The sequence below is a fragment of the Vreelandella boliviensis LC1 genome (assembly GCF_000236035.1).
GTDB classification, from domain to species: domain Bacteria; phylum Pseudomonadota; class Gammaproteobacteria; order Pseudomonadales; family Halomonadaceae; genus Vreelandella; species Vreelandella boliviensis.
This window is the reverse complement of sequence record NZ_JH393259.1, coordinates 115090-172760: the sequence shown is the minus strand read 5'-3', so window position 1 is coordinate 172760 and position 57671 is coordinate 115090. Positions and strand designations below refer to the sequence as shown.

At 54.0% G+C, this 57671-nt stretch carries 52 protein-coding genes and 1 tRNA gene; 34 read left to right on the top strand and 19 right to left on the bottom strand.

Features of this window, described 5'->3' with window-relative positions; all coding sequences use genetic code 11:
* The first annotated feature begins 6 nt into the window (after positions 1 to 6).
* Genes coaE through KUC_RS15285 form a run of 3 tightly spaced genes read left to right on the top strand, consistent with a single transcriptional unit; the run spans position 7 to position 1804 of the window.
* Positions 7 to 609 (top strand): dephospho-CoA kinase, encoded by a 603-nt coding sequence (coaE, locus tag KUC_RS15295; RefSeq protein WP_007114129.1) that lies wholly within the window; start codon positions 7 to 9, stop codon positions 607 to 609.
* Between the two features lie 35 nt (positions 610 to 644).
* Positions 645 to 878, top strand: coding sequence for a DNA gyrase inhibitor YacG (gene yacG, locus KUC_RS15290; protein ID WP_040481209.1), 234 nt, complete (start codon positions 645 to 647; stop codon positions 876 to 878).
* Positions 879 to 916: 38 nt separating this feature from the next.
* Positions 917 to 1804, top strand: coding sequence for a hypothetical protein (locus tag KUC_RS15285; RefSeq protein WP_007114127.1), 888 nt, complete (start codon positions 917 to 919; stop codon positions 1802 to 1804).
* A gap of 28 nt (positions 1805 to 1832) precedes the next feature.
* Here KUC_RS15285 and KUC_RS15280 read toward each other — a convergent pair whose 3' ends face one another.
* On the bottom strand, positions 1833 to 2174 hold the full coding sequence (locus KUC_RS15280; RefSeq protein ID WP_040481380.1) for a hypothetical protein: 342 nt from the start codon (positions 2172 to 2174) through the stop codon (positions 1833 to 1835).
* A gap of 342 nt (positions 2175 to 2516) precedes the next feature.
* Between KUC_RS15280 and KUC_RS15275 the strand changes: the two genes are divergently transcribed.
* Complete coding sequence (locus KUC_RS15275; RefSeq protein WP_040481208.1) at positions 2517 to 3347, top strand: helix-turn-helix transcriptional regulator; 831 nt, start codon at positions 2517 to 2519, stop codon at positions 3345 to 3347.
* Between the two features lie 90 nt (positions 3348 to 3437).
* Here the strand turns inward: KUC_RS15275 and KUC_RS15270 are convergent, their stop codons facing one another.
* From KUC_RS15270 to KUC_RS15235, 8 genes are all read right to left on the bottom strand, one after another.
* Positions 3438 to 3812 carry a histone-like nucleoid-structuring protein, MvaT/MvaU family gene (locus KUC_RS15270; RefSeq protein WP_007114124.1) on the bottom strand — a complete coding sequence of 125 codons (375 nt, stop codon included), beginning with the start codon at positions 3810 to 3812 and terminating at the stop codon, positions 3438 to 3440.
* Between the two features lie 320 nt (positions 3813 to 4132).
* Entirely contained in the window at positions 4133 to 5812 is a 1680-nt protein-coding gene (gene rpsA / locus KUC_RS15265) for a 30S ribosomal protein S1 (protein WP_007114123.1), read from the bottom strand.
* Positions 5813 to 5995: 183 nt separating this feature from the next.
* Positions 5996 to 6694: a (d)CMP kinase gene (gene cmk / locus KUC_RS15260; protein ID WP_007114122.1), complete on the bottom strand. Its 699-nt coding sequence runs from the start codon at positions 6692 to 6694 to the stop codon at positions 5996 to 5998.
* On the bottom strand, positions 6687 to 8966 hold the full coding sequence (locus KUC_RS15255; RefSeq protein ID WP_040481378.1) for a bifunctional prephenate dehydrogenase/3-phosphoshikimate 1-carboxyvinyltransferase: 2280 nt from the start codon (positions 8964 to 8966) through the stop codon (positions 6687 to 6689). The genes cmk and KUC_RS15255 overlap by 8 nt, the downstream gene beginning before the upstream one ends.
* A gap of 5 nt (positions 8967 to 8971) precedes the next feature.
* Positions 8972 to 10063 (bottom strand): prephenate dehydratase, encoded by a 1092-nt coding sequence (pheA, locus tag KUC_RS15250; protein WP_007114120.1) that lies wholly within the window; start codon positions 10061 to 10063, stop codon positions 8972 to 8974.
* A gap of 5 nt (positions 10064 to 10068) precedes the next feature.
* On the bottom strand, positions 10069 to 11172 hold the full coding sequence (gene serC, locus KUC_RS15245; RefSeq protein WP_007114119.1) for a 3-phosphoserine/phosphohydroxythreonine transaminase: 1104 nt from the start codon (positions 11170 to 11172) through the stop codon (positions 10069 to 10071).
* A complete protein-coding gene (gene gyrA, locus KUC_RS15240; RefSeq protein ID WP_007114118.1) occupies positions 11156 to 13897 on the bottom strand; it encodes a DNA gyrase subunit A in 2742 nt (913 codons plus the stop codon). The genes serC and gyrA overlap by 17 nt, the downstream gene beginning before the upstream one ends.
* Positions 13898 to 14049: 152 nt before the next feature.
* Positions 14050 to 14499 carry an acyl-CoA thioesterase gene (locus tag KUC_RS15235; RefSeq protein ID WP_040481377.1) on the bottom strand — a complete coding sequence of 150 codons (450 nt, stop codon included), beginning with the start codon at positions 14497 to 14499 and terminating at the stop codon, positions 14050 to 14052.
* Positions 14500 to 14640: 141 nt separating this feature from the next.
* Between KUC_RS15235 and KUC_RS15230 the strand changes: the two genes are divergently transcribed.
* From KUC_RS15230 to KUC_RS15175, 12 genes are all read left to right on the top strand, one after another.
* A complete protein-coding gene (locus KUC_RS15230) occupies positions 14641 to 15570 on the top strand; it encodes a recombination-associated protein RdgC (protein ID WP_007114116.1) in 930 nt (309 codons plus the stop codon).
* A 93-nt stretch (positions 15571 to 15663) separates the two neighbouring features.
* A complete protein-coding gene (locus KUC_RS15225) occupies positions 15664 to 16845 on the top strand; it encodes a 1-acyl-sn-glycerol-3-phosphate acyltransferase (RefSeq protein ID WP_007114115.1) in 1182 nt (393 codons plus the stop codon).
* Between the two features lie 114 nt (positions 16846 to 16959).
* Positions 16960 to 17241 carry a hypothetical protein gene (locus KUC_RS15220; protein ID WP_007114114.1) on the top strand — a complete coding sequence of 94 codons (282 nt, stop codon included), beginning with the start codon at positions 16960 to 16962 and terminating at the stop codon, positions 17239 to 17241.
* A gap of 104 nt (positions 17242 to 17345) precedes the next feature.
* Positions 17346 to 19382 carry a methionine--tRNA ligase gene (gene metG / locus KUC_RS15215; RefSeq protein WP_007114113.1) on the top strand — a complete coding sequence of 679 codons (2037 nt, stop codon included), beginning with the start codon at positions 17346 to 17348 and terminating at the stop codon, positions 19380 to 19382.
* A gap of 175 nt (positions 19383 to 19557) precedes the next feature.
* Positions 19558 to 20139, top strand: coding sequence for an electron transport complex subunit RsxA (gene rsxA, locus KUC_RS15210; protein WP_007114112.1), 582 nt, complete (start codon positions 19558 to 19560; stop codon positions 20137 to 20139).
* Positions 20140 to 20151: 12 nt separating this feature from the next.
* Entirely contained in the window at positions 20152 to 20748 is a 597-nt protein-coding gene (rsxB, locus tag KUC_RS15205) for an electron transport complex subunit RsxB (RefSeq protein WP_007114111.1), read from the top strand.
* Positions 20748 to 22403: an electron transport complex subunit RsxC gene (rsxC, locus tag KUC_RS15200; protein WP_007114110.1), complete on the top strand. Its 1656-nt coding sequence runs from the start codon at positions 20748 to 20750 to the stop codon at positions 22401 to 22403. Before rsxB ends, rsxC begins: the two co-directional genes overlap by 1 nt.
* Positions 22400 to 23440, top strand: a complete 1041-nt coding sequence (locus tag KUC_RS15195; protein WP_007114109.1) for an RnfABCDGE type electron transport complex subunit D — start codon at positions 22400 to 22402, stop codon at positions 23438 to 23440. The genes rsxC and KUC_RS15195 overlap by 4 nt, the downstream gene beginning before the upstream one ends.
* Positions 23437 to 24096 carry an RnfABCDGE type electron transport complex subunit G gene (locus KUC_RS15190; protein ID WP_007114108.1) on the top strand — a complete coding sequence of 220 codons (660 nt, stop codon included), beginning with the start codon at positions 23437 to 23439 and terminating at the stop codon, positions 24094 to 24096. The genes KUC_RS15195 and KUC_RS15190 overlap by 4 nt, the downstream gene beginning before the upstream one ends.
* Entirely contained in the window at positions 24093 to 24794 is a 702-nt protein-coding gene (locus KUC_RS15185; protein ID WP_007114107.1) for an electron transport complex subunit E, read from the top strand. The genes KUC_RS15190 and KUC_RS15185 overlap by 4 nt, the downstream gene beginning before the upstream one ends.
* Before the next feature lie 57 nt (positions 24795 to 24851).
* Complete coding sequence (gene nth, locus KUC_RS15180; protein WP_007114106.1) at positions 24852 to 25490, top strand: endonuclease III; 639 nt, start codon at positions 24852 to 24854, stop codon at positions 25488 to 25490.
* 12 nt (positions 25491 to 25502) lie between these two features.
* Positions 25503 to 26573 carry a hypothetical protein gene (locus tag KUC_RS15175; RefSeq protein WP_007114105.1) on the top strand — a complete coding sequence of 357 codons (1071 nt, stop codon included), beginning with the start codon at positions 25503 to 25505 and terminating at the stop codon, positions 26571 to 26573.
* Here the strand turns inward: KUC_RS15175 and KUC_RS15170 are convergent.
* Positions 26565 to 27620: a tRNA-queuosine alpha-mannosyltransferase domain-containing protein gene (locus tag KUC_RS15170; protein ID WP_007114104.1), complete on the bottom strand. Its 1056-nt coding sequence runs from the start codon at positions 27618 to 27620 to the stop codon at positions 26565 to 26567. The two genes, KUC_RS15175 and KUC_RS15170, sit on opposite strands and share 9 nt — an antisense overlap.
* Before the next feature lie 208 nt (positions 27621 to 27828).
* Here KUC_RS15170 and KUC_RS15165 point away from each other — a divergent pair, with 208 nt between their 5' ends.
* The 4 genes from KUC_RS15165 to KUC_RS15150 are packed head-to-tail and all read left to right on the top strand — an operon-like array spanning position 27829 to position 33237.
* Positions 27829 to 28203 (top strand): response regulator transcription factor, encoded by a 375-nt coding sequence (locus KUC_RS15165; RefSeq protein ID WP_007114103.1) that lies wholly within the window; start codon positions 27829 to 27831, stop codon positions 28201 to 28203.
* Positions 28200 to 30260 (top strand): 3'-5' exonuclease, encoded by a 2061-nt coding sequence (locus KUC_RS15160; RefSeq protein ID WP_007114102.1) that lies wholly within the window; start codon positions 28200 to 28202, stop codon positions 30258 to 30260. The genes KUC_RS15165 and KUC_RS15160 overlap by 4 nt, the downstream gene beginning before the upstream one ends.
* Positions 30260 to 30469, top strand: coding sequence for a hypothetical protein (locus KUC_RS15155; RefSeq protein ID WP_007114101.1), 210 nt, complete (start codon positions 30260 to 30262; stop codon positions 30467 to 30469). The genes KUC_RS15160 and KUC_RS15155 overlap by 1 nt, the downstream gene beginning before the upstream one ends.
* A 2-nt stretch (positions 30470 to 30471) precedes the next feature.
* Positions 30472 to 33237 carry a sensor histidine kinase gene (locus KUC_RS15150; protein WP_007114100.1) on the top strand — a complete coding sequence of 922 codons (2766 nt, stop codon included), beginning with the start codon at positions 30472 to 30474 and terminating at the stop codon, positions 33235 to 33237.
* Here KUC_RS15150 and KUC_RS15145 read toward each other — a convergent pair.
* The 3 genes from KUC_RS15145 to KUC_RS15135 form a co-directional block, all read right to left on the bottom strand.
* Positions 33234 to 34373 (bottom strand): DUF294 nucleotidyltransferase-like domain-containing protein, encoded by a 1140-nt coding sequence (locus tag KUC_RS15145; protein ID WP_007114099.1) that lies wholly within the window; start codon positions 34371 to 34373, stop codon positions 33234 to 33236. The two genes, KUC_RS15150 and KUC_RS15145, sit on opposite strands and share 4 nt — an antisense overlap.
* A 37-nt stretch (positions 34374 to 34410) precedes the next feature.
* Complete coding sequence (locus KUC_RS15140; protein WP_007114098.1) at positions 34411 to 34749, bottom strand: HlyU family transcriptional regulator; 339 nt, start codon at positions 34747 to 34749, stop codon at positions 34411 to 34413.
* A 119-nt stretch (positions 34750 to 34868) separates the two neighbouring features.
* Positions 34869 to 36089, bottom strand: a complete 1221-nt coding sequence (locus KUC_RS15135; protein ID WP_007114097.1) for an argininosuccinate synthase — start codon at positions 36087 to 36089, stop codon at positions 34869 to 34871.
* 230 nt (positions 36090 to 36319) lie between these two features.
* Here KUC_RS15135 and rnt point away from each other — a divergent pair, with 230 nt between their 5' ends.
* Together rnt and KUC_RS15125 are read left to right on the top strand one after the other, a co-directional pair.
* Positions 36320 to 36988, top strand: a complete 669-nt coding sequence (rnt, locus tag KUC_RS15130; RefSeq protein ID WP_040481206.1) for a ribonuclease T — start codon at positions 36320 to 36322, stop codon at positions 36986 to 36988.
* A gap of 189 nt (positions 36989 to 37177) precedes the next feature.
* On the top strand, positions 37178 to 38437 hold the full coding sequence (locus KUC_RS15125) for a 6-phosphofructokinase (protein ID WP_007114095.1): 1260 nt from the start codon (positions 37178 to 37180) through the stop codon (positions 38435 to 38437).
* 184 nt (positions 38438 to 38621) lie between these two features.
* On the opposite strand, the gene KUC_RS15120 is transcribed toward KUC_RS15125, so the two are convergent.
* The gene (locus KUC_RS15120; protein WP_040481204.1) at positions 38622 to 40337 is read right to left on the bottom strand and encodes a bifunctional protein-serine/threonine kinase/phosphatase; all 1716 of its coding nucleotides are present in this window, start codon (positions 40335 to 40337) and stop codon (positions 38622 to 38624) included.
* A 271-nt stretch (positions 40338 to 40608) separates the two neighbouring features.
* Between KUC_RS15120 and ppa the strand changes: the two genes are divergently transcribed.
* The 8 genes from ppa to purH all read left to right on the top strand — a co-directional run bounded on the left by ppa (position 40609) and on the right by purH (position 49571).
* Positions 40609 to 41139 (top strand): inorganic diphosphatase, encoded by a 531-nt coding sequence (ppa, locus tag KUC_RS15115; RefSeq protein WP_007114093.1) that lies wholly within the window; start codon positions 40609 to 40611, stop codon positions 41137 to 41139.
* Positions 41140 to 41328: 189 nt separating this feature from the next.
* Complete coding sequence (dsbD, locus tag KUC_RS15110) at positions 41329 to 43188, top strand: protein-disulfide reductase DsbD (RefSeq protein ID WP_007114092.1); 1860 nt, start codon at positions 41329 to 41331, stop codon at positions 43186 to 43188.
* Between the two features lie 334 nt (positions 43189 to 43522).
* A complete protein-coding gene (gene accB / locus KUC_RS15105) occupies positions 43523 to 43990 on the top strand; it encodes an acetyl-CoA carboxylase biotin carboxyl carrier protein (RefSeq protein WP_007114091.1) in 468 nt (155 codons plus the stop codon).
* A 31-nt stretch (positions 43991 to 44021) separates the two neighbouring features.
* Positions 44022 to 45362 carry an acetyl-CoA carboxylase biotin carboxylase subunit gene (gene accC / locus KUC_RS15100; protein WP_040481202.1) on the top strand — a complete coding sequence of 447 codons (1341 nt, stop codon included), beginning with the start codon at positions 44022 to 44024 and terminating at the stop codon, positions 45360 to 45362.
* A 113-nt stretch (positions 45363 to 45475) separates the two neighbouring features.
* A complete protein-coding gene (gene prmA, locus KUC_RS15095; RefSeq protein WP_007114089.1) occupies positions 45476 to 46390 on the top strand; it encodes a 50S ribosomal protein L11 methyltransferase in 915 nt (304 codons plus the stop codon).
* A gap of 113 nt (positions 46391 to 46503) precedes the next feature.
* Positions 46504 to 47571 (top strand): tRNA dihydrouridine synthase DusB, encoded by a 1068-nt coding sequence (gene dusB, locus KUC_RS15090; protein ID WP_007114088.1) that lies wholly within the window; start codon positions 46504 to 46506, stop codon positions 47569 to 47571.
* Positions 47568 to 47906: a DNA-binding transcriptional regulator Fis gene (gene fis, locus KUC_RS15085; RefSeq protein WP_007114087.1), complete on the top strand. Its 339-nt coding sequence runs from the start codon at positions 47568 to 47570 to the stop codon at positions 47904 to 47906. Before dusB ends, fis begins: the two co-directional genes overlap by 4 nt.
* 48 nt (positions 47907 to 47954) lie before the next feature.
* The gene (gene purH / locus KUC_RS15080) at positions 47955 to 49571 is read left to right on the top strand and encodes a bifunctional phosphoribosylaminoimidazolecarboxamide formyltransferase/IMP cyclohydrolase (protein WP_176459016.1); all 1617 of its coding nucleotides are present in this window, start codon (positions 47955 to 47957) and stop codon (positions 49569 to 49571) included.
* Between the two features lie 145 nt (positions 49572 to 49716).
* Here the strand turns inward: purH and KUC_RS15075 are convergent, their stop codons facing one another.
* Together KUC_RS15075 and folE are read right to left on the bottom strand one after the other, a co-directional pair.
* Positions 49717 to 51174, bottom strand: coding sequence for an NAD-dependent succinate-semialdehyde dehydrogenase (locus tag KUC_RS15075; protein ID WP_007114085.1), 1458 nt, complete (start codon positions 51172 to 51174; stop codon positions 49717 to 49719).
* A 120-nt stretch (positions 51175 to 51294) separates the two neighbouring features.
* On the bottom strand, positions 51295 to 51846 hold the full coding sequence (gene folE / locus KUC_RS15070) for a GTP cyclohydrolase I FolE (RefSeq protein ID WP_007114084.1): 552 nt from the start codon (positions 51844 to 51846) through the stop codon (positions 51295 to 51297).
* A 352-nt stretch (positions 51847 to 52198) separates the two neighbouring features.
* Between folE and KUC_RS15065 the strand changes: the two genes are divergently transcribed.
* Entirely contained in the window at positions 52199 to 52765 is a 567-nt protein-coding gene (locus tag KUC_RS15065) for a TraB/TrbI/VirB10 family type IV secretion system protein (protein WP_007114083.1), read from the top strand.
* A 28-nt stretch (positions 52766 to 52793) separates the two neighbouring features.
* Here KUC_RS15065 and KUC_RS15060 read toward each other — a convergent pair whose 3' ends face one another.
* Positions 52794 to 53768, bottom strand: a complete 975-nt coding sequence (locus tag KUC_RS15060) for a serine/threonine protein kinase (protein ID WP_007114082.1) — start codon at positions 53766 to 53768, stop codon at positions 52794 to 52796.
* A 43-nt stretch (positions 53769 to 53811) separates the two neighbouring features.
* The gene (locus KUC_RS15055; protein WP_040481199.1) at positions 53812 to 54516 is read right to left on the bottom strand and encodes a ComFC family protein; all 705 of its coding nucleotides are present in this window, start codon (positions 54514 to 54516) and stop codon (positions 53812 to 53814) included.
* A gap of 83 nt (positions 54517 to 54599) precedes the next feature.
* On the opposite strand from KUC_RS15055, the gene KUC_RS15050 reads away from it, so the two are divergent.
* From KUC_RS15050 to KUC_RS15040, 3 genes are all read left to right on the top strand, one after another.
* A tRNA-Leu gene (locus KUC_RS15050) sits at positions 54600 to 54684 on the top strand.
* Between the two features lie 337 nt (positions 54685 to 55021).
* Positions 55022 to 55666 (top strand): hypothetical protein, encoded by a 645-nt coding sequence (locus KUC_RS15045; protein WP_007114080.1) that lies wholly within the window; start codon positions 55022 to 55024, stop codon positions 55664 to 55666.
* Positions 55667 to 55721: 55 nt separating this feature from the next.
* The gene (locus KUC_RS15040; RefSeq protein ID WP_040481197.1) at positions 55722 to 56708 is read left to right on the top strand and encodes a hypothetical protein; all 987 of its coding nucleotides are present in this window, start codon (positions 55722 to 55724) and stop codon (positions 56706 to 56708) included.
* A 103-nt stretch (positions 56709 to 56811) separates the two neighbouring features.
* On the opposite strand, the gene KUC_RS15035 is transcribed toward KUC_RS15040, so the two are convergent.
* Complete coding sequence (locus tag KUC_RS15035) at positions 56812 to 57573, bottom strand: SDR family oxidoreductase (RefSeq protein WP_007114078.1); 762 nt, start codon at positions 57571 to 57573, stop codon at positions 56812 to 56814.
* Between the last annotated feature and the right edge of the window lie 98 nt (positions 57574 to 57671).

The following is a 57671-nucleotide window of genomic DNA, read 5'->3' as shown; positions in this document are numbered from 1 at the left end:
CAGTAAATGATTATCGGATTAACCGGAGGTATTGGGTCGGGTAAATCGACCGTTGCACGTGCCTTTGAAACACTCGGCGCCGCCTGGGTCGATGCCGACGATGTTGCCAGGGAAGTTGTTTTACCGGGGGAACCTGCACTACTAGCCATTAAAAATCGCTTCGGTGATCAGGTCATGCACCAGGATGGCAAGCTTAATCGAGCCGCCTTACGCGACATTGTTTTTAAAGACCCAGAACAGCGGCAGTGGCTAGAATCTGTCACACATCCCAGAATAAGGGAGAGACTACTGCAGCATTTAGAGCGGCTCAAAGCCCAGGACGCGCCCTATGTGCTGCTGGTATCACCGTTACTGTTTGAGTCGGGGCAAAGTGCGCTAGTTAACCGCGCAGTGGTTGTCGATGTGCCCAAAGCGCTACAATTATCGAGAACCCAACAGCGTGATGGGGTGAGTGAAAGTCAGGTGCGTGCTATTCTCGCCGCCCAACTTACCCGCGAACAACGGTTAGCAAAGGCAGATGACGTGATAGATAACAGCGGTGACCACGCCAGCATGATGGTACAAGTGGCACAGCTTGATGAATGCTACCGTCAGCAGCTCAACTACTGAGATATCATGCTTGTTAACGCAATTGGAGTTTTTTTATGACTCGCCCTGCAAACGATTCCCCGCTAGAAGTTAATTGCCCGCAGTGCGCTAAGCGCGTGCCCTGGTCGCCAGAAAGCACTTATCGCCCTTTCTGTAGCAAGCGCTGCCAACTACTAGATTTAGGTGCCTGGGCCGATGAGTCGCACCGCATATCGGGCGAATCCGCAATGGATGAAGCCGATATAGAAACGCTGCTAGCGCAAGCCGACAAGGATGCGCCACTCTCCTAACAAATTGTATAACGGACTAACGAGCCCTGACACTGACTATGGCCGAGACAAACGCTAACTCATCATCGCCTTCGGCCTATCAGGTGCTGCTTCAATTAGAGCAGCAGTTTGATCATCTACTTGAAACCATTGAAGCCGCGGTCTCGCTATACGAACAGCAGTCACCAGCTACGTGGGTCTTTCATCAAACGACACCATCTAGCGATTGGTTGCGTAAAGCCCTGTTCGATATGTGGCATGAGAAAGATCAAGATGGCCGTGAAACGCGCAACTATATTGCTGTAGTAGCCGCTAATGACATACTGCTAACGGCGATAGACGCTGTTAATCACGCCAAAACCAACTTTAGCGAGTTACTGCAACATATCAAACAAGCATTTCCACAGACGCTTAGCGATGCAAAAAGCCGCTTGCCACAACGCCATCCTCACGTTGATGAAGTGTTACGACGCAATGGGCTGGCCCGCTTGCATCTTAAACAGTGCTGGCGTCAGTTACCTATCGCACAAGCGCCTGTCTCACGCGTTCGTTTTGCTTGGTACAGTAGCGGTCGCTCTATTAAACGCCTGTCAGTGCAAGAAGCTGAACATAAGCTTTTGCACCTCGACACCGATGCGCCGCATATTCGTATTCAGCTACGCAAGCTAGCCGGCATCCCAAGCAGCGAAGTGCTTGCCCAGGTACAAACTCAGGCCCCACTTATGCGGGCAAATCTATTTTTTACCGAGCCACTCGACGATGGGCATACACGACGGGCGCTGAATGCCGCCATGCCTATTTTTGTGCCTGACAATAATCAGCGACTGCCTCACATTAACCTGCCTGCGCTACAGCCCCCCACTACCCGCAAACGAGCTAGGCGACGCGACGAGAAATTAGAGCAGGATGTGTTTCTACCGAGTTTGCGTGTTTATCGCTATCGTTAGCATAAGACAGCTGCGAAGTTATGAGGCGCTAGCTGCCAGGCGCTATATCCTGATGCCATAGCCCACAGCCCAGCAGCGTATCAATCAACTCGGCTAAATCGTAATGATCCACACCATACTCGATTAACAAAGCCTCAAAGCGCTGTTTGAAAATACGCTCCTGCTCTTGCTGCTGTTCTTTCTTCTGGGTTTCGACATCATCTTTTTCCAATGTCGCAAGCGAACGTACCGGCGGACCTGTCGGTATATCGAAATCGCTATCTGGGTCATCTAATTGACGTAAAGCCTGCGCAAAGGCATCGTCTAGTTCACGAAACTTACGCAGCTTTTCACGCTCATCTACCGGCTTTTGAACCTTTTGATATTTCATCGATGTTTCATTTACACCTTGCTTGAAATGGTCGATATGACTGCCAACGTAGTTTTTTTTGGCAAAAACTGTGCACAAACGCGTAAAGATAGCGAGCAAACTTGCCTTTGCCACCCAGTTACCAGCATAAAGGCATAATCATTAAGCATATGAGGGTAACAAACACATTTATCAAATACGGCACAGTCAGCGACAACTCATTAAATCGATGCTTCGCCCTACAAGTAGGCTGAACTTATCCCCTTCAGCTAGGTTACCAACACTAACGCACTATGAGAGTGCGCTACAGGCGAGAGGCAAGATAAGCACGACCTGTACGATTCACGAATGAGAGGCCAGATAATGTTCAACGCGATAACACGAGCTGAGATCTGGCTGCAGGACACACTTGATAAGCCACTCGGCATAGAAGACCTTGCTAAACACATAGGGTATTCGTCTTCTCAAGTTCGGCGCCAATTTCGCCAAAGCTTCCATATCCCACCTAGCGCCTATCGTGAAAAGAGGCGACTAGAACGTGCAGCAGTGCTGCTAGCGCTTACTCCTCTCAATATAGCGCAAATTGCGATATGTTGTGGGTACCATAACCACTCATCTTTTTCACGGGCATTTCAACGTCGTTATCAGCTCAGTCCGCGTGATTTCCGGCAAACGCTGAGAACCGCTCTTCATCACCCAACACCCCATCGTGGTTTTAACACACGTATCGAAAAAACCAATGACCGCCAAATGATCTTGATGCGCCTCTACAAAGCTCCAGAACATATTAAGGGGCTAGGAGATGTAAGCTATCACAATATGCAGCTAGCGTGCTTACAGGCACGGCTGAGTCTATCAACGACCATCATTGCGCTCCCCGACATCCTTGCAGATAGAGTTAATGCGCTGAATAAAGCATCTCTTCTTTCTTACCGTACCGACATTGGCCTTTACCTAGCGGATACGGACAATGCACAAGACATTGCGTTGCCCGCTCTCTACCGGCGGGTCGACATTCCCACCCATTACTACGCGAGCACATGCTTTGACAATTTTGCTGATCTTTATGGCGCTTTGACGCATACCATCATGTATCTACTCGGCAGGCAGGATGCTTTCCACGTTAGCGGCCACCCTCCTCAGGTATTATGGAAAGAGAACCAATTAGAACTTCGTATCCCATTAATAGGCTAGTAGTGATGATAACGTCATTGGGGCACAGCTGAAGCAAATGACAATAAAAAACCGGCATTTCTGAATAGAAATGCCGGTTTTTTAAACAACTTAGTCTTCCATGCGCTCCAACCAAGACTCGACAGTTTCATCACCATACTGGTCTTTCCAGCTACGCAGACCTTTATGGTTGCCACCGCGAGTTTCGATTACTTCCCCTGTTTTGGGGTTTTTGTAAATCTTAAGGCGACGCTTACGGCGGGCATTGCCACTCGCCGTAGTTTTAGTACTACGCTGGTCGGTGGCAGGATCTAATAAGGCAATGACATCGACAGGACGCTTACCGAACTCAGTCATTAGCGCTTCAAGTTTGGCCTTAAATTCCAACTCGCTTTTGAGACGCTGATCGCCTTCTAAGCGCTGCAGATCTTCTTGAAGCTGTTTTAGCTGCTGTTCTTTTTGGATATATTCGTTAAGTAATGACATTGGGGTTCCTTTAATATCGTATCCAACTGAACGTGATCCAACTGGCTTAGGTGCAAATTGACAACCTTGGCACCCACTAGTTCAGAAAGGTGGCTTCAGAATGCCAGGACATTATTCCTGTAAAAAGGCTAACTGACAACAGTCTAGTTGATTTTCACTCAATTACTAATCGTTTTTTAAAACACAAGTACTGCTTAAAGTGTTCTAACCCTAATAATTCATTACGGCTCTGTGCTCAACTATTACTACCGTTCAGCCATTTAAAACAAAAGCGCCGCCCATAAGGGCGGCGCTTTTACGAACCAATAACTAATCGTTAATTAGTCTTGGCCCATCTGCTGCTTGATCAAATCACCGATGGTGGTCGGACCACCTGCTGTTTCCGGCTCTTGCTCACGTATCTTCTTCAGATTCTGACGCGTATCGTCCTGGTCTTTCGCTTTAACCGACAGATTAATCTGGCGACTCTTGCGATCAACACTAACAATACGAGCTTCTACACTGTCGCCTTCATTCAGGACATTGCGCGCGTCTTCTACGCGGTCAGCACTGATTTCAGAGGCTTTCAGCAAAGCAATAACGTCAGTTGCCAATTCAACTTGAGCTTCTTTAGCATCAACTTCAATGACGCGACCCGTTACGATGCTGCCCTTATCGTTGACTGACAGGTACTCAGCAACGGGGTCGGAATCCATCTGCTTGATACCCAGAGAGATGCGCTCACGCTCTGGATCAATAGACAGGATAACGGCTTCAGCTTCGTCGCCTTTCTTAAAGCTGCGTACGGCCTCTTCGCCAGTATCAGTCCAAGAAATATCAGACAAGTGAACCAGACCGTCAATACCACCTTCGAGGCCGATAAAGATACCAAAGTCAGTAATTGACTTGATGGTACCTGAAACACGGTCGCCCTTGTTGTAGTCAGTGTTGAAAGTTTCCCACGGATTAGCAGTACACTGCTTGATACCCAGAGAAATACGACGACGCTCTTCGTCGATATCCAACACCATGACGTCAACATCATCGCCCACTTGCACGACTTTAGACGGATGGATGTTCTTGTTAGTCCAGTCCATTTCAGAGACGTGAACCAGACCTTCAACACCCTCTTCCAGTTCGGCAAAGCAACCGTAGTCAGTCAGGTTAGTGACGACTGCGTGTACTTTCATGCCTTCCGGATAACGCTCTTTAATGTTGACCCACGGATCTTCGCCCAACTGCTTCAGACCCAGTGAAACGCGGTTACGCTCACGGTCAAACTTAAGAACCTTGACGTTGATTTCGTCGCCAACGGCAACGATTTCGGATGGATGCTTAATACGCTTCCACGCCATGTCTGTAATGTGCAGCAGGCCGTCAACACCACCCAGGTCTACGAAAGCGCCGTAGTCTGTCAGGTTCTTAACGATACCTTTAATCTGCTGACCTTCTTGCAGCGTTGCCAACAGCGCTTCACGCTCGGCACTGTTTTCTGCTTCCAGAACCGCACGACGTGATACCACAACATTGTTGCGCTTCGGATCGAGCTTGATGACTTTAAAGTCCAGCTCTTTGTTTTCCAGGTGCGCAGTGTCGCGAACAGGACGAACGTCAACCAACGAGCCCGGCAAGAAGGCACGGATAGAGTCAACTTCAACTGTGAAGCCGCCTTTAACCTTACCGTTAATAACGCCCTTAATGATTTCGTCTTTCTCGAAGGCTGCTTCCAGAATCTTCCAAGCTTCTGCACGCTTGGCTTTTTCACGGGACAGACGCGTCTCACCGAAACCATCTTCAACGGCTTCAAGTGCAACATGCACGTCGTCACCGATAGCGATGTTCAGATTGCCGTGTTCATCGCGGAATTGTGACGCAGGGATCTGACCTTCAGATTTCAGACCAGCGTTGACAGTAACCCAGTCACCGTCAATGTCGACAACCTGGGCCGCGACAATAGCGCCTGGCTCCATGTTGATGTCGTTAAGAGACTGTTCAAACAGCTCAGCAAAGCTTTCGCTCATGGTGTTCCTACGTAATTACGTTGTTGAGGCATAAATGCCTTCTCCGCACCACCAGCAAGTGCGGGCCTAATGTCACTCAGCCTTTGGGGGTGTTAACGCTGGTTAGACCTGACCGGGCTCACCGATGTGAGTATAGTGCCCTGCCACGTCGTGACACCTATCCAAAAGCGCCGCAAGGGAGAATCACACGCCGCTTACCAGCCCTCTTTGGGCGAGCAGTTCGGTCAGTCGATCAACCACTTCCGGTATGCTCAGGCGCGTGGTATCAAGCGTAATGGCATCATCTGCCGGCTTGAGAGGAGCCACACTGCGCTGCGTGTCGCGTGCATCGCGTGCCTGAATCTCCTTTAAAAGACTCGAAAGACTAGCATCCACCCCGGCTTCCTGCAACTGCAGATAGCGTCGACGGGCCCGTTCATCGGCACTGGCGGTTAAAAAAATCTTCAGCGGGGCGTCGGGAAACACCACGGTGCCCATATCACGGCCATCCGCCACCAAGCCCGGAGCCTGACAAAAATCACGCTGCCGCTGAAGCAGGGCTTGGCGCACCGCAGGCAGCGCCGCCACTTGGGAAGCTCGCTCGCCGGCCTGTTCGGTACGAATCACTTGGCCAACATCCTCACCTTCAAGCAACGTACGTGGCTGACCCTCTTCAACTGGAAACGCCACATCTAGCTGCTCTGCTAAGCGTGCCAGGCCCACCTCATCGTCAACGGCCACGTTGTGCTTAACCGCTGCTTGAGCCGTCAGCCGATAAAGCGCGCCGCTATCCAGCAGATGCCAACCGAGGCGTTCTGCCACCAAACCACTGATAGTGCCTTTACCGGCGCCGCCGGGGCCATCAATGGTGAGAACAGGAACAGCGGCAACCCGATCATTCATGCGCACCCTCCACGCTAACGCTCATGCCGATGCGCGTGGCTAATGCGACAAAATCAGGGAAAGAGGTCGCCACATTGGCGCAGTCTTCAATCTCAATTTCTGCGCTCGCACGTAGCGATGAAATCGCAAACGCCATGGCAATACGATGATCGCCCAGGCTATCGACACGCCCACCGCCGTAGCTCGCTTTTTGCGCATCGCCATTGCCAACAATATCAATGCCGTCTTCGACAACGGTGTGCTGCACACCTAATACAGCCAAGCCATCTGCCATCGCCTGGATGCGGTCAGACTCTTTAACGCGTAGCTCTTCAGCGCCTCTAAGGCGGGTCACGCCTTCAGCGTTAGCGGCGGCAATAAACAGTGCGGGGAACTCATCGATTGCTAACGGCACTTGATCTTCGGGGATATCAATTCCTTTCAGCGGCGCGTAACGAATACGAATATCGGCCACTGGTTCGCCACCCACTTCGCGCTCGTTCTCAAGCGTTAAATCCGCGCCCATTAGGGTAAGAATATTGATCACACCAATTCGCGTGGGATTAATACCCACATGCTCAAGGGTAATATCAGCTCCTGGGGTAATCGCTGCGGCGACTAAAAAGAACGTTGCAGAAGAGATGTCAGAAGGTACGTCAATCGGGCCCGCTGTTAGTTTACCGCCACCCTGTAGCCAACAGGTATCGCCATCACGAGAAACCACATAGCCAAAACCATTGAGCATGCGCTCGGTATGGTCACGGGTCGGCGCAGGTTCGCGCACCCGCGTTTCGCCCTCCGCGTACAGCCCCGCCAACAGCAGGCAGGATTTCACCTGGGCACTGGCCATAGGCATATCGTAAACAATGCCTTTAAGTTTGGCGCCACCGCTGATTTTAAGCGGCGGGCGTCCGCCCTCTGCAGTATCAATGCTGGCCCCCATTAACCGCAGCGGATCAGCCACGCGCCCCATGGGGCGCTTAGTCAGTGACTCGTCGCCGGTTAGCTCACTATCAAACGCCTGACCTGCGAGTAGGCCTGAAAAAAGCCGCATAGCGGTGCCCGAATTGCCCACATAGAGCGGACCAGCGGGCGCTTTTAAGCCATGCAAACCCACACCGTGAATAGTGACCTTACCCTGATGCGGCCCTTCAATCGCCACGCCCATTTCACGAAACGCCTGCAGGGTTGCCAGACTGTCTTCACCTTCCAGAAAGCCTTTTACTTCAGTGACGCCTTCCGCCAGCGCGCCCAGCATAATAGAGCGGTGCGACATGGATTTATCGCCAGGTACGCGCACGCGACCCTGAGCTTGGCCGCCTGGCTGCACACGGTAGGTGACCTTACCTTGTGGTTGCATATGATATTCCGCCTGATAGCTGGTTTTGTTCAATAAAGAGTCGAAATAGTGCCGGGCGTGGCTTGCCCGATCAAAGGTGGCAATCAGCGCATCGCTGTCACCGGTTTCTACCGCGTGACGCAAGCGAGAGAGCCCCGCTTCAAAATCATCCAGGGAGGCTAAAACGGCCTGCTTATTGGCAATAAAAATATCTCGCCACATCACCGGGTCGCTACCCGCAATGCGGGTGAAGTCGCGAAAGCCACCAGCGGCGTAGCGAAAGATATCCAGCCGCTCATCCTGACGCGCCAGCGTATCCACCAGTGAAAAAGCCAGCAAGTGAGGCAAATGGCTGGTGCGCGCCAGCACTTGGTCATGGCGTTCAACGTCCATTTCCAGCACCTCGGCGCCGCAAGCACTCCAAAGGCTGCGCACCCGCTGCAAAGCATCACTATCGACGTTCGGCTCAGGCGTCAAAATCACCTTGTGGTCTACATAGAGATTCGGATTCGCCGCTGCTACCCCACTTTTTTCTGAACCGGCAATGGGATGCCCCAACACCATATTAGTAGGCACTTGGCCAAATACCCGCATCGCGCAGGCACGGATAGTCGCCTTGGTACTACCCACATCGGTGATGACCACGTCAGCTGACGCCCTAGGTAGCACGTCGGCCAAGCCTGCCATAACGCTCTCCATAGCCAGCACCGGCACCGCCAGCACCACCATAGAGGCGTCATTGACTTGCTCAGCTAGATGAGTACCGCCCGAATCGATCAACCCCATCTCGATACCGCGAGCGATCTCCTGTTCATCAGGATCACAGGCAACAATCTGCCCATTGAATCCTGAAGCGCGCAGTGCAGCCGCTAGCGAACCACCAATCAATCCCAAGCCAACAATCAATAGGCGCGATTCATGACAGCCTGATGTTTTAACGCTGTCTTCGACCATTAACGTCACAGCACGCCTATGGGGTAGGAACCCAGCACACGCAGCTCAGCCGCCCGCAGCTGCACCTCTTCAAGCACTGCCGCAACGTTGGGCTCATCACGATGGCCTTTAAAATCAATAAAAAAGACGTAGTTCCACACACCAGTGCGCGAAGGACGCGTTTCAAGGCGCGTTAAATCAATTTGATGGCGATGAAACGGCTCCAGCAAGGCATGCAGCGTCCCCGGCTGGTTGCGCATGGCAACCACAATAGAGGTTTTATCCTCTCCCGCCATGGGCACATCCTGGTTGCCAATAATCAAAAACCGCGTGGAGTTATCGGGGCTGTCTTCAATTTTTTCGGCGATATGCTCAAGCCCATAAAGCTTGGCCGCCATGTCACCCGCAATCGCTGCACTATGCCACTCTGTTTTGACTAATTTGGCCGCTTCAGCATTAGAAGAAACCGGCACGCGCTCCGCATGGGGATAGTGAGCATCCAGCCATTTACGGCACTGGGCAAACGACTGCGGGTGCGAGTAGATCCGCGAGACTTTATCGCGACGCGTCGTTTCACTGACCAATAAATGGTGGTGAATACGCAGCACTACTTCACCACAAATTTTAATCGACGAATCCATAAAGGTGTCCAGGGTGTGATTGACCACCCCTTCGGTGGAGTTTTCCACCGGTACGACGCCGTAATGCACGGCGCCCGCCTCTACTTCACGAAATACCTCGTCAATAGCTGCCATAGGCAAACTCACGGCGCTTTCACCAAAGTGCTTGAGTGCCGCCTGCTGAGTAAAAGTGCCTTCTGGGCCTAAGTAGGCCACTTTAACTGGCTGCTCAAGCGCCAAACACGCCGACATGATTTCGCGAAACAGGCGCGCCATCTCTTCTGAATCGAGCGGCCCCTTATTCAACGCCATAATGCGCCGCAGCACCTGCGCCTCTCGCTCAGGGCGATAGAACACTGCATCTTTATCTTCGGCCAACTTGACGTGAGCCACCTGCTGGGCACAGCTGGCACGCTCGCTGATCAGATTCAGAATATCGCTATCGAGCTGATCGATTCGCTGGCGCAGCTCGTCCAGATTGATCGACGTGTCGGACATGGTGGTTAGCCCCTTGTTTTTTCAAAATCGACCATAAATGCAATCAATGCATCTACCGCAGACTCAGGCACCGCGTTGTACAGGCTGGCGCGCATACCGCCTACGCTGCGGTGGCCTTTTAAATTAAGCAGCCCCGCCGCATCGGCTTGTTGTAAGAACGCCTTATCCAGCGCTGCATCGGCTAATACAAACGGCACGTTCATCCGCGAACGATTGGCTTTAGCAATCGGATTGCTATAAATCTCGCTGGCATCAATCGCCGCGTAAAGTTTATCGGCTTTACGCTGATTAATAGCGTCCATCGCCGCCAATCCGCCGATATCGTCTTTTAGCCACTGAAATACCAGCCCGGCTAAATACCAAGCGTAAGTAGGGGGCGTATTTACCATCGAACCGGCTTCCGCCAGCATTTGATAATCAAACAACGAAGGAATATTGGCCTGGGCTTTGCCTAACAGGTCGTCACGAACGACCACCAGCGTTAACCCAGCGGGGCCAATATTTTTCTGCGCCCCGGCATAAATCACCCCAAACTCGCTAACATCGATGGGCCCGGAGAGGATATTCGACGACATGTCGCAGACCAGCGGTACATCAGCACCGTCGGCACGTTGGACATGGGGCGTATAGTCAAATTCCAGACCACCGATTGTCTCGTTAGAGGTGTAGTGCAAGTAGGCAGCATCAGCGCTTACCTGAAGCGCATCACGCGCGGGCACCGCTGTATGGCCGTTGGGCTCACTGCTGGCAGCCACATGGCAATCAAAGCCAAGGTGCCTGGCCTCAGTCAGCGCTTTCTTGCCCCAGATGCCAGTCTGAATAAAGTTGCCGCTACCACCCTGCCCCAACAGGTTCATCGGCAACATGGCAAACTGCATGCTGGCACCGCCCTGCAAAAACAGCACTTTATAATTGTCTGGCACGCCTAGAAGCTGACGAAAATCAGCTTCAGTACGCTCTGCAATGGCGATAAATTCATCGCTACGGTGGCTCATTTCCATTACAGAGAGGCCGCGCCCCTGGTAGTCCAGTAGCTCTTCCCGGGCGCGTTCCAGTACGGTTACTGGCAGGGCCGCTGGCCCTGCGCAGAAATTATAGTGACGTGTCATCAGTCCCCGCTTCCTGTGCGTCATCGGATGATTCATTCGCCTGCGCGTCTTCAAGGCTGCTTTCTTCAGAGCCAGCTCCTTCCAGACCGCTTAGCTCGTCGCTCTCTTCCGGCTCATCAACGCGCACCGTCTTGACCAGCTTCTCTTCTTTGCCCAAACGAATCAGCATCACACCTTGGGTATTACGCGAGGTGGTAGATACTTCTTCCACACGGGTACGAACTAGCGTGCCGCGGTCGGTGATCAGCATCATTTCATCGCTGTCATAGACCTGCATCGCCGCCACTAGCGAACCGTTACGCTCGCTAGTTTGCATGGCGATAACACCTTGGCCACCACGACCACGCAGCGGGAACTCTTCCAGACGCGTGCGCTTGCCATAACCATTCTCACTGGCAGTCATAATGTAGATCTGACCATCAGCCGTTTCGGCTACGGCACTTTCTTGGTTGGAATCCTGCGTTTCACTTTCGGCATCCGCTTCGGCGTCGATCTGCTGACTCTTGGGAATAATCAGACTGATCACTTCCGCATCGCCTGCCAGACGCATACCACGCACGCCGCGGGCAGTTCGACCCATGGCGCGGGCATTGCCCTCTTCAAAGCGAATGGCCTTGCCATTAGACGACAGGAGCATGGCATGATCATTACCGGTGGTAATGGCAGCGCCCACTAAGCGGTCACCCTCTTCAAGATCAATCGCAATCAGACCTACGCTGCGCGGCCGCGAGAACTGCTCAAGACTCGTCCGCTTGACGGTGCCTTTGGCCGTGGCAAAGAAGATGTAATTATCGGGATTGTAGTCGCGCACCGGCAAGATGGCATTAACCGCCTCACCCTCCTCCAGCGGCAACATATTCACTAGCGGTTTACCCCGCGAGCCGCGGCTGGCATTGGGCATTTCGTAGACTTTCAGCCAGTACACTTTGCCGCGATTAGAGAACAGCAGCACGGTATCGTGAGTCGAGGCCACCAGCAGGTGTTCAATCACATCTTCATCTTTCATTGCGGTAGCAGACTTACCGCGTCCACCACGGCGCTGAGCCTGGTAGTCTGACAGCGGCTGCGTCTTGGCATAGCCTGAACGCGACACGGTCACCACCATGTCTTCTTCAGCGATCAAATCTTCAATAGAAAGATCCAGGTGGCTGGCCTGAATTTCAGTACGGCGGTCATCACCAAACTGGTCACGCACCGCGCGTAGCTCTTCGCGGATGACTTCCATCAAGCGATCGGCTGAGGCCAGAATCTCGGTCAGTTCGGCAATTTTCTCGAGAATAGACAAGTATTCATCGAGCAGCTTCTCAGTCTCAAGGCCCGTCAAACGATGCAGACGCAGCTCAAGAATCGCCTGCGCCTGGGCAGGCGAGAGGCGATAAGAGGTGGCCCCAGTGTTTAAACCAAAGCCCTCATCTAGCTCTTCGGGCTTGCACGACGTTGCCCCAGCACGCTCCAACATGGCGGTTACCTGGCCGGGCTGCCAAGTCTTGGCGAGCAGTTTCTCTCGCGCTTCTGCCGCGTTGGGTGAGGCTTTAATCAGCTCGATTACTTCGTCGATATTCGAGATAGCGACGGCCAAACCTTCCAACAAATGGCCACGCTCACGGGCTTTTTTCAGCTCATACAACGTACGCCGGGTAACCACTTCGCGCCGGTGGCGAATAAAGGCTTCCAGCATCTCTTTAAGATTGAGGGTGCGTGGCTGGCCATTTTCCAACGCCACCATGTTAATCCCGAACACGTTTTGCAGCTGCGTTTGGGCAAACAGGTTATTGACCACTACTTCGCCGGACTCGCCTCGCTTGATTTCAATCACCACGCGCAGACCATCTTTATCCGACTCATCGCGCAGTTCGGCGATGCCTTCGATCTTCTTCTCTTTCACCAGCTCGGCGATTTTCTCGATCAACCGCGCCTTATTCACCTGGTAGGGCAACTCGGTGATGATAATGTGATCGCGACCGGTTTTGTCGTGGTGCTCAATGGTGTGGCAGGCGCGCACGTAAATACGCCCACGGCCGGTGCGATAAGCCGACAAAATACCCGCACGACCATTGATAATCGCGCCAGTGGGGAAATCAGGACCGGGGATATACTCCATCAAGTCATCCACCGTCAGCGTGTAGTCGTCGATTAACGCTAAGCAGCCGTCAATCACTTCACGCATATTGTGCGGTGGAATATTGGTTGCCATACCGACCGCAATACCCGATGAGCCGTTGATCAGCAAATTGGGCGTTTTGGTAGGTAAGACAGCCGGGATACGCTCGGTACCGTCGTAGTTATCTACCCAGTCGACGGTATCTTTTTCCAGGTCGGCGAGCAGCTCATGAGCGAGGCGCGACATACGCACCTCGGTATAACGCATGGCAGCCGCGTTATCCCCATCAATAGAACCGAAGTTACCCTGGCCATCGACCAGCACATGACGCATCGAAAAGTGCTGAGCCATACGTACGATGGTGTCGTATACCGCGCTATCGCCGTGCGGATGGTATTTACCGATGACATCGCCGACGACACGCGCCGACTTCTTGTACGGTTTATTCCAGTCATTACCCAGTTCATGCATGGCAAACAGCACACGTCGGTGAACCGGTTTTAGGCCATCGCGCACATCAGGTAACGCGCGACCGATAATGACACTCATCGCATAGTCGAGATACGACTGTTTGAGCTCGTCTTCAATATTGACGGGCAAGATTTCTCTGGCGATGTCACCCATGAAAGTCAGATCCTTTGCACTGCATTGGCACTGCGAGAGTTGAAAGCGCTTGTAAACACCGCTCCAAAATTACAATAGAACGGCGCGCAAATACTCCTCCATCATACCACCGCAAAAGCAGCAAGGGCAGCCAGGGAGCTCACCAAAGCCGTTTAGGCACTAAATGCCGCCTTCGGCAAGGTTAACGTGACCAACGTCTCACGCACCTCTCCCTCGATTGCAGCGGCCTTGTTGGCGCGAATATCGAGGAGTACGAAGGTTAAATCCGCACGGGCGATGACGGTGCCATCCTTACGCGCACCGTCTTTACGAACAATACGGTGGTGGCAGACGCCACTGCGCTCACCAACGTCGATGATCCCAGTCATCACTTCTAAATCATCCCCTTGGCGGGCAGCGGCCAGATAATCAATGTTCAGATTGACAACGATGAATGCCCGCCCGGCTTGATGAAGCTCTTTGATCATCTCTGGATGTTGATCAAAGAAATCCCAGCGCCCCTCTTCCATAAATTCAAGATAGCGAGCGTTATTCACATGCCCGTAGCCATCCAGATGATAGCCTCGAACGCGCAATTGAATTCGCGACAGCGATGTACTCATATCGGCTCCTTTATAGTGATTGGCAACGACCCAATCAAACACAAGTTTGAAACACGTGCAACAGAGACGATTGGCGGCAGCCGCTGGTAGGAATGCCCCGCTTTCGCCATAATGTGCCACCTTTTGAACAGGATTGGCCCCATGTGGTTTAAGCACTTGCATTTATACCGCCTGCACGACGCACCCGAATTATCCAGCGACGAGCTCGCTAGCGCTTTACAAGAGCATGCCGCCAAACCTCTCGGCAACGCCGATGCACGCCGCCTAGGCTGGACTGCACCCGCTGGACGTTTGGGCGGAGGGCAGCTCGTTCACGAAATTCAATCTCATCGGCTGCTTTCAGCGCTGCGTCAAGAACGCCTGCTACCGGCCTCTATTGTAAAAGAAGAAGTCGATGAGCAGGTGGCAGATATTGAGGCCAGCGAAGGTCGCAAGGTGACCCGTAAAGAAAAAACCGCGTTAAAAGAGCAGGTCACTGAGAATTTATTACCTCGCGCCTTTGTTCGCAGCCAGAAAATTGATCTGTGGTGGGACACTCGCGGCCAGATGATTGGCATTAATGCGAGCTCGCGCACCCGTGCCGAAGATATTCTGGATTTGCTTCGCGAAACCCTGGGCAGCTTAAAAGTTACCCCGCTCAGTTCACAGACGCTGCCAATTCGCGCCATGACCACCTGGCTGGGTGACGCGGCCAGTCGTCCAGCCGACCTACAGCTTGGTGATCAGGTTGAACTCAAAGCCAAAGGTGATGACGGTGTGCTGCGTGCTCGCCAGGTCGATTTAGACAGCGATGAAATTCAGCAGCTGCTTGAGAGTGGCCGCCAAGCCAGTAAACTCGCCATTAGCCTGGAAGGCCGGTTAAGCTTTGTGCTACACGATGATCTGGCGTTGAAATCGTTGCGCTTTGGCGATGCCTTGATTGAAGAAGCCGATCACGCTGATGACGGTGACGATGCACTCGCTCGCCTGGAAACAGACTTTATTTTAATGGCTCAGGCGCTATCCGCCGATATTCCGCGCTTGATTGAGTGGCTCGGCGGCGAGACCCAGCGGGAACCCGCAGCGCAGTAAGGACTCTATAGACATTCAAAACAGTCACTTAAAATAGCCTTTTCGACTCGATGCTATTAATCGATACTTACTCATTATTATCCAACGGTTCGCATGACTCATCACAATAACGCTACCAACGCCTCTACCGAGACAGACCCGTGGGCCGATATCCGGCCCTTTATGGATCATGAAGTGGCCGATGTGCTTGCCAGGCTCTCAAGGGACAACGAGCTGCTGGATGCGCTGACCCGCTTTAAGCTTCCGCGCTTGGCACGCTGGGCGCCGTCTTTGGCACGCATGCTCGCAAGTCGTGCCGTGCGTCGTGAGGTCAAAGGCGTTTCATCCGTTTATGAGTTTCAAATGCGCATTGCCCATTACATGGAGCGCATGATTCGCACCACCACGGATGCGTTTGAAGTCACCGGCCTCGACAAACTCGACCCCAACGGCGCCTATCTCTTTATTGGCAATCACCGTGATATCTCACTGGATCCCGCATTCGTTAACTATGCGTTGTATCAAGCAAACCGCGACACGGTGCGTATCGCTATCGGTGACAACCTGCTCAAAAAGCCCTATGTCACCGATCTGATGCGGCTTAACAAAAGCTTCATCGTGCCGCGTAGCGCACGGGGCAAGCGGGCCATGCTGACGGCGTATCAGCAGCTGTCCGCCTATATTCGCCATAGCATTACTGAAGACCAGCACTCTATTTGGATGGCCCAACGCGAAGGCCGTGCCAAGAACGGCATCGACCATACTGAGCCCGCTATCATCAAAATGTTGACCATGGCCAGACGCACTTCTGAGCGTGACATGGTGTTTGGCGATGCGATTGCCGAATTGAAATTAGTGCCAGTATCGATTAGCTATGAATATGATCCCTGCGACGTGCAAAAGGCCCAGGAATTGCACGATATCGATACGCAAGGTAGCTACGCCAAAAGTGAGTTTGAAGATATTAGCTCTATTGTGGCGGGCATTACTGGCTCCAAAGGCCGCGTGCGGCTGCATTTTGGCACACCAGTAGGATCAGATATGGCCACGCCCGATGAAGTAGCGGCTGAGATTGACCGCCAGGTGATTGGTGGCTATCGCTTATTCCCCAGCCACTATTTGGCCTTAGAGGCGTTGGGCGAAGCACCGGAGCTGGTGGCACGCAAAGCCATCACTCGACAAGACCGCGAAAGCTTTAAGGCTCGGCTTGCCGAAGTACCTGAGCCTTTGCGCCTTTATTGGCTTGCCCAGTACGCTAACCCTGTTAAACACAAGGCCGGTCGCCTGACGCTTTAAGTTGTCATTTTAATATCAGGCAACTCATGCCCGTTGGCGGGAAAAATGCTATGGTCAACGCATTGATTGGTTTCGCTTGGCGCTGTCGTCAATCGCGATCCTAAGGAGACTCCCATGTCCGGTTCAGAAATCCAGAAAACACGTGTCATCAATGAGCTGCGTGACTTTATTCGCAAATTGCTGCAAGACCCAAAAATTCTTGAGCAATCCCTTGTGATCGCCAGGCAGCAGTTAACCGAAGGCAATAGCCCAGCGACTATGGCGCGGATTGCTAACGAAATTTCCGACACCACCAGTGTGCACATACCTGAAGACCCTGCTGAGCACTCTGAGGCTGATAAGCTCTTTTTAGAACTGCTGCGTGAAGTAGTTCAAGAAGAGCAAGCGCTTTATTAACTATTGCTAGGAAGTAACGGTATCGGCGAAGCGTTTAGCGACTTCGCCGTCTTTTTTGTTATCGCCTGATCGGCACCCTTATTCACTCGGAATTAACCTTCACCATGTCTACTACCGCCACGCGCAACATTTTGGTGACTAGCGCGCTCCCTTACGCCAACGGAGCCATTCACCTCGGTCACTTACTTGAGTATATCCAGACTGATATCTGGGTACGTTTCCAGAAAAGTCGTGGCCAACAGTGCTACTACGTGTGTGCCGATGACGCCCATGGCACCGCCATTATGCTGCGTGCGGAACAGGAAGGTATTACCTCGGAAGCGCTGATTGAACGAGTTTCCAACGATCACCAAACGGACTTTGCTCGTTTTGGTGTCGGGTTCGACAACTACCACTCGACCCACTCTGCTGAAAACCGCTACTTCAGCGAAATGATTTACAAGCGTTTGCGGGATAAAGGCCATATTGCTACTCGCGATATTGAGCAGATGTTTGACCCCCAAAAAGGTCTGTTTCTAGCCGATCGCTTCATTAAAGGCACCTGCCCTAAATGCGGCGCTGATGACCAGTATGGCGATAACTGCGAAAAGTGTGGCGCTACCTACACCCCCGCCGACTTAATTAATCCAGTTTCGGCTATCTCAGGTGCCACGCCCGAAGTACGCACCTCGACTCACTACTTCTTCAAGCTGCCCGACTTTGCCGGCTTTTTGCAGCGCTGGATTGATGACGGCCACGTTCAGCCGCAAATACGTAATAAGCTGATGGAGTGGTTTGAGTCCGGCTTTAACGAGTGGGACATTTCCCGCGACGCGCCCTACTTTGGCTTTGAAATTCCTGATGCACCCGGCAAGTACTTCTATGTCTGGCTGGATGCGCCGATTGGCTATTTGGCCAGTTTTAAAAACCTCTGTGACCGTGAAGGTATCGACTTCGACAGCTACTGGAACAAAGACTCGAAGGCCGAGGTGTATCACTTTATCGGCAAAGATATCGTCTACTTCCATGCGCTGTTCTGGCCCGCTATGCTGCATGGCGCTGACCTGCGCACGCCCACCGCCGTCAACTGCCACGGTTTCCTGACCGTAGACGGCGCCAAGATGTCGAAATCCCGCGGTACTTTTATTAAAGCCGCTACCTACGCCGACCATCTCAACCCCGAGTATCTGCGCTACTACTTTGCCGCTAAGCTTACTTCTAAAGTCGACGACCTGGATCTGAATCTGGAAGATTTTGCCGCACGGGTAAACTCTGATTTAGTCGGCAAGGTGGTCAACATTGCCAGCCGCTGCGCCGGTTTTGTTAAAAAACTTGGCGGCGGGAGTCTCTCAAGCCACTGCGCTGAGCCACAAATGGTCGCCCGCTTTATTGCCGCCGGTGACGATATTGCCGAAGATTTTGAAGCACGCGAATTTAGCCGGGCAATGCGCAAAATTATGGAACTGGCAGACGAAGCCAACACCTATATTGCTGACAAAGAGCCCTGGGCACTGGCCAAGCAGGATGGCCGCGATACTGAAGTACTGGAAATATGCTCGGTAGGCATTAACCTGTTCCGTCAGTTAATGGTGTATCTAGCGCCCGTGGTACCGGCTATGGCCGTAGAAGCTCGCGCGTTTCTTAACGTTGATTCGCTGGACTGGCATTCTCGTCAAACGGTCCTGACCGATCATCCGATCAACAAATTCAAGCCGCTGATGACCCGCGTCGAACGCGATAAGATTGATGCCATGATTGAAGCGTCGAAGGAGGATCTCGTGGAAGAGCAAAAGCTGAAAGAAGCGCCCAAAGGCCCGCTGGCGGAAGACCCTATCGCTAAGGAAATCGACTTTGCAGCTTTTGCCAAGGTAGACCTAAGGATTGCGCGCATTGCCAAAGCCGAATACGTGGAAGGCGCCGACAAGCTACTGCAGTTGACCCTCGATCTGGGTGGCGAAACCCGCAACGTCTTCTCCGGCATTCGCTCCGCCTACGCGCCGGAAGCATTAGAAGGTCGCTTAACGGTTATGGTCGCCAACCTGGCACCGCGCAAAATGCGCTTTGGCGTATCGGAAGGCATGGTGTTGGCCTCTGCCAACGAAGATGGCATCTATCTGCTCTCCCCTGACACGGGTGCTGAACCGGGCCAGCGGGTAACCTAATCCGTCGCGTAAGCGGTAGGCAAGTTAAAGGGCAGAGACTCAAAGCGCTCTGCCCTTTGCATTTTTATTAAAGCGGCTCTGTTATTCAAGCTTCCTACTGCATAGGTGTTTCACACATCAAACTTCCTTACCTCCCACTAGCCAATGCCGCCTTTTCTTCGCACAATACGCCGCTATGAGTGAGCTATTTATCATTTTGATTAGCACCGCGCTGGTCAACAACTTCGTACTGGTTCAGTTCCTGGGCCTATGCCCGTTTATGGGCGTCTCTAACAAACTGGAGTCGGCCATGGGCATGTCCCTGGCCACCACTTTTGTGCTGACCCTGGCGTCGGCTGCTAGTTTCGTGGTTTATCACGGCCTACTGGTGCCCTTGGATGTGACCTACCTGCGCACCATCAGCTTTATCGTGGTGATCGCCGCTGTGGTTCAGTTTACCGAAATCATGGTTCGCCAATTGAGTCCGCTGCTACACCAAGTGCTGGGCATTTTCCTGCCGCTCATCACCACCAACTGCGCAGTATTGGGCGTAGCGCTGCTGTCATTAAACCGTGAGTTAAGCTTTTTCCATACCACCCTTTATGGACTGGGCGCAGCGCTGGGCTTCTCGCTAATATTGGTGCTATTCGCGGCAATGCGGGAGCGACTGGCGGGGGCGGATATTCCCAAACCCTTCCAAGGCGCCGCGATTGCTATGGTCACCGCCAGCCTAATGTCGTTGGCATTTCTCGGCTTTTCAGGGTTGGTGCAGGGATGAAGGCAGCGTGCGATGTATAGCAGCATTGATGTCATTGGTATCCTGAGCGCAATCGCGGTCTTAACCGGCTTGGGTGTCGGTTTTGGTGCCCTGCTGGGGGTGGTTAGCGAACGCTTTAAGCGCGAAGATAACCCGCTTGTTGAGCAAATTGATGCGATTTTACCGCAAACCCAGTGTGGTCAGTGTGGCTATCCAGGCTGTCGCCCTTACGCCGAGGCGATTAACCAAGGCGATGCGCTGAATAAATGCCCACCGGGTGGTGAGGCGACGATACATGCCCTTGCCGACCTCTTGGGTCGCGAGCCCGCACCTCTGGATGGCGAAGCCCAGAGCGTAGCTAAGGTAGCGTTTATTCGCGAAGAGGAGTGCATCGGCTGCACGAAATGCATCCAAGCCTGCCCGGTTGATGCAATTATCGGCGCAGCTAAGTTAATGCATACCGTGATTGAAGACGAGTGCACCGGCTGCGATCTCTGCCTTGACCCCTGTCCCGTGGACTGCATCGATATGCTGCCGCGCTCCGCTCCGCTCAACCAGTGGCAGCCGGTAGTGGCGCACTCATCAAACGTGATTGCCAGCGACCGCCAATCCGCACAAGGGGAGCCTTGATGTCGAACGCCTATGACTTCCCCGGTGGCATTTATCCACCAGAGCGTAAACAGCGCTCCAACCGATCTGCACTAACTGAAGCGCCGCTGCCAAGCCGAGTAATTCTTACCCTGCAGCAGCACAGCGGCCAGGCCGCCACGCCCTGTGTGGCACCGGGCGATACGGTAAAAGTGGGCAGCGTGATTGCCAAACGTGAAGGCATGATCTCTAGCGACCTGCACGCCAGCATTAGCGGAATGGTGAGCGAGGTTAACGCTACCCAAATCTCCATTGAGGGCGATGGGCAAGATGAGTGGCTCCGGCTGCCACCATTGGCGTGGCAATATGTTGAACCCCATGCGCTGCTCGAGCGTTTAAACGACAGCGGTATCGTCGGCTTAGGTGGCGCTGGGTTTCCCACCCATATTAAAGCGCGGGTGGTGGAGCGGCATGCGATTAACACCCTGGTGATTAACGCCGCCGAATGCGAGCCCTATATTACCGTCGACGACCTTACCCTGCGCCACCACGCTAACGAAGTGCTCGAAGGTGCGCAGATAATCGCCAAGCTGTGCGGCGCACAGCATATAATTATTGGCATCGAGGATAACAAACCCGAGGCCATAGAAGCCCTGAAGCACGCCCTTTCAAATAGCCAGCCGATCAGCATTGAGCTGAAAGTGATAGCCACCCGCTACCCCAGCGGCGGCGAGCGCCAGCTAATTAAAAGGCTGCTAAACCTTAACGTACCCAGCGGAGGGCTGCCCGCTGATGTGGGCGTGCTCTGCCATAACCCAGGCACCCTGCTGGCGATACTACACGCGGTGCGTGATGGGCAGCCGTTAGTTTCCAGGGTGGTCACGCTGACGGGAGAGGCGATTTCCCAGCCCGGCAATCGCTGGGTGCGCCTGGGCACATCCGTTAGAGAGCTGCTGGAACAGGCAGGGCTGAATACCCCAGAGTTACACCAAGTGATTCAGGGTGGCCCCATGATGGGCACGCCACTGCTAACACTTGATGCGCCGGTCACCAAACTAACCAATTGTTTAATCGCGGCAACGATTGAAGAGTTGCCGCCACCCCCGGCAGAATCGCCCTGCATTCGCTGCGGCGAGTGCGAAAGTGTTTGCCCGGTCGCGCTGCTGCCGCAACAGCTGCACTGGTACGCCCGCGCTCAAGACGATGCCAAGCTGGAGCGCTATCACCTGTTTGACTGCATTGAGTGCGGTGCCTGCAGCTACGTCTGCCCTAGCCATATTCCGCTCGTCGTGGATTACCGGGAAGCTAAAAGCCGGTTACGACTGCAGCGAATTGAGACAGCAAAAGCGGAGCACGCCAAGCACCGCTTTGAGTTTCGCCAAGCGCGGCTTGCTCGGGAGGAGGCTGAGAAACAGGCACGCAAGGAAGCCCGTCAGGCGCAACAGCGGCGCCCGTCTAACACTATTGCAGCCAGCAGCGAAAAGGTCGACTTACGCGGTCTGCGCATCGCCCATGCCGCCGCCAAAGCATCGGTCAAAAAGGCTGAAAAAACCCTGGCGCGAGTCGCTCAGGAAGACCCCAAACAATCCCTGGATGACTTTGAAATGCAGCTTGCCACCGCCCAGGAGAACTTAAAAGCAGCCGAATTGCAGCTTGCCCAGGCGCGCGAACAGCAGTCTAGCGAGGAGTCGTCATGAGCATGATGCGCGCGTCAGGGGTTAAAGATGCCATGACGGCAACGTCTGTACCGCCAACGGCGAGCTTAATGCGCTGGGTAATTGCGGCAACCCTGCCAGGCATCGCCACCATGAGCTACTTCTTTGGCCTTGGCGTCATCAGCAACGTGGTAATAGCCGCCGTATTTGGCGTTGCGCTTGAAGCCGCCGTGCTGTGGCTACGCAAGCGCCCCATTCGTGTGACGCTGAATGACTCAAGCGCCCTGCTTACCGGCGTTTTGCTAGGAGCATCACTGCCACCCGCTAGCCCTTGGTGGCTTATCGGTGTTGGTATGATCGCGGCGATTGTGGTCGCCAAGCAGCTATACGGCGGCTTGGGGCATAACCCGTTTAACCCCGCCATGGTGGGCTATGCGCTGCTGTTGGTGTCCTTTCCTACCTACATGACACTGTGGGCACCACCCCAGGCACTGATACCAAACGGCTTATGGGCACAAATCGCTGGAACGCTGCCGACCGCTCAGCTGGATAGTTTGAGCGGCGCAACACCCCTTGATGCTTTTAAGCATAAAGGCGAAGCCGTGCTGGCCAGCGAGTTCTGGGCGACCAATCCACTGCCGGATGGAACCCTAAGTGCCTGGCGATGGGTAGCTCTTGCTTGGTTAGCGGGTGGAGTACTATTGTTGGTGAAGCGGGTTATTAGCTGGCATATCCCGATCGCTATGCTTGGCAGCGTATTACTACTAGCCACACTGTTTTATCTCAGCGACCCCAGCCACTTTGCTTCACCGCTGTTCCACCTGCTCACTGGGGCAACGCTATTTGGGGCGTTCTTTATTGCCACCGACCCGGTATCCGCCGCCACCAGCCAACGCGGCAAACTTATCTATGGCGCGGGGATTGGTGCGCTAATTATCATTATTCGCACCGTTGGCGGCTACCCCGATGCGGTGGCGTTTGCGGTATTGCTGATGAACCTGTGCGTACCATTACTTGATCTATATAGCGTGCCGCGCCCCACTGGCCATCCAAACACCTCATCAGGTGAGCGGCCATGACGCTCTTCCAAGCCTCGCAGCGTGGCGCGCTTGCCCTAGGCACTTTTGCCTTGGTAACAGCGGGCAGCGTCGCACTTACGCGCGCACTAACCGCCGAACGTATTGAGACGCATCAGTTGGCTTACCAACACCGACAGCTGCAGGAAGTACTGCCCGAAGCGTTGGCCAATACGCCCGTCACCCAAGTGTTGGAGAGCACTTTTACACTTCCCAACCCAGAAGCGCTAGGGCTTGCGAGCGATAGCCAAGGCTGGTGGGTAAGTGACAGCGAGATCAATAACCAGAGCAGAAATGGGAGAAGCGCAGTGATCTTGCCGGTGGTGACCCGACAGGGTTATAACGGCGAAATCCGCCTGCTGATTGGCATTGACGAGCAGCAGCGTATTAGCGGCGTGCGCGTTACCCAGCACCAGGAAACGCCTGGGCTGGGTGATGACATTGAGCGCAGCCGCAGCGACTGGATCACTGACTTTAACGGCCTGGGATTAGATAGTTTGCCGCCGGAAGGATGGGCGGTAGCTAAAGATGGTGGTCACTTTGATGCTTTTACCGGTGCGACGATTACGCCCAGGGCCGTGGTAAATGCTGTCCATAAAGCGCTTCAGTACGCCACCTATACACCGCTACCGATTACCTTCGAGGAGTCCACCTTATGAGCCAGTGGCGCGAACTCGCCCGAAGCGGCCTTTGGTCGAATAACCCTGTACTGGTTCAGTTACTAGGACTCTGCCCACTGCTGGCAGTCAGCGGCAGCGTCGTCAATGCGCTGGGGCTGGCTCTGGCCACGCTAATGGTCATGGTGGGCGCCAGCACGGCGATTTCGCTGATTCGTCACCAGGTGCCCAGCGCGGTGCGCCTACCCGCTTTTGTGATGGTCATTGCCGCCTTTGTCACCTGCGCTGAACTGCTGATGGCTGCCTATGCCTACCCGCTTTATCAAGTATTGGGGATTTTCATTCCACTGATCGTCACCAACTGCGCCATTCTCGGTCGGGCCGATGCCTTTGCCTCCCGCCAGCCGGTACTTCCAGCGGCCATAGACGGCTTGATGATGGGCCTCGGTTTTGGTGCGGTACTGGTGCTGCTTGGCGCGCTACGCGAGCTACTCGGCCAAGGCACGCTATTTAGCGGTATGGCGCTACTGTTTGGGCCCGACGCGGCCAATTGGCAGCTAACTATTGCCGACGACTACCAGTTTCTGTTTTTCATACTGCCGCCGGGGGCGTTCTTTGTGGCAGGCATGTTAATCGCCCTGAAAAATGTCATCGACCAACGTAGCGCTGCCCGTGCCCGACCAGTGGCAGCCGCACCGCGCGCCGATCGCCGCGTGCGGGTCACCGGTACGATTAAGTAAACGGCACACGTAAACAACCGCTTGTATTAATAATTTGTATTAATAAAGAGACACGCCATGAATGCCCAAAAGCGTCATGAAATCTTTACTCGCCTCCAGGCAGAGAACCCGCACCCAACCACCGAGCTTAATTGGAACACGCCGTTTGAGCTGTTGGCCGCCGTATTGCTTTCCGCCCAAGCCACCGATGTGGGCGTTAATAAAGCCACGGCGCGGCTCTATCCAGTCGCCAACACGCCCCAGGCGATTATTGATTTAGGTATCGATGAGCTTAAAGCGCATATCAAAACCATCGGCCTATATAACACCAAAGCCGAAAATCTGATGAAAACCTGCCACATGCTGGTCGATCTGCACGGCGGCGAGGTGCCCGGCACCCGCCAAGCGCTAGAGGCCTTGCCAGGGGTAGGTCGTAAAACCGCCAACGTGATACTTAATACCGCCTTTGGCCAGCCCACCATGGCAGTGGATACGCATATTTTCCGGGTATCCAACCGCACCGGCATCGCTAAAGGCAAAGATGTTGTTGAGGTGGAGCAAAAACTGCTGCGGCACGTGCCCAAAGCCTTCCTTCACGATGCTCACCACTGGCTGATTCTGCACGGCCGTTACACTTGCATCGCCCGTAAACCGCGCTGTGGTAGCTGTATTATCGAGGATCTATGCGATTATAAAGATAAAACCGAACTCGCATAGACGGAGCGTTACATGCCTACCCCCGCTACGCTACTGCATGACCAGCCCATCGAGAGGCGTATTGATGCGCTGTTGGATCTCTCAAAGCAACATGCCGAGCACTTCTGTAGCCCCGGGTCATGGCTGGCGCGGCAACGCTATATTGCCCAGCACCCCACCTCCATCGTGGTGATGAAGTGTATGGATGGGCGGATTCATATTCCCCATGCTACGCGTACGCCGTTAGGGATTATTACCCCATTTCGTAATCTCGGCGGCATTTTTGATTTGGGCTGGCCCTACTTGGGTGAGCTACTGACCGACACGGTAGTCGATGCGGCTCAAGCGGGGCGCGCCACACTGATGCTGATCACCTATCACTTTTCGCGAGGCAACCAGGCCCGTGGCTGCGCCGGTTTTAATTGCGATACACAGGCCGCTAAAGCCCACGCCTATACCATCGCCGAACAGGCGGGGAAGCTGTTTGGTCACGATCACCAGCAGGTTTATCCGCTGGTATGTGGCTTTGAAACCGACAGCGATGCGCTAATAATTCACGGGAAAGAGGGTGCGACCCTTGATGTAAGCGACTGGGCGGGGCGTGCCGCCGAAGGTCTAAGCAGTCAACTGAATTCTATTTGCCCGGATATGCCTCATCACATGCAGCGAGATCTGCTGCCGTTGCTGGAAGGCAATCTAGCCCACGTTAGCGAACTACAGGGTATCGAGCGGGAGCTGGATATCGAACACCGTGAATGGGTAATCTGCATAGGCCGGGGCTTTGATTTTTTGCACTTACCCAATACTGCCTTGATCATAGGCCCCTACGGGCCTGATTTAGCGGTACCCATTGGCACGGCGGCCACCATTATTGACGCCAACATGCGCGCCGGACGCATTCCAGACGATGGTTTTATGCTGCTGGCCTCAACACCCTACCAACATAGTGGCGTCGATCGCGCCCGGGCAGAGCTGAAATCACATTTCCTATCCGAGTTTGCCGAGCAGGTGATTCACCGAGAACACCCAACACTTGCGCAAAAGATGCGTCGCCATACCGCCGTGGTTCACTGGCCTACTCGCCGGCTAGACCCGCTAGACTGATAAAAGCTGGCGATATGCCTCACGCCAAGCAGGCCACTCCCATGCCGTGGCATCAAGGCGTTCAGGACGAGATGCCGGGTCGGTTAGCCAAGCACTAAGCCGCTCATAAAGCCCTTCCCGGGTACCGTCATAACGATAGGCTGGCGGGTAGAGAGCGGGGAAACAGAGCCGATCAGGCACTAGCGGCAGCGCCCCGCGCTGGGCGGCTTCCATAATCGCCAAGCCCTGAAACTCATGCCATGTCGTTGATACCACAATACCGGCGCTATCCAGCAGCTCGCGATACGCCTCTTCCGGCTGTGGCCCCCAAGCCACAATATGCTTGGCTAAGCGCTGCTCGGCCTCGGCAAAAATAGCCGGGGCTTGACGAAAACGCTGACCCATTACCGCTAGCTCAAACGAGACCCCGGCGTCGCTCAAGGCAAACAGCACCGCAAAGAAGTCGTCGGGGTTTTTGTCGTACTCCCAGCGATGATTCCAAACAATACGATGGGGCATCGTTGCATCGCGAGACGTTTTATTGCTAACAGGGATGGGAACCGGCAGCACCTGGGCACGCGAACGCAGCGCCTCTAAGGGCTTAACCGCGGGGAGGTTTTCCGGCATTTTTTTCAGAAAGGCTCGCGCGCCATCGATAAAAGAGTCGCGGTTGTAGGCGCTGTTAAACACCACGCTATCCGCCGCCAACGCCGTATAAAGATTGACCATCTTGGCCTCTACTTGCGGCATCTGATCGCTCGATTCCGGATAGGCAAACTGGTTTTCATGGAAATAGACGATTTTTTTAGCTTGCCCCAAGTGGGGGAAAAGCCCGACCAGCGTTGCCAAATCAACCATCGAAGTGGCCAAGACCACATCGAAATGCTGGCTAAGGGTGTCATGCTCTTTTAGCATCCAGCTCAGCGGATTACCGCGAATGCGCCAACGAAAATGTCTTGGCGGCAAGCTCAACGACGTCCACCTGACCTCACCAATAGTGTCCATCAAACTTTCCGCCCAATAGCGATGACTCACCGCTTCATAGGCAGATAATAGTAATACGCGCATTAGTAGCCTTAACTGCTATTCAGTAGACAGCCATAACAGTTTTAGCCATGGCAATAAATCAAACAGTGTATCAAAGCGTGCTTGATAGCTCCTCTGTGGTAGCTCACTTGTTTTGCATACATTCGGCCAAGGTCGTCTTGGCTGACCTGTTAGATCTATCTAGACTGAAAGCATACTTCGCTAAAACAAATAAAAGCAGGAGAGCTCCATGGCTAAAGTGCTCGTCGTCGATGACGAACCCAACATTGTTTTATCGCTAGAATTTCTGATGGAGCAAGCAGGGTTTGAGGTCGTCACTGCCGAAGATGGTGAACAAGCCCTGGCAAGAGTGAATGATAGCCAGCCCGATCTACTCTTACTCGATATTAGCCTGCCGGGGATTAGCGGTTTTGACGTTTTAGAGCGGCTGCGTAGCGAAGCGGCTACCGCTCTGCTTCCCATTATCATGCTGACTGCTCACGGGCGTGACGTCGAGCGGGAGAAAGGCATGGCGCTGGGCGCAGATGACTACATCACCAAGCCCTTCTCTACCCAATCGCTAGTCGAAAAAGTCAAAGCGCTACTGATTGAGGATCAGCCATGACCCGAGGCGGGCTGCCCAAACGTCAGCGCCTGATTGGCCTCTGGCTGCTACTTAGTGGCATCAGCCTGCTGGGTGGAGCCATTTTTGCCGCCTGGCTGGATGCGAAACTTGCCCCCACTGGCGTAACGCGTATTGCCCTGTGGCTAGGCAGCTTCTCCGGTGGCGCAACGATTTTTTTAGTCGGCTTGCTGCTTGAGCGCATGCTGTTTACCCCGCTGCGCCATTTACAGGTACAGCTGGCGCGCTTAGTCGCAAACCCGGACGCACGAGATGAGCACCCACCCGAAGGTTGGCTAAAAGGGCTGGGGCCAGACCTACGTCGAGTGCGCGAAAGCTGGCGATCAGATCGCAGCCGTCTCGCCACCGCTCACGCCGACGGCGCCCGCAGCGCCGCACGCATTCGCCAGGAGCTGGAAACGCTGCTGCAAGTACTCGAAACGCCGCTGCTACTGTGTGATCATCACCGCCGCCTCATGCTGTTTAATCAGGCAGCCGAGGACTTTTTTGAGGGTAATACCGGATTAGGGCTGGGCAAACGCCTGGAGGCGCTGCTACCGGTAGCGAGCATACAGCACATGCTCAGCCAACTGCCTAACGATGGCTCCCCGCGTGAATTACTCGCTCCCTGTGACGACCGCTGGCTCAAGGTGATTTTACGCCGCGTACCGGGTAGTGATGGCGAAACATTGCTGACCTTTAGTGACGCCACTGCATCCTGGTCGAGTGAAATGGGCGTTAGAGCGGAACTGGCGGCGATGCTGACACCGCTTCGTCAGCATACCGCCAGCCTGACCAGCGCCGCCGATGCCCTGATACAACTGCGCGATCAAAATGACGCCAGCACGTCGTCTTTACGCCAGCGTTTTGAACGGGTAATCCACGAGGAAGGCGTTACGCTCGGCGACAACGTGGCTAAAATCGGCCAGCTACTCGACGACATGCAACACCAGGGCGAGCGCTTAACGCCCATGTGGTCAAACGACTTCTGGCAAGCGTTGGATGAGCGCCTTGACCCGGAGCATCGCTTAATCACCCCGGTGGGCATGCCTGCCTGGTTTAAAGGCGACGCCCCCGCTCTAATTGCGCTGTTCGACTCTTTAGTCAAGCACCTCAATACCCATCTGCCTGACAGTGGCTTTGAGGGTGAGATATGCCTGGGCAATAAACGCGTCTATCTTGACCTTATTTGGCACGGCAAAGCGATCCCTGAGCATGAGCTGGCGGAGTGGCGACAGCAGCCGCTAAACTCACTGCCGTTGACGCCAAGCGTTGCTGATGTGATGCGCCAACACGCCAGCGACATCTGGAGCCTTGCCGACGATGATGGCGTTCACTCACGCCTGCGACTTCCCCTGCCCGCCATGGAGCGCGTCGGCGCCCCACGAGAAACCGCACCTCCGCGCCCTGAATTTCATGACTTTGGCATTGCCGACCTACCCCCGCCGGATGAAGCTCTCGCCAGCCGAACGCTGCGCAGCCTGGAAATAGTGGCTTTTGATACTGAAACCACCGGGCTGGAACTGCGCCGGGGCGACACCGTCATCAGTCTTGGCGCTTGCCGCGTGGTCAACGCCCGTTTATTGGCAAGCGAGGTCTTCGATCAAAAAGTTGATCCGCAGCGACCGATCCCACCGGCTAGCACCGCAATTCACGGCCTTACCGATGCCGATGTGGTCGGTGCGCCGCCGCTGGACATTGTGCTTACTCGGTTTCGTGATTATGTCAGCGAAGCCGTATTGCTGGCCCATAACGCCGCCTTTGATCTGCTCGCCATCAGCCACAAAGGGGTCGCCTTTGATATCCCAGTGATCGATACCCTGCTGATTTCACGGGCACTGGATGAAGCGCTGGATGGGCATGATCTGGATAGCCTGGCACAGCGCTATGATCTGGCTTTTCCACCAGGGACGCGCCACACTGCATTAGGCGATGCCCGCGTCACTGCCGAGCTATGGCTAGCCCTGCTGCCACGCTTAGAAGCCCGCGGTGTCGATACGCTTGAGCAGTTGTTAGCGCTGCAAGCCAACGCCTTCGACCAACAGGATGCCAGTGCCTGATGAAACCTTTCGGTATGAAATCACGACAAACAGAGCGCCTAATGGCCCTGGTGGCGATTGCCCTGCTGCTGTTCTCCCCACCGTTGATTATCGTGGTGGATCGACTACCTACCTATAACTTGGGCTGGCTACCGCTCTATCTATTTATCGTCTGGGCAGTGGTGATCGGCTTAACTGCTTGGCTGATGGAACAGCGTGCAGGCCGCTAGCCATGCGTAGTGAGGCGATCATCCTCGGCACCGCCTTTGGCTACTTGGCGCTGCTGTTTGTGGTCGCTGCCTGGGGTGACCGGCGGGCGGAGCAGGGTCGCTCCATCATTGGTTCGCCAACGGTATACGCCCTCTCCATTGCTGTTTACTGCACGGCCTGGACGTTCTACGGCAGCGTAGGGCGTGCAGCCGAGTATGGCCCCAGCTTTTTGCTCATCTACCTGGGCCCCACTCTGGCGATGCTGTTGGCCCCTTCGGTCATCCGCAAGATGGTGCGCATCGCGGCACGACAGCGGATTACCTCAATTGCCGACTTTATCAGCGCCCGCTACGGCAAAAGCACCAGTTTAGGCGCCCTTGTTGCCGTAATGGCCCTGATTAGCATTACCCCCTATATTGCCCTGCAGTTAAAAGCTATTACCGTAAGTCACGCGGTACTGATTAATTATCCTCGCGCGGCCGACACCACATTAGTGGATGAACACTTCTGGATGGATAAGTCCCTCTGGGTCGCCTTGGTATTGGCGGTCTTTATTATTCTGTTTGGCACGCGCCACCTGGATGCCAGCGAGCGTCATGAAGGCATGGTGGCGGCGATCGCGGTAGAATCCATCGTTAAGCTGGTGGCCTTTATGGCCGTTGGCGTGTTCGTGGTGTTTGTAATGTTTGAAGGTCCCGCTGCGCTGTTTGCCCAGGTAGCGGCCACTCCTGCCCTTATCGATAGCATGCGGCTGGATAGTGTTCCGGGTGGCGCCACTGGCTGGGTGGGCATGCTGGTGCTGGCCTTTCTGGCCTTCTTAACTCTGCCCCGTCAATTCCAGGTTTTGGTGGTCGAGAATGTCGATGAGCAGCACTTAGCGAGAGCAAGCTGGCTATTTCCCCTCTACATGCTGCTGATTAACCTGTTCGTTATTCCCATTGCGCTGGCTGGACTGCTGCTGGGCGTCAGCGCGGGTGACCCGGACAGTTTCGTGCTAACGCTGCCGCTCTCAGCAGGTTTAGAGGGGCTGCCGCTACTGGTCTTTATTGGTGGCCTCTCTGCAGCGACAGGCATGGTGATTGTCGAGACAATCGCGCTTTCAACCATGGTCAGCAACCAGTTGGTGATGCCTCTTCTGCTGCGCTCACGGCGGCTGCACTTAAGTTCCAGTGGGGAGCTTGCCGGTTGGCTGTTGGGTATTCGGCGCATTGCTATCGTGCTTATTTTGCTGCTCGGCTATCTCTACCATGCGTTGATTGGTGACTCCTATAGCCTTGTCACTATTGGGCTGGTCTCCTTTGCCGGGGCAGCCCAGTTCGCTCCAGCGCTCTTGATTGGCCTGTATTGGCGCGGCGCCACTCGCCAAGGTGCCACAGCTGGCCTAATCGCCGGTTTCTTACTCTGGTGTTATACGCTGCTGCTGCCAGGGTTTGCCCAATCCGGTTGGTTGGATGCAGCACTGCTCACCGAAGGCCCCTGGGGTATCGCTTGGCTAATTCCCTATGGCTTATTCGGGCTCGAAAATTGGGATATTTATACCCATTCGCTGCTCTGGAGCATGATGGCTAACGTGGGGCTATTAGTGGGGGTATCGCTGTTTACTCGCCCTACGCCACTTGAGCAAACCCAGGCAGCGCTGTTCACAGAAGCAATGCACCCTAACCTGCAAACCACCTCGCTATCTACGTCGCTTTGGCGTGGGCAAACTACCCAGGGGGCACTCAAAGAGCTGCTAGTTCGCTATTTGGGTGCCCATACCACCCGCCGCGTATTTAGCCATAGCGGAACCAAAAGCGATTATGCGGCGGATCAGCTCGCCACTGCCGAGCTGATTACCCGAGCCGAACAGGCACTAGCAGGGGCGCTGGGCAGTTCCTCAGCGCGAGTACTGATCAACTCAGTTGTACGTGGTGAAGCGCTGGATATTGAGTCGATTCTGAGCATTTTGGACACGACCTCACAAACCCTGGAGTACAACCGCCGTTTGGAGCAGAAGTCCCAAGAGCTGGCAAAAATCGGCGAAGAGTTGCGCAGCGCCAATGAGCGCCTGCGCGAGCTGGACCGCTTGAAAGATGAGTTTGTCGCCATGGTCAGCCACGAACTACGCACGCCGCTCACCTCCATTCGTGCCTTTGCCGAAATTTTACGCGATAGCAGCCAGCTACCTATGGAGAAGCGTCAGCATTTTCTTGGTGTGATCGTCCATGAGAGCCAGCGACTGTCACGTCTAATCGAAGAGATTCTGGATCTTGCCCGCCTGGAGAGCGGTCGTTTAACGCTAAATCCAGTGCCACTCGACCTTGCCGACCTTACTCGACATAGCATTGACGCTATTGCGCATCTGCATGAAGAACGCGGCATTGCGCTAGACGTTAGCCTAGAAGCTGACCCTGCGATGGTAGTTGGCGACCATGACCGCTTAGAGCAGGTCATAATTAATCTGCTTGATAACGCGGGTAAGTTTGCCGACCGGGATCAGCCAAAAGTGCACCTCACGCTTTATCGCCATCGTCGTCATTTCCGGCTAAGCGTGGAGGATAACGGTGCGGGTATTAGCTTTGATGAGCGTGAGCGGGTGTTTGAAAAATTTCATCAAATTCAACAGGACGACGATATTCCCCGTGGTCGGCCAAGAGGCAGCGGCTTAGGGTTGCCAATTAGTAGAGGCATTATCGCCCACCTGGGCGGGCGGCTCTGGGTTGAAGATGCCAAAACCTTAGGTGGCGCCTGCTTAACTCTTGAACTCCCCGCCGCACCGGATGACGCTTCTCTCCCCGCCTCTGGCTAGGCGTTTTTCACTCCCTGAACAAAGGCTTTGATCTGCTGCAGATCAAACTTCAGCAGCAGGCGCTCATCTTCGCGCAGGCGCCGCAAATCGATCCAGCCATCAGCGGCTTGACCACGGGCTTTGTTATACCGCTGCTGATCCAATAGGCGCTGCTGCAGACGCTCAAAAGCCGCTACAAGCAACTCCGATTCAGACGACGTTAGCGCATCCGTTGTATGACTTAGCGAGATCAACCGCTCGTGTGTGGCTATGTCGCGCAGCCCGTACCGCAGACACGATAAGCGGGTGGCGCTAATCAGGGGCAACAAGCCTTGATGCTTAAGATTAATGGCTTGCTCGTGTGGGGCATCCAGGCCTGGGCTTGAGGCGAGCCGCCCAAAGCGATCCAGCGCCACCGGCAACTCATCTAGTAGCGCCGCCATTTCATCCATAAATAGTGACGCTTTGGGCAGTAGCGAAGCGATGCTCTTACCCAGTTGTTCAGCAAGCGCTGGATTACCGGCTACCGGGGCAAAATCGAGCAAGATATTGGTCTGCTGTACGCGCTTTACTTGTCGATCTGCGCTCCAAATTTCTAACTGCGCGTGCCACTCACTAAGCCGTTTGCGCCACATCGGCCAGCGCGCCATTACATGACCATGGCAGAGCGGTATACCGGCCTCATCCAGGCGCTGGGTAAACCGCTCACCCAGCGCTTGAAAATAGCCGTCAACCTCCACGTGGCGGTGGTCCGGATAGTCGTCAATAATCAGCGCATTATCCTGGTCGGGGCCTAGCAGGCTCTCGAAGCGCGCCGCGGATCCTAGTAGTAGAACGCAGTAGTCGACTGGCGGGGCGCCCCATCCCTGCGCCTGCATTTCGTCAAGGGATTGCGCTACGGCTTGGCGATACAGTGAAGCATTGTGGTCACTAATAATTTGGCTAATACGCCAGGCGGGCAGATCGTAATGTACCAACGTTTCAACCAGCGGCAGTTGCCACGCATAGGCCTCAGCTAATGAGGCGTCCGGCGAGGGGAGTTCCGAGAATAGTTTAGAGAATAGATGGTGTAACGGCGCATTGAGCGCCGAGGTATTTAGCGTTCCATTCACGTGGAATAGAGAGCGCCAGGGTGAGGCTTGGTGTACTAAACGCATGCGCCTCTCCTTCACTTAACGTTATGGCGGCGTTGCTCTACTCGCTCTGGTCGCTATCGCTTGCACGGCGGGGGTCTGGCGCGAACATCGCCTCACCCACTTCATCGATATAGCGCTGCGCTTTGGTGACCATCATGGCATCACAGGCCTCTCGCCCTGGCAGCATATCGGAACGCTCAAAGCGGTGTTCAAGGGTTTCACCATTGGCGTCAGCCTTACAAATCCAACCGCTCACGCGGTACTGACCGCTCTGATTGTCTGGCTGAGAGACAATCTCGTAGCCTTTGTATTCCACCGATTCAGCAGCTTTGGTGGTAGCGCCTGACTCAGCCTGACGATCACTGCCAAAGAGACCGGAAAGTATTTTTTTAAGCATGGTGGCTCCTTTGCTTGTAGGGCGGCAATATGAGTCTGCCGCCCTAGCAAGATATGCGCTTTTTCTCAGGGTTTATCTGAAAAGAAAGTCAGCGAGCGCTGCTAATTTTCAGACATAGCTTAGCTCTGCTTGCGCCCCTTACCTGCGGCAATGCGCAAACGCAGCGCGTTCAGCTTAATAAAGCCTTCGGCATCTTTCTGATTGTAAGCGCCAGCATCATCTTCAAAGGTAGCGATTGATTCATCAAACAGCGACTCATCGGACTTACGACCCACTACGGTAGCATTGCCTTTGTAGAGCTTCATACGCACGACACCCGCTACATTCTTTTGGGTCTCGTCAATAGCCGCCTGCAGCATGCGACGCTCTGGGCTCCACCAGTAACCGTTGTAGATCACTTCAGCGTATTTCGGCATCAGTTGATCTTTAAGGTGGGCTTCTTCGCGGTCTAGGGTTAGTGACTCAATCGCGCGGTGAGCACGCAACATAATGGTACCCCCTGGCGTTTCGTAACAACCACGAGATTTCATGCCCACGTAGCGGTTTTCAACAATATCTAAACGACCGATACCGTTGTCGCCACCCATCTTGTTGAGTTTTTCGAGCACTTCATGGGCTTTCAACGGCTCGCCGTCGATGGCCACGATATCGCCCTTGTCAAACGTCAGTTCAACGTAGGTGGGCTGGTCGGGCGCAGCTTCAGGAGAGACGCTCCAGCGCCACATATCGTCTTCGGCTTCGACCCAAGGATCTTCCAAAATACCGCCCTCGTAGGAGATGTGCAGTAGGTTGGCATCCATGGAGTAGGGCGATTTTTTCTTTTTATTAGAAAAATCGACCGGAATTTTATGCTCTTCGCAATACGCCATTAGCTTTTCGCGAGAGGTTAAATCCCATTCACGCCAAGGGGCGATCACTTTTACGCCTGGCTTAAGGGCATAGCCGCCAAGCTCAAAGCGCACTTGGTCGTTGCCTTTACCCGTAGCACCATGGGAAATAGCATCGGCGCCAGTTTCATTGGCAATTTCGATCAAACGCTTGGCAATTAGCGGGCGCGCGATAGAGGTGCCCAGCAGGTACTCGCCTTCATAGATAGTGTTTGCGCGAAACATCGGGTAGACGTAGTCACGCACGAACTCTTCACGCAAATCTTCGATGTAAATCTCTTTTACGCCAAGAGCTTGTGCTTTAGTTCGCGCCGGTTCGACTTCTTCGCCCTGGCCGATGTCGGCAGTAAAAGTCACTACCTCGCAGTTGTAAGTCTCTTGCAACCACTTAACGATTACGGATGTGTCCAGGCCGCCTGAATATGCCAGCACAACCTTTTTGACATCGGACATTCTTTGCTCCTCGTTGACCATAAGAAATTTATGAGTGTTAACGGTAGATCTTAAAACAGACCTTGAGTATAGCGTTCTCAATGCCCAGCGAATACCGTCAACGACGCCTGGGGGGTAAAGCTGCTAGAATCACACCATTCAAAGCGGTGGCTTGCCGCTGATGTTGACTGATGTCTCGCGTTACTATTACTCGCTTCAACTATTACTCGCTTGAAGATAAGGAGAGCTGCATGAGCGAGGCAATTGCCCGCGAATTAATGGCCCAACGTTTTCGCAGTTACCTGCCCGTGGTCGTTGATTTAGAAACAGGGGGATTTAATGCCCAAGGCGACGCCGTACTTGAGATAGCCGCTGTAACGCTGACCATGGATCCGGAGGGCAATCTGCTTCCTGATGCCACCTATGCGTACCACATTCAGCCCTTTGAAGGGGCGAACGTTGAACAGTCCGCGCTCGATTTTACCGGCATTAATCTGGACGATCCCCTACGCCAACAGGTAGCGCTGAGCGAGTCTGAAGCGCTGGGAGAAATTTTCCGCCCGATTCGTAAATCGATTAAAGCACACGACTGCACGCGCGCTATTTTAGTCGGCCATAATGCGGCGTTCGATCAGGGATTCTTGAACGCAGCGGTCAATCGCTGCGGCATTAAGCGCAATCCTTTTCACCCGTTCTCAAGCTTTGATACCGCCACACTCGCAGGCTTGATCTATGGCCAAACAGTGCTTGCTCGGGCCTGTCGTGCCGCGGGCATTGAGTTTGATAACAAGGCCGCCCATTCCGCTCGTTATGACACCGAGCGCACCGCCGAGCTGTTTTGCGCGATGGTTAATCGCTATAAAGACCTGGGTGGCTGGCAGCTTGCCCAGCGTGAACAAGAGATGGACGGAGCGGATTAACACTTCGCAGCCAACAGCGTAGCCGCTGATGCAGCAGACAAGGCTTTACGCTAAACTTTGTCACACTGCAGCAGCGTTATTTTGCACTGCCACTGCTAAGTAGTACTAAGTGAGTAACACTAAACATTTACTTGGTGGTGGTACCAAAACCGATTCACCCTACCCGTTTTCAGGAGATGAGACGTTTCCATGGCCCAGCATAATGCCTTTTACGCCCAATCCGGTGGCGTCACCGCCGTGATCAACGCCAGCGCCTGTGGCGTTATCGAAGCCTGCCGTCAAGCACCCGATCAAATTGGCAAGGTTTACGCCGGTCATAACGGCATCATCGGTGCCTTAACGGAAGACCTTATCGACGTTACCCAAGAGAGCGATGAATCGATTGCTGCCCTGCGTCATACTCCGGGCGGCGCTTTTGGCTCCTGCCGCTATAAGCTAAAAGACATTGACACCCACCGCGCCCAGTACGAGCGGTTGATCGAAGTCTTCAAAGCCCACGATATTCGCTACTTTTTCTATAACGGTGGCGGCGATAGCGCCGACACCTGCTTAAAGGTCTCACAGCTTTCTGAAAAGCTGGGCTATCCGCTTACCGCTATCCACGTGCCTAAAACTGTCGATAACGACCTACCGATTACCGATAACAGCCCGGGCTTTGGCAGCGTGGCCAAGTACATTGCCACCTCTACGCTGGAAGCATCGCTGGATATTGCCTCCATGTGTGCGACCTCCACCAAGGTATTTGTACTGGAAGTGATGGGCCGCCACGCGGGCTGGATTGCCGCTGCTGGGGGGTTAGCAGGCGAAGCCGAAGGCGAGCCGCCACATATGATTATATTCCCGGAAATCCCCTTCAACCGCAAAGCCGCCATGGCACGGGTTGAGGAGAGCGTTAAGCAGTATGGCTACTGCGTTATTGTGGTTTCTGAAGGCGCTCGCTACGAAGATGGCACCTTCTTGGCCGATGCGGGTAATACCGATGCGTTCGGCCACCGCCAGCTCGGCGGCGTAGCACCAACGCTTGCCGGCATGATCAAACAGGATTTGGGCTACAAGTATCACTGGGCAGTGGCCGACTACCTACAGCGCGCGGCGCGTCACCTGGCGTCTAAAACCGACGTTGAACAAGCCTACGCGGTGGGTCGCGAAGCGGTAACGCTAGCTCTGGCGGGTAAAAACGCCATGATGCCCGCCATTCGCCGTATTTCTCAGGTGCCCTACCAGTGGGATGTGATCTCTGCCCCACTCTCCCAGGTAGCCAACCAAGAGAAGTTTATGCCCCGGGATTTTATCAGCGAAAACGGCTTTGCTATTACCCAGACCTGTCGGGACTACCTCTCACCGCTGATTCAGGGCGAGGACTTTCCGCCGTTTGAGAACGGTCTACCGAAAGTGGCTAAGCTGAAACTGGCCAAAGCAGAGCGCAAATTACCCATTTTTACGCTGTAAACGGTTAAAGAATCACCGGTCATTGCGAACTGAGATTGCTTCGTCGCTTCACTCCTCGCAATGACCTAGCCTTATGTCATTGCGAACGCAGTGAAGCAATCTCGGGGTAATACACTCAGATTGCCGCGGTCGCTTCGCTCCTCGCAATGACATAATCTTATTTTATCTACTTTTACTGCTTGGCTTAGCGCAGCAACCAAGAAAGCACTAGCAGCAACAGCAGAATTCCCGCCATCCCCTGCCAAAAACGTCGCGGTTCCTGACGACTCTCTTCACGTTTGGGTAGCCGCCCAAGCGGCACTCTAAGCGCATGTAAAAACTCGGACATGCGCCTAAACCGTAGCGCCCGCTGGGGATCCAGGGCGCGGCGTAGCGCATCATCTAATTCCGAAGAGATTTCCGGATTGGAGGTTCGCGCGCTGCGGTAGGTCAACTCTTCAAGGTCGGTATGGCTGCGCAGCCTGTTGGGCGTCAGCGTATAGGGCAAAGCGCCGGTCGAAAGCCAATAAGTAGTGGATGCTAGCGAGTACTGATCACTACGCCGACCGATGCTGTCGCCCAACGCATACTCAGGAGCGGTGTGTTCGTTCAAGCCAATCTGCCTGAGCAACTCACCTGAGTGGCGATGCCCTTCGCCATCGCGCATGTGGCAGGCACTAAAATCGGTGAGCACGAGCTTGCCGTGGGAGTCGATCAAAATATTATCGGGATTGATCTGCTGATGAATAATTTCCCGATGATGCAGCGCTTGCACCGCTTTACCCAGTTGATTGGCAATATCCAGGCGCTGAGTCAGGCTGGCTTGAGGATGTCGCTCCGCCCACTGCCGTAGTGTTTCGCCTTCAATATACTGCATCAGATAATAGAGGTAGCGTCGTGGTCGAGATGGCTCCATTACCTTAACCACAAAAGGTGAGTTAACGCGCTCTACCACCCACTGCTGGAGCAGAAAGTGCTCAAGATAGGCATTGCGCAACGAAAGCTCAGGGCTGGGCGCTTTCATTACCATTTCCCGCTCACTATGCACATCACGCACGCGATAAACCCGCGACTGCGCCGTTCGCGATAGCACGGCGAGAATCTCCAGGCCGTCTAAACGCTCACCCGGCGCCAGCTCTGGGGGAATCGGCAAATCACCATATAACTGCCCTGGGCGCTCGGTGACCTCTTCAGGTAATTCGCCGATACGTACCAGCTGGAAGCAGAACTGATCGCCGCCATAACCACGCTCCTGGGCGCGCTGCTTCGCCTCATCGGCTAGCCGCTCGCAGGCGGCATCCAGATCACTGGCGTCCTGGCGAATCAAGCGCACATAGTCGGACGGCAGCAGCGTGCCGCGCACGCCCTGTGTGGTGAACAGGAACAGATCGCCCTGTTTGAGCGCAATGTGGGTGTAATCAATATCAACACTGCCGTCCATACCCAGCGCCCGTGAGGGGTAGCGATAGCCGCCTAAATCAGTCACATGGTCGCGACTTAGCTGCTCAAACTCCGCGCCGCGTAAACGAAACACCAACGTATCGCCCATATGAAACAGGTGGGCTTCTCGGCCACGAAATACCATGGCCGACATGGATGAAACAAAGCTGCCCTCTTTAACATGCTGGCTTTGGCTGTAACACCAGCTGTTGAGCGCCCGCAGTACGCGGGTGGCAGAGGTTTTGACATCCCAGTGGTCGGGGGTCGAAAAGTAGTCGGCCAGGAAGCCTCGTACGCTTAAATCACCGGCCTGCTTGGCCATGGTATTACGTGAAATGGAGTCGCTTATCACCGCACAGCCGCCTTTGGCGCGAAGCAGCGGTGCTTCGGGAAAACGAACCGACATTGAACTGCGATGCAGGCGCCGATCGGGCGCGACAAACGCTTGACCAAAACTGATGAGCAACTGGGCGTGCGACAAGTCATCCTCCTAGGCAGCCGACTCAATCGAGGGACATCACTGTCAATAAACGCTGCCTATGATACACGCAGCAAAGCAGAAACGATGCCCGCCAAACGTCTCTATCGTATTCGTCTGTTTTAAGGCCGCATAAGTTATGGCTTGCGGCCAACCTATGTCGCATTGGTAATCGGGCAGCCATGTTCGTATAATTCTTCGCCATAAACGACTTGAAACGATTGCCTAACCACTGCACGACTCTACTAGCCACAGCACTACCAAGGAATCAACGATGAACTTCGATAATATCCCTGCTGGAAAGGATCTCCCCAACGACGTTTACGTGGTGATCGAAATTCCAGCCAATCACGATCCGATCAAATACGAAATTGATAAAGACATGGGCGCGCTACTCGTAGACCGCTTTATGGCCACCCCCATGTTCTATCCCGCCAACTACGGTTTTATCCCGCATACCCTAGCCGACGATGGCGATGCGCTGGACGCCTTGGTGGTTACCCCGCACCCGGTTCAACCTGGCAGCATTGTTCGCGCACGCCCGGTGGGCATTCTGAACATGACCGACGAAGCGGGTGAAGATGCCAAATTGATCTGCGTGCCCCACGCCAAGCTAAGCTCGCTGTATGACGATGTCCATGAAGTGACCGACCTGCCTGAACTACTGCGCCAGCAAATTGCCCACTTCTTCGAGAACTACAAGGATCTCGAAAAAGGCAAATGGGTAAAAGTAGAGTCCTGGGAAGGTGCTGACGCTGCACGCAAGGCGATTGAGAAGTCCGTTATCGCCTATCAGAAAGCGTAACAGTAGCGTTGCGGCGTAACTTTCCGCCGTCAATGGAATAAGAGACCGCCTTCGGGCGGTCTTTTTATATGCGCAGGATTAAGGCACTGTTAGGAACCGCGTCACGTCACCGCAGCGTATGCGCCAGGGGCTTAAGGTTGCGGTATGCTATTCGCCTTTCATTGCGATGCCATTGATTAAGGACGCACCGTGTTATCTATTAAACGCCTAAGCCTGTTTACATTGTTGATTTTTTTTCTCGGCTTGCTACCGCTAAGTGCAAACGCCCAATGGTTTTCATCGTCTAGCAACCAAGACGAATTTTTACCTGTTATGGAAGCCTTTCAGCCGACCGCTTGGCATGATGGCGATACGCTCTATATCGGCATCGATATCGCAGATGAGTACTATTTATATCGCCACCAGTTTGCGCTAGCCAGCCAAACTGAGAATGTCAGCCTAGGCGACCCCATCATCCCCCAAGGTATCTTTACCAACGATGAGTTTATGGGCGATGTGTATGTGTTCCGCGACCAGTTAGTGTTTGAAGTTCCACTGGATGCCTCCTACTCTGGCCCCTTAAATGTTGAGCTGACGTTTCAAGGCTGCGCAGATGCGGGGTTATGCTACCCACCGGAACGCACGGAGCTACAGGCCAGTGAAACTGAGCCGCCCAATCAATTTGCAAACTGGCAAGAAGGTGATAGCGCCACTAGTGAAACCGCTACCACCACCTCACAGAGTGACTTCTCGGGGCCTCAAAGCGAAGACAGCCGCTTTAGCGCTTTGATTAGCGATGCTAGCTTACCGCTAGCGCTAGGACTGTTTTTCATTGCCGGTTTGGGGCTTACCTTTACCCCATGCGTGCTGCCGATGATTCCGATTTTGTCATCGATTGTGGTAGGCCAGAACCCCACGCGCCCCCGCGCCTTTGCACTTTCCTTAAGCTATGTACTCGGCATGGCGCTGACCTACGCACTGGTCGGGGTCTTGATGGGGTTGTTTGGCGCAGGTCTTAATCTTCAGGCGCGCCTGCAATCAGCACCGGTATTAATTATCTTTGCAGTGCTCTTCACGCTCTTTGCACTGGCCATGTTTGGGGCATTTAATCTTAACCTGTCGCCCCGTTTGGCCAACCGTGTTGATACTTGGCAGGCCCGCGCTCAGCGCAGTGGCCCGGCAGGGCTGGCTCTGGCTGGCGCCCTCTCGGTATTGGTGGTGTCTCCCTGTGTAACGGCGCCCTTGGCTGGCGCGCTGGTGTTTATCTCGTCAACAGGTGATGCAGCGATGGGTGGCGCGGTGCTGTTTGCTCTGGGAATGGGCATGGGCGTGCCGCTTCTTTTGGTCGGTACCTTTGGCGCCACGCTGCTGCCCCGCTCGGGCGCCTGGATGAATGGGGTAAAGATTGCCTTTGGCCTGTTGCTGCTAGGCGTAGCAATTTGGATGATCGAGCGTTTAGTGGCAGCGCCTATTGCGCTGCTGTTGTGGGCAGCCCTCGCCATCGGCGCGGCGCTGGCGCTTGGGGCGCTCAACTTCAATCAGCCACAGGGTTGGCCGCGGGCGCGCCAAACGCTGGGGCTGCTGCTGCTAGCTTGGGGGATAGTGCTGGTAATTGGTGCCGCTCAAGGCGGTAGCAACCCCCTGCGCCCGCTTGCCGCAACCGCCAGCATTTCCGGCGAGCCTCAAGCAGAAAAACTCGACTTCATCGAGGTAAACAGCTTAACCGAGCTTGAAACGACTATCGCCCAAGCTGAAGGCGCCAACCAGCCAGTTTTTGTCCACTTTACCGCCGACTGGTGTATTTCATGTAAGCTGCTGGAGCGGGATGTTTACCCTGACCCGCGAGTTTCCGCGGCGCTTCGCGATTACACCTTGATCGCCGCCGATGTCACACACACTGACCCCAAAAGTCGTGAGTTACTGAATCAATTTAACCTCTTCGGCCCACCCAGCCTGCTGTTTTTCAGCCAGGGTGAGGAGATTCGTGATGCCCGCATTCAAGGCGAGGTAACCGCCGACCAGTTGCATAAACATCTTGAATCAGTCAGCAAGTGGCTAACGAATAGCTAAGCCCCAACCGTATGCTGTCTATACATTGAAGCTCTTGAGCCGCTTTCTGACGCGAACATCGTCAAACAGTTGTTTAATTCTTCACTACATACTGGTTTAGACGCTAGCTTAGGCTGTTGCTGGACATCCGGGCACTTTTTCGGCAAACTCCGCTCCCATATTAGCTAAAAACTTGCTTTTTTAACGGTGAGAACGGGGTAACGTTCGCTAACATGCAGCGTTCTCTTCATTTTTAAATTTGGTTTACTGCGCAACGTCCGCGCCATGAAGAGCTCCCTGCACTTTTGCTCGAGCGCTTTGTGACTACCTTTTATGACATTGATAGGGCTATGCCATGGATATCCGCAAAGTTAAGAAACTGATTGAGCTGCTCGAAGAGTCCAATATTAGCGAGATTGAAATTCAGGAAGGCGAAGAGTCAGTACGTATCAGCCGTCACCCTAATGGTGCCTCTTGGCAGCCACAGCCGATGCCGCAATATGCGCAGCATCCTGGCTATGCACCAGCAGCACCCGCTCCGGCTTCAGCACCTGCTGCTGAAGCAGAGCCCCAGGGCGCAAGCTACCGTGGCGAAGCAGTCAACTCCCCCATGGTAGGCACCTTCTACCGCAGCCCAGCGCCGGGCGCCAAATCATTTGTGGAAGTCGGCGATAGCGTTAAGCAGGGCGACACCATATGCATCATTGAAGCCATGAAAATGATGAACCAGATTGAAGCTGACCGCGACGGTGTAGTGGAAGCCATCCTGGTGGAAGATGGCGAGCCCGTAGAATTCGATCAACCCATGATCGTTATCGCTTAATCTTTCATTTTCAACACGGGTGGACTCTCCCATGCTGGACAAGGTACTTATCGCCAACCGCGGCGAGATTGCCCTCCGTATCCTTCGGGCCTGTAAAGAACTGGGCATCAAAACCGTAGCGGTACACTCCAAAGCTGATCGTGAACTCATGCACGTTCGTCTGGCGGATGAAGCCGTGTGTATTGGCCCGGCTTCGTCAGCACAGTCTTATTTAAATATTCCGGCCCTGATCAGTGCGGCCGAAGTCACTGACTCGACCGCTATTCACCCTGGCTATGGCTTTTTGTCTGAAAATGCCAACTTTGCCGAACAGGTTGAGCGCTCAGGTTTTACCTTTATTGGCCCCCGCGCCGAGACGATTCGCCTTATGGGCGACAAAGTCAGCGCCATCCAGTCGATGAAGGAAGCGGGCGTTCCCACGGTACCCGGCTCAGATGGCCCCTTGGGTGACGATGACGCAACTAATCTCGCCACAGCGCGACGCATTGGTTACCCGGTCATCATCAAAGCGGCTTCTGGCGGCGGTGGTCGCGGTATGCGCGTGGTGCACACTGAAGGCCATCTGCTTTCGGCGATTACCGTTACCCGTACTGAAGCCCACGCCGCCTTCGGCGACGGCACGGTCTACATGGAAAAATTCCTTGAGAAGCCGCGCCACGTCGAAGTACAGGTGCTCGCCGACGGCCAGGGTAACGCGATTCATCTTTATGACCGCGATTGCTCACTGCAACGGCGTCACCAAAAAGTTCTTGAAGAAGCCCCGGCGCCAGGCCTTGATCCAGACGCCCGCGCCCAGGTACTTGAAGCGTGCCGCCAGGCGTGCATCAAGATCAACTACCGTGGCGCAGGTACCTTTGAGTTCTTGTATGAAGACGGCGAATACTTCTTCATCGAGATGAATACCCGCGTTCAGGTTGAGCACCCCGTCACCGAAATGGTCACCGGCGTGGATATCGTCAAAGAGCAGCTACGTATTGCCTCGGGTCTGCCGCTGTCGATTCGCCAGGAAGATGTGCAACTCAATGGCCACTCTTTTGAGTGCCGGATTAACGCCGAAGACTCGCGCACCTTTATGCCTTCGCCCGGCAAGGTAACACTGTTTCACGCACCGGGTGGTTTGGGCGTTCGTATGGATTCTCACCTCTATACCGGCTACACCGTGCCGCCACACTATGACTCCTTGATCGGCAAACTGATCACCTGGGGCGCCGATCGTGAAATAGCCCTGACGCGGATGCGTAATGCACTTGACGAGCTCTTGGTAGAAGGCATTAAAACCAACATCGACCTGCAAAAAGATTTGGTTCGCGACAGTTACTTCCGTCAAGGCGGTGTCAACATTCACTACCTGGAAAAGAAACTCAGCAACTAATACAGCAGCTAAGCGCTTTCCAGCGCACTGTGTGATGCCCAGCGGGGTGGCCATGTCCACCCCGTCCTTGTTTTTACTGTATATGCCTTTAATTCGCCTTGCGGAGAACCTCCATGCCCTGGCTTCAACTCAAAGCCCACGTCGCCCCCGAACAGGCAGAGTTCCTCGAAGAGCTTTTGCTTGACGAAGGCGCGACGGCCATTGGCCTTCAGGATGCCCACGATGATCCGGTATTTGAGCCCGAGCGCGGCACAACCCCGCTATGGGAAGATACCATCCTCACCGGCCTTTACGATGACCTGGAGGGCGTCGAGAGCATGCTAGAGCGCATTGAGGCCGCTTGGTCAGAACAGATGCCTGGTGAGGCCTGCCCAACCATCGAGTATGAGCTGCTAGCTGATCGGGATTGGGAGCGCGAGTGGATGGATGACTTCACGCCGCTGCGCATGGGCCAGCGTCTCTGGATTGTGCCTAGCTGGCACGAACCACCTCAAGCCGACGCCGTAAACTTGATTCTCGACCCGGGACTCGCCTTTGGTACCGGTACGCACCCAACCACAGCACTCTGCCTGGAGTGGCTGGACGAACTGGCTGTGGCTGGCCATTTAGCCCAGAAGACCGTGCTGGATGTGGGCTGCGGCTCAGGCATTCTGGCTATCGCCGCACTCAAGCTGGGCGCTAGGCATGCCGATGCCACCGATATTGACCCGCAGGCGCTGCAGGCCAGCCGAGACAACGCCGAGCGAAACGGTATTGCCGAGTCGGATTTAAACCTCTACTACCCTGAGCAGTTAAGCGATGACGGCGGCTACCCTATCGTGACCGCCAATATTTTAGCGGGCCCGCTGGTTGAACTAGCGCCAATGATTGCCGGCCACGTGGCGCCTGGTGGTCGCATTGCGCTGTCAGGGATTTTGGCAAACCAGGCCGATGATGTTTATGAGGCCTATGTGGCACAAGGCCTCGCCATGGATGAGCCAGTGAATCGTGAAGGTTGGGTACGACTTAGCGGCCTGCGTCCGCGTTAAAGCGGCAATTGGCCTTCACCCCACCACCGAGTAGGCGTATCATACGCACCCTTGAAACGCCTACTCGCCGTCAGCCCTGCACTCACAGCTCAGAACTAACAAAGCCAGACGCCATGACGTTAACCACACTACCTGCCAGCAATGGCCCAGACGCCAATCGATCAGCCGCCATTGGCCCATTTGCATTACCTAATCGGGTAATGCTTGCGCCAATGGCCGGCGTCACCGACAGGCCTTTTCGCCAGCTATGTCGGCGGCTTGGTGCTGGCTGGGTAGTGGGTGAAATGGTCACTGCAGACCCCGGTTTGTGGCATACTCGCAAATCGCAGCTGCGCATGGATCACCGCGGCGAACCCGACCCACGTGTAGTGCAAATCGCCGGGGGCGACGCTGATATGCTCGCCCAGGCTGCGCGCTTAAATGCCGAACTGGGCGCGCAGATTATTGATATCAACATGGGTTGCCCGGCTAAAAAAGTATGTAACAAAGCGGCAGGGTCGGCGCTCCTTCGTGATGAAGCCTTGGTGGCCGAGATTCTCGATGCGGTGGTAGCAGCGGTTGATATACCCGTGACGCTGAAAATCCGCACGGGATGGTGCGCCGAATCAAACAATGCCCTGCGCATAGCCCGGCTTGCCGAGTCAGCAGGCATTCAAGCACTCGCCGTGCATGGCCGTCATCGCCAGCAGCGCTATACTGGACAGGCAGAGTACGACACAATTGCTGAGATCAAATCTCACCTTTCGATCCCGGTGATTGCCAACGGCGACATAACAAGCCCGGAAAAAGCTGCCGAGGTACTCGCTTACACTGGCGCTGATGCAGTGATGGTTGGCCGTGGCGCTCAAGGCAACCCTTGGATCTTTCAACAGATCAGCTACTACCTCCAACATGGAGAACGGATGGCGTTGCCAAGCCTTACGGAGCGTCACCAAGTGCTTCACGGACACGTAGAAGCGTTGCATGAGTTTTATGGCACCACCATGGGCGTTCGTATCGCACGCAAACATGTTGGCTGGTACCTAAGCGATGACCAACGCTTTACGCCGCCTCAACAGCGTGCGCTTAAGCAGCAGTTCAATGCGTTAGTGTCACCTGAAACGCAATTTGATTGGATCAACAACGCGATGGCCCCCGGCGCCGCCACGCGTTTGCTAGCCAAAGGAAGCTATGCTGCATGACCGAACGCGATCTTCTCTCTAGCGACAGCTACTCCAGCGAGGGCTACTCCCACTTAGCGGGCACGCTGGCTGATCCTGCGGCTAACTCACCGCCACAGCCGCTTCGGGAGGCAGTGGAAACGGCCATGCGTCGCTACTTTGAGCATTTAGACGGCAGCCAGGCTACCGATCTTTACGCCATGGTGATGGCCGAAGTAGAAGCGCCTTTACTTGCCTGCGTCTTGGAACACACCGACGGCAATCAGACCCGGGCCGCTGATGCGCTAGGGTTAAACCGTGGCACCCTGCGCAAAAAACTCAAGTTATACGGACTTATCGAAGGTGACGCCCCATAACCTGGGCGTTGTTGTTTTTAATTCTCGTCTCTGCACACGAGCACTCTAATGGCTGATAACTCTCTCATGGCTGATAATCCTTCCCTGACTGACAGCAACGCTACCCCCGTCCGCCGCGCCCTTCTGAGCGTTTCTGATAAAACTGGTATTGTGGAATTTGCCCGCGGCCTAACTGAACACGGCGTTGAACTCCTCTCTACTGGTGGCACCTTCCGCCTGCTGCAAGAAAATGCCATTGCCGTGAAAGAAGTGTCTGAGCACACCGGCTTCCCCGAAATTATGGATGGCCGCGTTAAAACGCTACACCCGAAAATTCACGGTGGCATCTTGGCCCGTCGCGGCCAGGATGATGCGGTCATGGCTGAAAATGACATTACGCCGATCGACATGGTGGTGGTCAATCTCTACCCCTTCGCCGCCACTGTCGCCAAGCCCGACTGCACGTTAGAAGATGCCATCGAGAATATCGATATCGGCGGCCCCACCATGGTTCGTGCCTGCGCCAAAAACCATGCTTACACTACTATCGTAGTCAATAGCAGTGACTACGCACGGGTGCTGGGCGAGTTGGCTGCCCAAGATGGCCAAGTCAGTAGCGCCACACGCTTTGATTTAGCGGTTAAAGCGTTTGAGCACACTGCTGGCTACGACGGTGCGATTGCTGACTACCTAGGTCGGAAGGTCAATGCCGCTGATGAAGCGTTCCCACGCACCTTTAATCTGCAGCTGGATAAAAAGCAGGATATGCGGTATGGCGAAAACCCGCACCAGAAGGCAGCCTTCTACGTTGACTCCCAGGCAAGCGAACCCAGCGTTGCCACGGCAAAAATGCTCCAAGGCAAACCCCTCTCGTACAACAATGTGGCCGACACCGACGCCGCCTTTGAGTGCGTTAAGGCCTTTAACGAGACGGCCTGTGTCATCGTTAAGCACGCCAATCCCTGCGGCGTCGCCATTGGCGCCACCGCCCTAGCAGCTTACGACAAAGCCTTTGCTACCGACCCCACCAGCGCGTTTGGCGGCATTATCGCCTTCAATACGCCACTGGATGCGGAAACCGCCCAGGCAATTATTGACCGCCAGTTTGTCGAGGTGATTATTGCCCCGGGCGTCACCGATGAAGCCGCCGCCATCGTGGCCAATAAGCAAAACGTACGCTTGCTGGACGTCAGCGCTCACTGGCCCGGCGAACAACAGCCTGCACTGGACTTTAAGCGCATCAACGGCGGTTTGCTGGTGCAAGAGCGCGATGACGGAATGGTCACCCGCGACGACTTGACCGTAGTCAGCCAGCGCGCGCCCAGCGAGCAGGAGCTGCGTGACCTTGCTTTTGCCTGGCGGGTAGCCAAGTTCGTTAAGTCCAATGCCATTGTGTACGCCAAAGAGGGCCAAACAGTGGGCGTTGGCGCGGGACAAATGAGCCGGGTTTACTCCGCAAAGATCGCCGGTATTAAAGCCGCAGACGAAGGACTCTCAGTTCCCGGCTCAGTGATGGCGTCTGATGCCTTCTTCCCGTTCCGCGATGGCATTGATGCAGCCGCGGCGGCAGGTATTACCGCGGTTATTCAGCCCGGTGGCTCCATGCGTGATCAGGAAGTGATCGACGCCGCTAATGAAGCAGGCATTGCCATGGTGTTCACCGGTATGCGCCACTTCCGCCACTAAGCCCTCAATAACCCCATTAGAAATATAAAGCCCCTTAGGCGCTCTTTTGACAGGAGCATGCCTAAGGGGCTTTTGAATATTAGCAATCAATACTAATAACCAATGTATTGCTAACCAATATCCAGTTTCTGGCCCGTATCAAGTTCTAGCCAAGATCAATACACAGATACTTGGTTTCCAAGTATTCTTCCAAGCCCTGATGACCACCTTCGCGGCCTAGGCCAGAGGCTTTTACACCTCCAAAAGGCGCGGCAGCGTTGGAAATGGCGCCGGTATTAATACCCACCATACCGTACTCCAGCGCCTCGGCTACGCGCCATACGCGTGCAAGGTCACGGGAGTAGAAATAGGAAGCCAAGCCATACTGGGTATCATTGGCCATCTCAATAGCGGTCTCTTCATCATCAAACGGGAAGACAGCGGCTAATGGGCCAAAAGTCTCTTCGTGGGCTACTTTCATCTTGTCAGTCGCAAAACTGATCAACGTCGGCGTGAAGAAATTGCCGCCCAGCGGATGCGGATGCCCCCCTAGCAGCAGCTCAGCGCCATTATCGATGGCGTCCTGCACATGCTCGCTGACTTTTTTAACGGCGTTATCATCGATTAACGGACCGATATTGATGTTGGGTTTGGTGCCATCACCTACATGCAGTTCGCTATTCATGGCGACCGCTAATTTTTCACAAAAGGCGTTAATCACGCTGGATTGGACAAGAAAGCGATTAGTGCAGACACAGGTTTGCCCTGCGTTGCGGAATTTAGCGGCCATAGCGCCTTCCACGGCGGCGTCTAAATCGGCATCCTCAAATACAATAAAGGGCGCATTGCCGCCTAGCTCTAGCGAGATTTTCTGGATATGTTCCGCCGCTTGGGCCATCAGCTTGCGCCCTACTTCAGTGGAACCGGTGAAGGTAATCTTGCGCACTTTGGGCGATTGGGTCATCGCTTGGGCAATATCGCTAGCGCTACCTGGCACTACGTTAAAGACACCGCGTGGGATACCTGCCCGCTCAGCCAAAAGGGCCAGGGCCGTAGCGGAAAAGGGTGTTTGGCTTGCTGGTTTAACCACTATCGTGCAGCCAGCGGCCAATGCCGCCCCGGCCTTACGGGTAATCATTGCCGCAGGGAAATTCCAGGGGGTAATCGCACCCACCACACCTACGGGTTGCTTGGTAACGACGATGCGTTGATTGGCGTTAGCCGCAGGAATCGTTTCACCGTAAACGCGCCGCGCCTCTTCGGCAAACCAGCGCAAAAAACTGGCCGCGTAAGCAATTTCACCCGCGGCCTCTTTTAGTGGTTTGCCCTGCTCGTAGGTCATTAGCATGGCCAAATCTTGCTGATGCTCAAGCATTAGATCGTGCCACTTCAGCAGCAAGTCAGCGCGCTCTTGGGCAGTCAGCGCCCGCCAGGCCGGTAGCGCAGCATCCGCGGCATCAATGGCCCGCTCGGTCTCGGCTTTGCCCAAGCGAGGAATATCGCCAATCGCTTCGCCGGTTGCCGGGTTTAAGACCGTAATCTGCTCGCCGCTATCTGCCGCGACCCAACTGCCATCAATATAGGCAAAAGGGCAATACAGCTGTGTTTCTTTAAGCGCTTCCATGACAGGCTCCTGACCAAAAATGATGGCCTTGTAGGCTCATTAACGTCTTCATGCTAAGACGAAACACCCCTTTAAACCAAATTTGCGGCGTGCTTTATCGACTAATGACCACCGATAAATTCAGCTAATGAGCATTAAAAACTCTTGCCGAGTCGCTTGATTCTTGCGAAATCCACCTAGCATTACCGACGATGTCATGCTGGAGTTTTGTTTCTCCACGCCGCGCATCATCATGCAGAGGTGTCGCGCTTCAATTACCACAGCAACACCCTTTGCCTGGGTAACGTCCTGCACTGCCTCTGCAATCTGGCGGGTTAGGTTTTCCTGAATCTGCATTCGACGGGCAAACATGTCGACAATCCGGGCAAACTTGGACAGTCCTAACACTTTGCCATTGGGCAAATAGGCAATATGGCATTTGCCGATAAACGGCAGCAGATGATGCTCACACATTGAGTAGAGCTCAATGTCTTTTACCAGCACCATCTCATCCGTTTGCGCCTCAAACACCGCACCATTAATAATGCTGTCCAATGACTGAGTGTAGCCCGCATTGAGAAACTGCATGGCCTTGGCCGCACGTTTAGGCGTATCTCGTAACCCTTCTCGGTCAGGGTCTTCGCCAAGTGCTGAGATTATCTGGCGGTAGTGCTCGGCGATATCATCGGACATATTTAACCTCATCAAAAACCATCTCAAAAACCAGCTCAAAAACCATGCGCAATCGCGTCCAGGCGGTCATCATGGGTCTATACCCTTTTTGCGCATGAAAAGTAAATCATTATTAGAGCGACGTTAATCAGCGCCTCTCCTCCACAAACGTTGTACAAAAGGTATACTTTTAAAAATGCCTGCACAACGAGTATTGAGCAAAAAGAGCATTTTACCGCATCTAGGTTGCCTGTGACTCCCTTACCTGCGTCAGAGCGCCGCGTCGTTAACTTTGCAACCTAGGGGCCTGTGATATGATTAACCGTTTTAATTTTACTGCCTATATTGCAGGCGCCAACATTGAGAGCTCGCCATGTCATTTAAGCCAACGCCTTTTTGGTTAACCGCCCTCGCGGCCCCCTTCTTTGCTACCCCGATATTGGCTACCGCTGCAGAAGCCACGTTTTCGCTGCCCAATGAAGCAACCGTCGGCGTCGAGGTTGTTGAAGAGCTTACGTTTGAGTCAAACCAAACACGCCTTAACGATATTTTGCTGCACCCTACTCAAGCAGCAAGCGCCTCGCACTCTTTACCGAATTACTGCGTTATCATAGGCAGTGCGCAACTGGTTGACGAGCGCATTCGCGTGACCACCCAAGAGGCCACCTGCATTGAAACGCACGGCGCTGACAGCGATATTTTCAGTGGCGAATTTAGTGCCAGCGCTTATGGCGAAGATGGCCAATACGGTATCGCTTGCGAAGGCAGCCCGTGCACACTCCCCCCAGGCCAGACGTTCCTTCTTACGCTGGATCAACCCGTTGAGATTGAAGAACTGGACAACCCCTCCAGGGAGCTTAATCAGCAACGTCAGCAGGCAAATGGAGAAGGCATCGCTAATCCTATACCGCGTGAAGCCGCTGATCCTGAAGTCGAGTAATAAAATGATTGAATCCTTGTAGCAAGCACTACGCCAGCCAGCGTGGGTCCTTTAACTGAAGGCACTGCTGCTCTAATTGGCGGATATGCTGATCCCAATAACCGCTATCCGCCAGCCAGGGAAACGCCCGAGGAAAAGCGGGATCGTCCCAACGCGATACCAGCCACGCTGAGTGCCTGATCAGCCGATAACCTCTAAGCGGCTCAATAAGTGCCATCTGCTCCGTAGGAAATGGGCATGTCTCCTCATACCCTTCGGTAATTTCATTTAAGTGGGAGCGCCACCCCTGCGGGTCATCGGTAGGCAGTAGCATCCAGATATCCTGCATGGCGGGTGCCATGGTGCAGTCGTCAAAATCAACCAGGGTAAACTGCTCGTCACGTCCCAGCACATTACCCAAATGGCAGTCGCCGTGGCAGCGAATCATACTGCTAGTGGGCACATTATGTTTAACAAGCTGCTGATGCACCTTATCGATCACACGGTCATAGGCCCGGCGCTGATGACGACTCATCCAATTGCTGGCCAGCACGCGCTGCTGGGCATCAAGAATACCGCTCGCCATCTCTAAACGCGGACGGTGCTGAAAGACTTTTTTAGCCGACACCTGGTGTAACCGACCCAACAACTGCCCCATGGCAAAAAGATGTGAGGGGTTATCAAGCTCTGGCGCCTGGCCGGGACAATGAGGAAACAGCGTAAACCGAAAGGCCTTAAAATAGTGTAACGACACTCCCGCCTTATCACGCCAAGGGGCAACTACCGGCACCTGTTGATCAGCCAGCTCCTGCAAAAAATCGTGCTCTTCCTGGATCGCCCTATCAGACCAACGGTCAGGTCGATAAAACTTAACAATCCAGTTTTTGCCGTTGTCATCGCGAAACATCAGCACACGGTTTTCATAGCTATTCAGCGCAAACGGCTCGCCTTCAGGCCAAATATCCAGCGACTCCACTGCAGACATCACTAAATCGGGTGAAAGAGAGCTAAACGGGTGTGACATAGGCCACTCCTGGGTTGGCGATTGTTTATTAGTGCCTAGTCTATCAATCCTTACCTAACGGCGTCCGCGCTACCGCCCAAATATCAACACGCTTGGCGCCTGCATCCAGCGCGGCACGCGCCAATGCGTGGCCAGTAGAGCCGGTGGTGACCACATCATCAATTATTAACAAATGCGCCGGGGGCGGTGATTCGAATTCAAAGGCGCTCGCTAGGTTGGCAGCCCGTTGGCGGCGATTCAACGTGCGCTGGGAGGGGGAATCCTTTACTCGTTTGGCAAACACTATTGGCACATTAAGTTCGCGGCTAAGTCTTTCAGCCAGCCAACGCGATTGGTTAAACCCACGTTTACGAGCATGTGTAGCTGTCATAGGCACCGACAACAGTGCATCACCCTGTGTCATCGGCGGGGTTAGCAGCATTAATTCAGCTAATAGCGTGCCCGCCCGCGGAGAAGCATGGAATTTGAAATCATGAACCAACTGTTTAATTGGCCCTTGATACAGCAACCCCGCCTGGGTGGTCGAAAATGCCGGTGGGTCAATTAAGCAGTGCCCACACAAGCTCGCTCCATGGGAGACAGGATCACCGCATTGGCGGCAAGCATGTAGGTTCCACGGTAGCTCGCCTAAACAGGTTGTGCACCACCCGCGCCCCGCTAATGCCGGCGCCAGGCAAAATGCGCAATAGCCAGGCATAGCCTGCTTGATCCAATGTCCTCCCCGCTGTAGCCACTGCTTTAAACCCATGCCCTCTCCTAACGGCTATGTGCATAAACATCAAATCATTGATTGACTTCTACCACAAAGTTGATAATATACGCCTCGTCTTAGCGGATGTGGTGGAATTGGTAGACACGCTAGATTTAGGTTCTAGTGCCGTAAGGTGTGGGAGTTCGAGTCTCCCCATCCGCACCAATTACTTGTTAGTTTTCAAGAAGTTAGCGTTACCCCTCCTGTTTCAAATAGTTTCCATCTAGTTCATACTAGGTACTAAATGGATAGCTTTTTTTGATCAACGTTTATCGCAAAACGATTACTCTTACTTTGAAAAACATGAATGGCTTAATGCCATTTTTTTGCATGCCTGACATTTACTACAATGACTTTTATCAGTAGCCAATTTGGCTGACTTGCCCCTGCTTTTCCGCTAGTCTCTATATTAAATAACTCTACGAAATTTTCCTCAATGGCTATCACCCAACGATGTATTCAGGAAGAGTATCGCCAATAAGGATGAGAAGGATCTCACATAATGGAATGGCTTAACGCTAACGCTCAAGCAATATCGGCTGTAGCAAGCATTTGCACGCTCTTTGTATGGGTATTTTATGCCCAGTTACTCTATAACGGCTATGTGCGGCAGCGTCGTCCTCGTGTGATTATTAATCGCGGCAGGGGTATTGGTGTGGATGCTATTTGCTTAATCAGCAATATGAGCAGTGAAGCAATCTATATTCAGCATCTAGTAGCGGCGCTGCATGCCCAGCATCGCAGTTACTCCCTAGACGTAGTGGAGTATCAGCAGCGCAGGTGTGAGCAACATAAAAACGAGCCACAAGAAGCTGGCTATCGCACCCATCAAGGTCCGCTAGCCTCTGGGGATTACCTCAACATTCAATCGTTTGGGGACATTGTGAATCAAGTTAAAGAGTATTGGGAAATTGATGATAATCTGATGCAAGAGCAGAATATACAACTTGAAATTCGCGTCATCGCCATTTATGGATCCGAGGATATGCCGACTGGGGCATCGCGAACCTTTAACCTCGATCTAAGCGCTTCACCCGATCACCAGCTTATCCCCGCGAGCGTCGATACGGATCGACTCAATAGCCGCGGCCAACGTAAGCGTGTTCTGGAATGGGCGAAAGAGATCGAGACCCATAAAGCACGCTGAATTAACTCTATTACTGGCTAAGCGGCGACGCGCCCCATTACCGAGACTACCTACGATGCATAAACTTGTAACCCTCTGCTGGCTTAGCCTACTTACTACGGTATCGACTAATGTGTATGCCGAAGAGGAAGATAGTGACTTACCCGAGTGGGCGGAAGAACGCATAGAGCCGTTTCGTGAAAGTGTAGGTAACTGGGTAGATAGTACGTCGCGCAGTATCGATGGATTCTTTGGCACTGAAGACCACATGCAGGTCAACAACGAGTCCTATCTACGTTTAGGCCAAGAAATCGATTGGATGGAGGGTGACGGCACCCGTAGCGATACTTCTCTTCGCTACCGGATCGATCTACCCACTTCGGAAGACCGCCTGAGGTTGATAATCGAGAGTGACCCGGAAGAGTCACAAGGCACTCTAGAAGAGCAAGGTTCTGGGCGGCTTGCCAATGACCAGCGTGACCGGCGCACCTCTACGCTAGGCCTGGCTTGGTTAGAGAGCCGCGATAAACGCGAAAACTGGAGTAATCGAGTGGGTGCCGGTGTTCGTCTCCGCCTCCCCCTTGACCCCTACGTGCGTTTCACCAGCGAGCGCCTATGGCAACTGGGCGAAGGGCCGTGGCAGCTTGAGTCGCATAACCGTGTTTCATGGTTCAACAATGAAGGCTACTCAGCGCGTACACGCTGGGATGTCGGCCGGCCGTTAAGTGAACGTCGTCACTTACGCTTTATCACTAATGTTCAGTGGCGCGAGGAAGAAGATAAACTTGAATTCAGTGAAATTGCTGAAATCAATCACCGCATTAACCGGCGCAGCGCACTGCGCTACTCGGCGATAGCCATCGGTGAAAGCGCCTCCAATCCCCGTATGACCAATTACTATCTGCAAACGCGCTACCGCCGCGATATTCATAAAGGTATTTTATTCGCCGATGTGATTCCAGAACTACACTTCCAGCGCGACGTTAGCTATGACCCACGCTGGGCGATGACGCTGCGCCTGGAGATGTACTTTCAGCGGACGATTAGCCGCGATTACTTTTAAGCTTTAAGTACAGAATTCAAGAGTCAATCTCAACACGCACCGCGGGCGGCCTTAAAGGGCCGCCCATCTTTATAGCAAACCCATGTAATACAACGGCAATAAGCTACAGCCGCAAACCACCATCGCACTCAATTACGCGCCCAGTGAAGTAGTCGTTTTCAAGAATAAAAGCCACGCTTTGGGCAATATTATCGGGCTCACCCAAACGCTTTAACGGCACGCTTGACGAGATACGCTCCAACATATCGGGGCGCATCGCAGCAGTCATCTCGGTAGCAACAAATCCAGGCGCTACGGTGCCGGTACGAATGCCATAGCGTGCCAACTCTTGGCTCCAGGTAACCGTCAACGCGTGCACGCCTGCTTTTGCGGCAGCGTAGTTACTCTGCCCCATATTACCCGCACGGGAAATGCTGGAGATATTGACGATCACACCTTCATGACCTGCTTCTATCATCTGGGTGGCGGCTTCACGTCCACACACGAAAACACCGGTTAAATTGACATTAATAACGTTTTGCCAAGCTTCTAAGGACATGCGTTTTTCCACCTGTCCTTCTTTGGCCTTTACCAGCAGCGCATCCTGGGTAATACCCGCATTATTGACACAGCCACTGATAGGCCCCATGCGTTGCGCGATATCGGCAAACGCCTGAGTCACGGAAGCTTCCTCTGCAACGTTCACCACAAACGCCTGAGCGTCGATACCTTCGGCAGAAAGTTGCGATACCGCCTGATCAAGCGCTTCAGGGTTCATGTCCAGCAGTGCTATATGCGCGCCCTGCTTACCCAATCGTAGCGCCATGGCATAGCCCAACCCACGCGCCCCACCCGTGACTGCAATTACTTTATTGGTAAGTTCCATTGGTAACTCCTTACGATAGATTAAACCAGCCTCATTGTGCATTGCAGCATAAAAGATTTATTGACATAAATCGAGCCACATCACCGCTGGAGAGCGCA

Bases quoted from the DNA above. Each gene is read 5' to 3' on its own strand.
- rsxA (WP_007114112.1), top strand. From the start codon at position 19,558: ATGAGTGAGCTATTTATCATTTTGATTAGCACCGCGCTGGTCAACAAC.
- KUC_RS15255 (WP_040481378.1), bottom strand. From the start codon at position 8,966: ATGGTCGAAGACAGCGTTAAAACATCAGGCTGTCATGAATCGCGCCTA.
- purH (WP_176459016.1), top strand. From the start codon at position 47,955: ATGGCTGATAACTCTCTCATGGCTGATAATCCTTCCCTGACTGACAGC.
- gyrA (WP_007114118.1), bottom strand. From the start codon at position 13,897: ATGGGTGACATCGCCAGAGAAATCTTGCCCGTCAATATTGAAGACGAG.
- ppa (WP_007114093.1), top strand. From the start codon at position 40,609: ATGAACTTCGATAATATCCCTGCTGGAAAGGATCTCCCCAACGACGTT.
- rsxC (WP_007114110.1), top strand. From the start codon at position 20,748: ATGTCGAACGCCTATGACTTCCCCGGTGGCATTTATCCACCAGAGCGT.
- dusB (WP_007114088.1), top strand. From the start codon at position 46,504: ATGACGTTAACCACACTACCTGCCAGCAATGGCCCAGACGCCAATCGA.
- KUC_RS15185 (WP_007114107.1), top strand. From the start codon at position 24,093: ATGAGCCAGTGGCGCGAACTCGCCCGAAGCGGCCTTTGGTCGAATAAC.
- KUC_RS15155 (WP_007114101.1), top strand. From the start codon at position 30,260: ATGAAACCTTTCGGTATGAAATCACGACAAACAGAGCGCCTAATGGCC.
- KUC_RS15145 (WP_007114099.1), bottom strand. From the start codon at position 34,373: ATGCGTTTAGTACACCAAGCCTCACCCTGGCGCTCTCTATTCCACGTG.
- yacG (WP_040481209.1), top strand. From the start codon at position 645: ATGACTCGCCCTGCAAACGATTCCCCGCTAGAAGTTAATTGCCCGCAG.
- coaE (WP_007114129.1), top strand. From the start codon at position 7: ATGATTATCGGATTAACCGGAGGTATTGGGTCGGGTAAATCGACCGTT.
- KUC_RS15270 (WP_007114124.1), bottom strand. From the start codon at position 3,812: ATGTCATTACTTAACGAATATATCCAAAAAGAACAGCAGCTAAAACAG.
- KUC_RS15135 (WP_007114097.1), bottom strand. From the start codon at position 36,089: ATGTCCGATGTCAAAAAGGTTGTGCTGGCATATTCAGGCGGCCTGGAC.
- KUC_RS15150 (WP_007114100.1), top strand. From the start codon at position 30,472: ATGCGTAGTGAGGCGATCATCCTCGGCACCGCCTTTGGCTACTTGGCG.
- cmk (WP_007114122.1), bottom strand. From the start codon at position 6,694: ATGAATGATCGGGTTGCCGCTGTTCCTGTTCTCACCATTGATGGCCCC.
- rnt (WP_040481206.1), top strand. From the start codon at position 36,320: ATGAGCGAGGCAATTGCCCGCGAATTAATGGCCCAACGTTTTCGCAGT.
- rpsA (WP_007114123.1), bottom strand. From the start codon at position 5,812: ATGAGCGAAAGCTTTGCTGAGCTGTTTGAACAGTCTCTTAACGACATC.
- accC (WP_040481202.1), top strand. From the start codon at position 44,022: ATGCTGGACAAGGTACTTATCGCCAACCGCGGCGAGATTGCCCTCCGT.
- KUC_RS15075 (WP_007114085.1), bottom strand. From the start codon at position 51,174: ATGGAAGCGCTTAAAGAAACACAGCTGTATTGCCCTTTTGCCTATATT.
- KUC_RS15165 (WP_007114103.1), top strand. From the start codon at position 27,829: ATGGCTAAAGTGCTCGTCGTCGATGACGAACCCAACATTGTTTTATCG.
- folE (WP_007114084.1), bottom strand. From the start codon at position 51,846: ATGTCCGATGATATCGCCGAGCACTACCGCCAGATAATCTCAGCACTT.
- KUC_RS15060 (WP_007114082.1), bottom strand. From the start codon at position 53,768: ATGTCACACCCGTTTAGCTCTCTTTCACCCGATTTAGTGATGTCTGCA.
- nth (WP_007114106.1), top strand. From the start codon at position 24,852: ATGAATGCCCAAAAGCGTCATGAAATCTTTACTCGCCTCCAGGCAGAG.
- pheA (WP_007114120.1), bottom strand. From the start codon at position 10,063: ATGTCCGACACGTCGATCAATCTGGACGAGCTGCGCCAGCGAATCGAT.
- rsxB (WP_007114111.1), top strand. From the start codon at position 20,152: ATGTATAGCAGCATTGATGTCATTGGTATCCTGAGCGCAATCGCGGTC.
- KUC_RS15160 (WP_007114102.1), top strand. From the start codon at position 28,200: ATGACCCGAGGCGGGCTGCCCAAACGTCAGCGCCTGATTGGCCTCTGG.
- KUC_RS15235 (WP_040481377.1), bottom strand. From the start codon at position 14,499: ATGAGTACATCGCTGTCGCGAATTCAATTGCGCGTTCGAGGCTATCAT.
- KUC_RS15230 (WP_007114116.1), top strand. From the start codon at position 14,641: ATGTGGTTTAAGCACTTGCATTTATACCGCCTGCACGACGCACCCGAA.
- KUC_RS15140 (WP_007114098.1), bottom strand. From the start codon at position 34,749: ATGCTTAAAAAAATACTTTCCGGTCTCTTTGGCAGTGATCGTCAGGCT.
- KUC_RS15170 (WP_007114104.1), bottom strand. From the start codon at position 27,620: ATGCGCGTATTACTATTATCTGCCTATGAAGCGGTGAGTCATCGCTAT.
- KUC_RS15280 (WP_040481380.1), bottom strand. From the start codon at position 2,174: ATGAAATATCAAAAGGTTCAAAAGCCGGTAGATGAGCGTGAAAAGCTG.
- prmA (WP_007114089.1), top strand. From the start codon at position 45,476: ATGCCCTGGCTTCAACTCAAAGCCCACGTCGCCCCCGAACAGGCAGAG.
- KUC_RS15275 (WP_040481208.1), top strand. From the start codon at position 2,517: ATGTTCAACGCGATAACACGAGCTGAGATCTGGCTGCAGGACACACTT.
- KUC_RS15220 (WP_007114114.1), top strand. From the start codon at position 16,960: ATGTCCGGTTCAGAAATCCAGAAAACACGTGTCATCAATGAGCTGCGT.
- KUC_RS15040 (WP_040481197.1), top strand. From the start codon at position 55,722: ATGCATAAACTTGTAACCCTCTGCTGGCTTAGCCTACTTACTACGGTA.
- KUC_RS15175 (WP_007114105.1), top strand. From the start codon at position 25,503: ATGCCTACCCCCGCTACGCTACTGCATGACCAGCCCATCGAGAGGCGT.
- accB (WP_007114091.1), top strand. From the start codon at position 43,523: ATGGATATCCGCAAAGTTAAGAAACTGATTGAGCTGCTCGAAGAGTCC.
- serC (WP_007114119.1), bottom strand. From the start codon at position 11,172: ATGACACGTCACTATAATTTCTGCGCAGGGCCAGCGGCCCTGCCAGTA.
- KUC_RS15035 (WP_007114078.1), bottom strand. From the start codon at position 57,573: ATGGAACTTACCAATAAAGTAATTGCAGTCACGGGTGGGGCGCGTGGG.
- KUC_RS15225 (WP_007114115.1), top strand. From the start codon at position 15,664: ATGACTCATCACAATAACGCTACCAACGCCTCTACCGAGACAGACCCG.
- KUC_RS15195 (WP_007114109.1), top strand. From the start codon at position 22,400: ATGAGCATGATGCGCGCGTCAGGGGTTAAAGATGCCATGACGGCAACG.
- KUC_RS15045 (WP_007114080.1), top strand. From the start codon at position 55,022: ATGGAATGGCTTAACGCTAACGCTCAAGCAATATCGGCTGTAGCAAGC.
- KUC_RS15190 (WP_007114108.1), top strand. From the start codon at position 23,437: ATGACGCTCTTCCAAGCCTCGCAGCGTGGCGCGCTTGCCCTAGGCACT.
- KUC_RS15065 (WP_007114083.1), top strand. From the start codon at position 52,199: ATGTCATTTAAGCCAACGCCTTTTTGGTTAACCGCCCTCGCGGCCCCC.
- metG (WP_007114113.1), top strand. From the start codon at position 17,346: ATGTCTACTACCGCCACGCGCAACATTTTGGTGACTAGCGCGCTCCCT.
- KUC_RS15055 (WP_040481199.1), bottom strand. From the start codon at position 54,516: ATGGGTTTAAAGCAGTGGCTACAGCGGGGAGGACATTGGATCAAGCAG.
- KUC_RS15285 (WP_007114127.1), top strand. From the start codon at position 917: ATGGCCGAGACAAACGCTAACTCATCATCGCCTTCGGCCTATCAGGTG.
- KUC_RS15125 (WP_007114095.1), top strand. From the start codon at position 37,178: ATGGCCCAGCATAATGCCTTTTACGCCCAATCCGGTGGCGTCACCGCC.
- fis (WP_007114087.1), top strand. From the start codon at position 47,568: ATGACCGAACGCGATCTTCTCTCTAGCGACAGCTACTCCAGCGAGGGC.